Raw genomic sequence first — 57,553 nt, forward strand, 5'->3', positions numbered from 1 at the left:
CGGTCATGATACTTTCACCCGCGGATCGATGAGCGCGTAGCCGAGATCGACCAGCATGAAGACGATGACGAAAATGGTGACCGTGAGCGAGAGAATGGCCTGAACCAAGGGAATATCGTGGCTCTTGACCGCGCTCAGAATGGTCCAGCCGATGCCGGGTACCGCGAAGAAGCTTTCCACAACGAAGGAACCGGCCAGCATATAGGTCAGCGACAGGCCCATCACGGTCAGGATCTGTGGCATGGCCGGGCGCAGGGCGTGATGGAACAGGATATAGGCCAGCGGCAGGCCACGGGCGCGGGCCACCGCGATATAGTCTTCCTGCAGCGTGGTGACGAACTCGTTGCGCGCCACGCGATACAGATAGGCCGTCTGGTGCAGGCTCAGGCAGAGCACAGGCAGCGCAACGTACCAGAGATTGGCCAGCGGGTTTTCAGTGAATTTCGCCCAGCCAGTCGCCGGGAACCAGCGGAGCACCATGGCGAATATATAGGCCAGCAGCACGACGATGACGAAGGTGGGAACGGCCAGCAGCAGGGTCGACACCGAGCGCATGACCTTGTCCGCCAGCTTGTTGGGATGGCTGGCAGTATACATGGCGATTGGCACGCCGATCAGCGATACGGCCATGGCGAGGAAGGCGATCTCGAAGGTCACGGCGGCGCGTTCGAGCACGACGCCGACGATGGGCTGCTGGCTGAACATGGTGACGCCAAGGTCACCGCGCAGCAGATTACCCAACCAGTTGAGGTAGCGCTGCCAGAGCGGCAAATCGTAGCCATAGGTGGCGTTGAGATCGGCGATCTGCTCGGGCGTGGCATAGTCGCCAAGGATCAATTGACCGACAGAACCGGGCGCCAGGCTGGAAAGTGCGGTCGCGCTGAAGGTTACCAGCAGGAAGACCAGAACGCCAGCGATCAATCGCGAAGATATGGCCCTAAAATAGGGCGTTGCGCTTTTGAGCACGTCAGTTCCCTTTCCAATTCCGGCGGTGGATGCAGTGCTACACCCGCCGCCCTCGCGCTTGTTCATTCACAGGTGTGGAAGATCGATCAGATCTTCTTCCACTCTTCCTCGGCGTCCATCCAGCCGATGTCGCGCTCGAGCAGTTCGCGCTGCTCGGCCTTGGTGTAGCCGCCCATGTCGTGTTCGTCGGAGTAACGGGTGCTCATGTCGCCGAAGACGCGCTTGCCGAAATCCATCATGCCGTACATCGAGCCCTTCTCGAGGTAATGCATGGTGACAAGGTTGAAGCCGAGTTTGGCGATATCATCGAGTTCGACGAAAGGCTTGCCGTTGACCACGGCGACGTCGCCGAACATCTTCCAGCCCGGCAGAGCCTTGTTGACCTTTTCGCATTCCTCGAGGGTGCGCAGGCCGTGGACATAGGTCATCTCGGCGCCCAGGGCTTCTGCCTTGACGCAGCGCTCGATGGCGTCGTCGAGGCCCAGCTCCAGCTTGGACTCGGTGCGGGCGATGACGACGCAATCGGTGTCGGCGCAGGCATCGAGCGCGGCCTTGATCTTGGCCAGCCAGAGCTCCTGGGAGATGACGGGATGTTCGATATTGCCGTCGAGCTTGCCTTCCAGCGTCGCCTTTTCCATGGCGCGGCCAAAGCGGGCATAGCCGCGTTCATTGGGAGTATCTTCAAGCAGGATCGCGGCGGCACCAGCCTTGGCGAGGCGGCGGCAGGTGCGATAGGCCTGAGCCACGTCGCCGAAGCAGTCATCCGCGTCGATGATCAGCGGCAGCGGGGAATAGTCCGAGATTCGGTCGGTTGCCCAGACCAGCTCTTCCTGATTATGCAGGCCCATGTCCGGCACGCCCGACATGGAAAACCCCAGCGAAGCGCCACTCAGCAGGATGGCTTCGAAGCCGGCCATTTCGGCGGCCTTGGCCGAATAGCAATCCCATACGCATGGGGTAAAGACCTGCTTTTCGCCGAACAGCTGGCGGAAGGTCTTGCGGGGGCGTTTGTCGAACATTGGGTCAGCCTTGGGTGTCATTGGGTGGGTTCGGCCGGTGCCGTGCCCTGGGAATTAGCGGGTGCCGCGGCGAACCGCGGCACCGTCGACCCCGCCACGAGGGAGCGCGGGGCCGGATAGGATTGCCTTACTCTGCAGCGCAGGCGTCTTCGCAGACGTAGAGATACTGCTTCTGCAGGATGCCGCCGTTGGACGGCACGATACCGCCGGTGTTGTCGCGCATCAGCAGGTAGCGGGTTTCCGAGCCGAAGATGTAGAGCGGCAGGTCTTCTGCCACCACCTTCTGGACTTCCGAATAGCTCGCCTTGACCTCGGCATCATCCATGGTCTGGTTAGCCTGGTTGAGCAGGCCATCCATGGTTTCGCTGGAATACTGGCCCCAGTTGTCCACGCCGCCGGTCTTGAGCAGGTTGGAGATGATGGGCTCGGCACCATTGGCGACGAGGACGCCACCGTCAACGCAGAGATCGAAGTTGACCTGGGTCTGGCACTGCGGCTTCAGCATGGCCTGATCGACCAGCTCCAGCTCGACTTCGACATTCTCATAAGCCGTCAAAACCTGCTGCAAATAGGAGGCAAGGCGACGGAGGTCGGCATTGGTATAGGTGACCAGCTTCACCTTGAACGGGGTGCCATCGGCAGCCAGTTCGTTGAACAGTTCCTGCGCGCGGGCCGGATCGTAGGTCGGCAGCGTGTAGGCGGGCTCGTAGAAGGGCGAGCTTTGCGTGAAGTAGTTGGTCGGGATCGTATAGCCTTCCATCTGCGTGTGGGCCTGCAACAGGCGTGCCGGATCGACGGCACGGTAGAAGGCTTCACGGGCGCGATGGTCGGTGAAGGAACCGGCCGTCTGATTGAAATAGGCGCGGTAGAGGCCCGGGATCGGGATTTCGTGCGTTGCAATGCCAGCCGCTTCGGCATTGGCGCCGAACTGGTAGGGATAGCCAGCCATCATCTGCGCGCCGCCCTGGACCACAGTCGAGATACGGCTGTTGGTTTCCGGGATGATGGCGAACTTGAGGGTATCGAGATAGGGGCGCGGCGCATCCCAATAGTCGGGATTGCGAGTGAAGCTCAGCGAAATGCCCTGGTCCCAGGTCTGGAACAGGAAGGCACCGGCGCCAACCGGCTTGATGGCAGCCTTGTCGGTACCAGCAGCTTCAAGAGCAGCGGGCGAGCCGACGAAGGGCGCGGACTGGGCCAGGGTCGAACCGAAGTTGCGGTTGGCGACCGGCAGGGTGATCTGGATGGTCAGCGGGTCGATGATCTCCACACCGTCGATCCAGGAGGAGACGAAGGGCTGCGCGGGCGCCAGCGTGTCGGGATTGGCGGCACGGGTCCAGTTGTAGACGACGGCCTCGGCGTCATAGGGATTGCCGTCGGTGAACTTGACGTCGGGGCGGAGCTTGAGGGTCCAGACGGTGGCGTCGTCGGAGGTCAGGCTTTCGGCCATGCCGCCCTGAACCTTGCCGTCCAGATCGACGTAAACGAGGAAGCCATAAACCGCATCGAGCTGGTCCATCGGGCCGCCCGGGAAAGTGCCCGAGGTGATTGCCGGATCCCAGCTCTTGATGTCGGAGCCGGCGATGATAGTCATCTCGCCACCGCTGACGGCATTCTCGTCGGCCTGGGCAAAAGCCTGGGTGGTCACACCGGTCAGCACGGAGGTGCTGAGCAGTATCATTGCAAGCGCGGCAGAGCGGCCCATTCGGGACACAGTCGACTTGCGGGTCATCTGCGTGAAAATCATACTTCGCTTCTCCAGTTCGGCCCCTCTTTGAGGGTGCCCGTTCCCTTGTTGTGCCGACCTGACCGGGTTGGCGCGGTTTCCCCTACTCCTGCTCGTCTTCTTTCCATCGCCGGACCCCGGGATGATCGAAGTCGAACAGATCAAGCGCACGCCCGACGGTTTGGCTGACCAGATCGTCAAGCGTGACCGGACGGGTGTAGAAGCTGGGCACCGGCGGCATGATAATCGCGCCGCTCCGCGTCGCGGTGTCCATCAAGCCAATGTGACCAGCATGCAAAGGGGTTTCGCGCACCATGAGCACCAACTTGCGCCGCTCCTTGAGGCACACATCGGCGGCCCGCGAGATCAGGTCGTCGGAATAGCAATTGGCGACGGCACTCAGCGTCTTGATCGAACAGGGCGCGACGAGCATCCCCTCGCATTTGAACGAGCCCGAGGCCACCGCGGCACCGATATCCTTGTGGGGATAGGTGACATCGGCCAGCGCACGAATTTCGTCAGCAGAATTGACGACCCCTTCTTCCATGGCCGTGCGGATGCCGGCGCTGGAAATGATGAGATGCGTCTCGACGCCGCCAATTTCGCGCAGCATTTCAAGCGCCCGCACGCCGTAGCAGGCACCGGATGCACCGGTAATCGCAACGATCATGCGGCGCTTTTTCATGGCAATCAGCCCTGTGCCTTGGTGCGGGACAGAACGGCGCGCATGCGCTCATAGGAGGCTTCGGGCGGCAGGGCTTTGTCAAAGCCTTCCTTGCGATCAGACGGACGAATGGTGGCGTCGTAACCGACCTTGGCGACCACGCCGCCAGCCTCCTGTGGCTCCGAACGATCCGCCGGCAGGTCGGTGACGATCAGGATGTCGCGCTCGGCGCGCATGCGCGTCGACTTGGCCAGCTCCACCGCCTCGGTGTCCCAGGGATCAACGTCGCCATCCACGATGGTGATGTTCTTGATGATGCTGACCGCACCCCAGCAGATCGCCATGGCACGACGCGCCTGGCCCGGACGCGGGTTGTTTATCTGCACCACGACATTGTTGCGACCCGAACCAGCAGCAGTGACGGCGACCTCGCCGACATTGAGAATGGAGCGGGCGAGCTGCGCCTTGAGGCTGGCGGCAATCGGGATGGCGCCCAGATAGATGTGCTCGGCGTGATAGCCGGGCTCAATCACCTGGAACATTGCATCATGGCGCTTGGTCAGGCGGTGGAAGCTGGCGCGGACACCAACACCGTAATCTTCGTACATGCCGTGGTATTCAGAGACATAACCTTCTTCGATCGGCTCATCGGCGTGGATGAAGCCTTCGAGGACAATTTCAGCATCTGCAGGGACCAACACGTCGCTCGTCCTGCATTTGGCGACACGGACGGGCTCGCCCAGCAGCGCGCCAGCGCAATGTAGCTCGTCGTCGCCCAGGCCCAGATAGAGACAGGCAGCAAGCTGGATAGCGGGATGGGCGCCCAGCACAACGGCGAAGGGCAGCGGCTTGCCCATGGCGGCAGCCTTGCGCGCCATGATGGCCAGGTGATGGTTGGGCGCAATGCCGATCAGGCAGTCGGTATCGCTCAATACCTTGAGCCGGGCATAGGAGGCGTTGCCAAGTCCGGTCTCCGGATCGAGCGCCACCATCATGCCGGCACTGATATAGGGGCCGGTTTCCTTGGCAAAGAAGGTCGGGACAGGCAACCGCGCCAGCACCCCGTCGGTGAATTCCTCCTCCTGGACCGGGGCATTGTCGACGAGGATGGGGGCCACCGGTCGCTTCACCGACTCCAGGAGCGTCGATTGGATGGCCTCGGGCGCAACGCCGAGCGCCATGCCGATGCGTTCCCGGTCCGACAGCAGATTGCCGAAGACCGGCATATCGCTGCCCTTGATCTTGTTGGCCTGCAAAGCATGCGTATCATGGACGAGCGAGAAGAGCGCAGACAGGTCATGGACAGGATCGACCTCTTCGTCGATGACGAGCAATTCCCCACGCTTGGCCAGTTGCTCCATCATCGGCCGGCAGGACTGGTCGCCGGACGCTGCTGGGCGGGCGTTGACGATGTCATGGAGGTCCGCGATCTGGGCTCTCGTCGCCATGGTGGAGGAATTCGCCGTCACTCGCTGCTGCCTTGCCTGTCATTGATCATTTGATGAGCATGATCCGACAGTCGCAGCCTGTGTAGCCAAGGACACCTTAACTCACATATCGCACAATCTTAAATCGGCCACAGAGTGGCTGTGAGCACTACGAAAACCGCGGGTTCCCACCTAGCATCCTGCCAGCCGCTATCAGGACTAGGACCGCAGATGCATGTGCATATCCAGAATCGTCCACGAGACCATTTTGTGCCCCTTACTGCCGAACTCGTACATGAGGCGACCAAGGGCAGCGCTCATCGCTTCACGATCAGCGATGATGATGACGGCTTCGCCCAGGCCGCACTCACGATGGAAGTGCTGGTCACGACATCGGACCAAGTCCTGGCGCGCTTTCCCAGTCCCGCACCAAGTCTCAAGGCGGTTTTTCTGAAGCACGCAGGTGTCGACGCCTTGATTGACGTCAATCCCCTGCCTGCCGGCATCATGCTGCTCAACAACAGCGGTGCCCACGCAGAAAAAGCTGGCCAGTATGTGCTGATGGCCGCGCTGATGCTGCAAAACGGTTTGCCAATCTATCTCGGCCAGCAACATGACCGGATTTGGCTGCCCCATTTTTCCGGAACATTATCTGGCAAGCGGGTTTCCATTCTTGGTGTTGGTGGCTTGGGATCGGCGGCGGCCAAGGCCCTAAGCCCTTATTCCGTGCATCTGACGGGCATCAGGAGTCAGCCCAGACCGCATTCAGCATTTGACCGCATCCTGCCGTTTGAGGCGTTGGATGACGCCCTGCCTCAAACTGACATCCTGGTGCTTGCTGCACCCCTAACCGCTCTGACGCGGCACGTGATGAATGCACGCCGACTGGCGCTGTTGCCGCCCCATGCCGGTATCATCAATATATCGCGCGGTGAGCTGATTGAGGAGGCCGCCTTGATCGAGACGCTCAATCGACGCGGACTGGCCGGGGCCATTCTGGACGTAACGGCAACGGAGCCCCCTGCCCCTGACGACCCGCTCTGGACCTGCCCCAATCTGGTGCTCACACCGCATGTGTCGGCAACGGACATGGGCACCTATGCTAGGCAGACGATACGAATCCTTTTGGAAAATCTCGAGGACATGACCGCCGGGCGCCCTGCGCGCAACAGGGTCGACCTGGTCCGTGGCTACTGAAGCAAAAGCGTCTGCCAATCGTGCGGCGACGCGCCTGCAGGCGAACGGGATGGCACCGTCAACCGCGCAGTAGCGGCGGCAAGACATTGTCTGCGCACTGAAACAAGAATGTCGATGTGGGCCCGGGCCTGAACCCTCAAAGCTGACTTACGGCTTCAACGATCGCCTTGAACGGAACCGGTTTTTGCAGCCGCGTGACGCCCGTGAGTTCAAGCGGAATAACCTCCGGATCGTAGCCCGTGAGAAAGATGAATGGGATGCCTTTTTGCTTCAGCACCCGGGCCAAACGGAACTCCGGTCCACCGCCGCCAAGGTTGAGATCGAGAACGGCATGGCTGGGCGCCGTCTCATTAAGCATGCCCATTGCCGCGTCCTCGCTGGGGCACGGTCCGAGCACCTTCGCCCCGGCACCGCGCAAGGCAGCTGCCGTGTCGGACGCCAGATAGTAGTCGTCCTCCACGACCAGGATTGTCCGTCCTGTCAGGTCCGGCGCTCCGGTCATGTCGGTGGTTCCCCCGAACATCGTCGTCGGCATGGGGCTATCGGTTTCAAGAATGCTCTCGGTATAGGTGAGCGGGAACTCTATCCGGCATTGCGCGCCATCAGACTCGAAGCCGATCTTGCCAGTGCCACCCAGTTCATAGGGTATGCGAGCCTCGATCAACTCGCTGCCATAGCCCCGGCGTCCGGATGGTGCTCCTGGCGGCACGCCTTCCTCGACCCAGTCTATGCCGAGCCATTGGTTGCCTCGCTTTTCGAAAGGCGCCCAGCGCACGACAAGCCGGCCTTCCGCTATCGAGAAGGCGCCATATTTGAGGGCGTTTGTCGAAAGTTCATGGAAGGCCAGCGTCAGCACTTCGACGGATTTCGGCGACAGCATGATGTCGGGTCCAATGAGTTCGCATTGCTGCTGGTGATGGGCCTGGACTGCCACCTCGCTTTTGATGATGTCGCGTAGCGATCCGCCAGCATTTGCTTCTCGAGTCAACACCGCCTGAACCCGCGCCAAAGCCAGCATTCGTCCTTCAAGTGTTGTCCGGTAATCCTCCACGGAGGCTGCACCACCGGCGCTACGGTTGCCGATGGAGCGGATGATTCCCATGATGTTGCGAACGCGATGCTGCAGTTCGTGCAGCAGGACACCCTGGTGCTCGACTGCCAGCCTGACCTCCGTCACGTCCTCGGCGATGCCGCCGATGCGTTCCACCAGGCCTCGCCCGTCATACAGTGGAAAGTCCGTGTTTCTGATCCAGCGGAAGGCAAGGTCGTTGGCCCGCTGAATGCGGAATTCATGAACGACAGCCTTGCCCTCGCGCGCCTGCTCGATGTGGCGCAAGGCCGTTTCACGATCCTCGGGCACGATCGACGAGGCCCATACCTCGACCCCGTTCAGGAAGGTCTCTGGTTCGACACCGTAGATGATGGAAATGGCCGGGCTGACATATTCCATCTTCAGGGTCGCCGCGTCGCGAATCCACAAAGCGCCGGCAGAGGCATCGGCGAATTGCTGGAACCGTGCCTCGCTCTCCCGCAGCGCCGCTTCGGCCCGGGCGCGTTCGACTGCCGCCCATGTGCGCTCGGCAGTCTCCTCCAGAAGGCCGATCTCGAACGGCGTCCAGGCTCGTGCTCCTACTTGATGCAACACCATGCCGGCAACATTCTTCCCGTCCTTGATCAGCGACACCACGGCGAAGGATCGGACGACCATGCTCCGGTAGGCTCCGCGCTCTGCCTCGGTCAGTCCCGGATGCGCCTCGGAATCCGCGATGCTGAGGGTGCGACCGGCCCGCATCGCCTCGCCGACGTAGTCACCGAAGCTGTTTCTCGGGTACCGGCCGACGACGCTGGGTACGTCCTCCTGGTGAAAGTCTCTAGTGGCGACGACGTATTCGACGCCAGCCTCGAGCTCGACTTCCAAGTAGAATGTCCTCGACGCGCCGAGGTATCGGCCCAGCAGTGCAGCAGCCGCTTCCTGCACGGCGATAGGATCAGCCATTGGCCGAAGCACGTCAGTTAGCTTGAGCAGGAAGGCTTGACGTTCTTCGCTTTCGCGCAACGCCTTTTGCGCATCGCGCTGCTCGATCATGTCAGCGGCCTGCCGCGCCAGCAGGTCGAGGTAGCGAAGCTGCTGCTCGGTTGGTCGATGCTGCGGTTCGCTCCAATGCGTGTTCAGCATGCCGATCGGCGCACCCGTGCGAGACAGCAGCGGCGTCGCCTGCGCAGAGCGATATCCCGCCTCGACATGCATGACACAGGCGAGGTCGGTTTCGTCGTCGAAATCGATAATGGTGCGCTGCCCGGTGCGTAACGCGATGCCACAGGCGGTATTGCTTGCTGCGTCGACGCGGTGGAAATGCTCGGTCATGTTGGACCTGAAGTTTCGCGTCACCAGCAACGCGAGAGACCTGGTCTCGGGCTCGTAGACCTGCACGGTGCCCGCCTGCGACTGCGTAATGGAGATCGCCGCGCTCAGTATCTCGTCGTAGAGCGCCTGTTCGCTACCCTCCGTCACCGACCGTATCGCGAGGTCGCGCAGGAGACTGGTGTTGGCGAGTTCGATCGCCAGCGCGGCCTGATTATCCCGCAATGCTGCCTCGGCGCGCTTGCGGTCGGTGATGTCGTCATAGAGGATCGCAAAACGGTCGCCAGCGAGGTGGTAGGCCTGAACGTTGAACCACCGGCCAAACGCTGGTTCCTCGCGCTCGAACTGTTCGGGCTCGCCGGTCCGGACAACCCGTTCATAGGTCTCGAGCCACGCAGGATCGAGTTCCTTGACAAGCTCTCGCGCAGTGCGGCCGACCGCTTCGTCCGCGGGAACGCCGGTTAGCCGCTCAAATTGTGGATTGACCATTTTGGTGCGGTAGTCCACGGCGCGCCCGTTGGCGTCGCGGATCAGTTCATTCTCGATATATCCCTGGCCCATGGTCTCGAACAGGGAGCGATACCTTGCTTCGCTGTTGCGCAGAGCCGTCTCGATCCGGGTTCGCTCGACTGGTGCCCAAGTGCCTTCGGCAACATCCTCAACCTGCTGAATCTCCGCACTGGTCTCCGCAGCGTCGCCAGGCGGCCGCAACGCGTCGGTAAGCTTGAGCAGGAAGGACTGACTGTCCTCGTTTGCGCGCAGCCGCACCATCATGAGGTGCTGGTCCGTCGTCTCCGTAATGATGCCGACAAATCCCGCGACTTCACCCTGTTCGTCCCGCGTCGGCGTCCATGTCGCGGTAAACCAGCCCTCCGGCATATTCTCGCGCCAGGGCAAGGTGCAGTGCTGGTCGACCATAATCTCCTGGGCACCCGCCAGGACCCGCTGCAGCGAAGGCTCCAACTGGCCTATGATATCTGCAAAAACCCTGCGGAATGGGGCGCCAAACGCCTGCGGATGCTTGTCGGACAGCATGGTCCCATAAGCGTCATTGTAGATCATCAGCAGCTCAGGTCCGGCAGCCACGAACATCGGCTGTCGCGAGTCCATCATGAGATCGATCAGCACCTCGAGGTGAGGTGCCCAATGCTCACGCGACCCCAGGGAGGTCATGCGCCAGTCCGTCGTTTGCAGCAGAGCTGCCGCTGCTCGGTTCGTCGTCGGTGATTGTGCCATCGAAGTTACCGCCGGTCTCAGCGCAGTCCCTCACTATATCTCGAAAGCAGAAGGGAGCCAGTTCCGCTTCGAGCCAAAACCCGTTACGCAGCACCATTCGCCCGGAGACAGGCCTGCGGTGCCAATTTGCCGGTCAACTGCTGTTGGCATGCACGAGATCATGGATGGTCGCGGCAACCTCGCCCCGCTCCAAAGGTTTTCCGCACAGGACGATATGGGCGTATTCCGGAGGGACCGTTGCCTCGTGATAACCCGTGGTGAAAATGAGGGGTACACCGCGCCCAATCAGAAGGTCAGCGGCAGGGAAAACCATCTCTCCGGCCAAATTCATGTCGAGCACAGCCCCGTCGATGGTCAAGGTATCGTCGATCAGATCCAAAGCACGGCGCAAGTTTGCAACAGGACCCAGGACGAGTGCTCCGGCTGCTTCGAGCTCCTCCCGGATGTCCTCAGCGAGAAGGTATTCGTCTTCGACGACAAGGATGCGCATTCCCGTCAGTACAGCTTCAGGCATCTTCAGCTCCCTGACCGTCATAACTGATACAAGCAGAAGCATCGCCCAATGACCGATGGGTCGATGTCGACTATGGCTCGCGCCAATGACTGAAAGGTCTTGCGCCCAGATTGGTTCCCGTCGCGCCCAGCGTCGCGACCATGGCCGGCATGAAGTGAGCTAGAAATTGGCTGGGGCGCCAGGATTCTAAGCTGGCACCAACGGCACCTCAAGTCGTTGAAACATAATACAAGATATGGCGCTCTACTGCGGCGTTATACACCCGCGTGGCTCACAAAGGCCAGCGTTCCAATCCTGCCCTAGTAAACCTGAGCACGGTGTTGACAGCAAAAAGGAGACGAAAAATTCCCCACCGTCAGCGCCGTGCGCTGGCCCAACGCCGAAGGCGAGTGTTTTTTTGATGTCAAAGCTGGCTCAAGGCTCCGGCCATAAATGGCGCGCAGCGCGCTCAACAGAAAAAGCAGGAAGCCACCAAGGAAAAGGAAAGAATAATCAGCGCCGCGAAGCGGGAAGCCGATGCAATCAAGGCTCAGGCAGCCGCTCAAGCTGAGCAGATTTTGGAGAGGGCATTCAACTCCGAGGCTCGCGCGATCTCCGAAATTCGCTAGGTCGATGACGCAGTTGCATTGCTAGCAACCGGTGTAGTCGAACCGAAACCTGGAGGCGAAGGCTTTCAACTTACCTGAAAAATCAATCGAGACGAGCGAGCCAAGATTGACGTCCTGGCGAGGCACCGCCTGATAGGTCCTCTTTTGGACATGTTCCGCGGCGCAATAGAGGTCCTCGTCCACAAAATCGTACGTTCAGCGGCTGATCGGTCGACTTGAGACTCTGGAAGAGGAAATGAACGCGATGCAGCGCAAGAAATTGTCAGAGATAAAAACTCTGATCGACAACGATGACCTTGTGAAACCGTGGCTCTTCCGATTCCACCCTATAAACTTCCCCTGCCAAATTGTCGGCGTCGGGGCGGGAAGCAGACTGACCACTTTCCAGCCGACATATGCACTTGCTGACATGGCGACTGGGCGATGACCCAGCCGCCGATTTGTTTAGTCGATCGCCACCATGAACGGATAGTCAGTGTAGCCTTCGGCTCCGCCGCCATAGAATGTCGCCCGCACATGCTTGTTCAGGGCTGCGCCAACCTTGATGCGCTGCGGCAAATCCGGATTGGCAATGAAGGGCCGACCAAAGGCGACAGCGTCCGACTTGCCGGCTGAAACGGCCTCTGCTGCGGTTTCTGGGACGAAACCACCAGCAGAAATCACGGGGCCGCCAAAGGCCTTCCTGAACAATGAGGCAACGTCTGGTGCACTCACATCCAAAGGCTTCTCGTCGTTGGTGAAATCGGAACGCGGCTCGATCAGGTGCAGGTAGGCGATCTTGCGCTTGCCCAGTTCGCGGACGACATATTCCCAAAGCGCGACGCCTGAGGAATCCTGCATGCCCTGAATGCCGCTCCAGGGTGAAAGTCGAACACCCATGCGGTCTGTGCCGATGGCGGCGCCCACAGCATCGACTACTTCAAGCAGGAAGCGAGCGCGGTTTTCGATGGAGCCACCATATTGGTCGGTGCGCTGATTGCTTCCATCGTTCAGGAACTGATCGATCAGATAGCCATTCGCTCCATGGACTTCGACACCGTCAAAGCCTGCCTCACGCGCATTGCGAGCCGCCTGCACGAAGTCCTTTGTAATCGCTGCAATCTCGTCGAGTTCAAGCGCACGCGGGGTTTCATAGGGTACCGAATTGCCTTGAGCGTCAGAGGTGTTGCCCGGCGCCGCAATCGCCGAAGGCGCCACCGGCAGCACGCAGTTCGGTTGCAGAAGCGTGTGCGAAATCCGACCCACATGCCAGATCTGGTTAAAAATGAAGCCACCCTTGGCATGCACGGCCTCTGTGACAGCTTTCCAGCCTTGGACCTGTTCAGCGGTGAAGATGCCTGGCACCCAGACATAGCCCTTGGTGAAGGGGTTGATGTCGGTCGCTTCTGTGATCTGCAGCCCACCGTCGCTGGCACGCTGGCCATAATACTCGGCATTAAGCGCGTACGGGATGTCGCCCGGCTGCTTGGCGCGCATGCGCGTCAAGGGGGCCATGACGACACGATGCTTAAGCGCGATCGCACCGAGTTGCAGCGGATTAAAGAGGACGTCTTGAGCCATTTTTCGGAACCTCATTGGTTATGAGGCTCGGATGTAGATCGTCGCGTTTCGTGTTACCATTAGTGGCAAGCGAGAAGCTTGATAACGAAATTCGATAGGACGTAATGTGGACACGCAAGCACTCGATGTTTTCCTGAATGCGGCCCGTACAGGTAGCCTCTCAGGTGCGGCGCGCCACCTCAAGCTTACACCCATGGCAGCAACACGGCGGCTTGCTTCCCTTGAGGACGAGCTGGGGGTGCGTCTGTTCAATCGAACATCGCGGTCATTATCCCTTACGCCGGAAGGAGAGGCCTTCCATCCGTTCGCGGTCGAAATGGTGGACGCGCATGAGGCTGCCAAGGCATCTTTGTCGCCAGATGTCAGAGGGGCGACGGGCCTGCTGCGCGTGACAGCGCCAATTACCCTGGGTCGCAAGAGGATCATGCCGATTGTCCGCGACCTGCTCGATGAGAATCCCGCTCTGCGAATTGACCTCGACCTGAGCGACGCCATGGTCGATATCGTGGCGGCAGGCATCGATCTGGCTGTACGTATCGCACCGCTGAAAGATTCCGGTCTGATCGCCAGAAAACTAGCCGACAATCCCAAGCATATTTATGCCGCTCCATCCTATCTGGCGGCGCGAGGTGCGCCGAAGACCATCAATGATTTGGCCAACCATGAGTGCCTGACATTCCCCAATTTCACTCATTGGGAGTTTCTGGCCGATGGAAAGGAAAGAACCGTGCGCGTCGATGGACGTTTTTCGTCCAGTGGTGTCGATGGCTTCCTTGCTGCGTGCGTTGCAGGGTTGGGCCTGGCTCAGCTATCGGCTTGGGACGTCAGGGACGAGCTTGAAAGCGGTGACTTGGTGCTGGTCGACATCGCCGGCACCACGCCGAGGGACCTGGCGATCTGGGGCGTGTATCCTTCCCGCAGGAAGGTACTTCCAAAAATCAGGGTTTTCTTGGACCGTCTGCAAGAGAGCCTGGCGTAATCAACGTCCGCTTTTCGCGCACCTGGGGCCGAAGCTAAATGACCGAAATGGGGTCGGAAGCTGACCGGCTCCATCGGGGTGAGAAGCAGACAGACAGTTTTGGGGGCGACGATCCGATTGCTGCCGCACAGGCATCGAGTTGACGGACATTCCGGCACCCCGTAACAATTGGCCCATGAAAGTCGAAAACGGCATGGTCGTAGTAGGTGCGCGCATGGGCACGGCAGCATAGCTGCCAGGCGAAAGCACCCATGCGCGCAGAAATCAGCCCCTGACAGGGGCTTTTTTATTGCCTCGTCCTCCACACCAGCAATTGGCTTTAATCATGCCCGGGTCATCAGCATCTCCTCGCCTGTCCACGTTGATCTTTGTGTCGGCACTCGCGATCCTGCCGATCAACTTCTTCCTTCCATCTCTCCCCCAAATGGCCGCCGAATTTGGCGTCGACTACGGACTGATCGGGCTCTCGCTGGCGGCCTATGCGATCGTGTCGGCATGCCTTCAGCTCGTTGCGGGCCCGCTTTCGGACCGCTTTGGCCGCCGGCCTGTGATCGTCGGTGCTCTGGCGATATTCATCGCTGCGTCCATAGGGTGTGCCACAGCGCAAGATGCATGGACCTTTCTGGCCTGTCGCATGGTGCAGGCCGTAATCGCTCCAACCTATGGCGTGTCGCTGGCTACGATCCGTGACACGACCAGCCGGGAACAGGCCGCAGGCAAATTCGGCTATATCGCCATGGCTTGGGCAATTGCTCCCATGCTCGGCCCCACGGCAGGCGGCCTGATCGATCAGCTGCTCGGCTGGAGGGCCAGCTTCTCCATTCTGGCGCTCTTGGGAGTTGGGGTGCTTGCCCTGTGTTTGATCGATCTCCGCGAAACGAACAATGCGCGGTCCAAGACAATGCTGGAGCAGTACAGGACCTATCCCGAACTGCTGGGCTCCGGGCGGTTCCTGGCCTATTGTCTCTGTATGGCCTTCTCGGTTGGCGCCTTCTATGCCTTCCTCGCTGGTGCTCCGCTGGCCGCTTCGGCTTTCGATCTGTCGCCTGCCGTTCTGGGGCTCTACATGGGCTCCATTACTGGCGGCTTCATGCTCGGCAGTTATCTGGCCGGGCGGCTCGCCGGCAATATCTCACAGGCGACCCTGCTGATTGCAGGAAGGGGCGTGGCCTGCGGGGGGCTCTTGTTCGGCATCGTCCTGCACTTTGCCGGCGTCGACCATGTCGTGACATTGTTCGGGCCATGCCTTTTCGTCGGGCTGGCGAATGGGCTGACGCAGCCCAGCGCCAACGCAGCGGCAATTTCGGTTCGCTCGGGGCAGACGGGAAGCGCCGCGGGCCTGGCCGGCGCGATCACCGTCGCCGGCGCTTCCATCATGGCAGCGATCGCAGGCGCCGTTTTGACAGGAGAGAATGCTCGGCCTGGCCTGCTGATGGTGATGTTGGCTTCAGCGCTTGTCGCCCTGGTTGCGGCCATCGTTGCTCGTCATCTCGACAACGACTTCTCGTTCCAACGACCACCGGCGGGCGATTGTTTCTAAGAACGCCCCCGACATGAGATTGATAGTTCCTTAATGTCTATCGTTTTTGTAGACTAATGCGCTTAGCGTTCACTCATCCGCCTTCGATGAGTGACACACATGCCGGCCTTTCCCATCTCCCGACGTCTCTTTCTTGCCTCCGGCGCAGCGGCGCTGATCGCCTCGCGTACCAGCTTCGCGCAGGAATCGGCTTCCCTTGCTGGCGAAATACCGCCCGGCACAAAGCTTGTGGTTGGCGATCCCCAAACACAGCAAGCACTGATCCTTTCAGGGCTGATCGACGAGATCACCTTCGAGGTCGAGTGGACTAATCTCAGCGGTGGACCGCAGACATCCGAAGCGTTCCGAGCCCGGGCGCTCGATGTCGGCTCGGTCGCGGAAATTCCGTCGATCTTCGCCAATTGGAACGACCTTCCTGTCCGCAACATCTCCTATAAGGAGCGGGCCGATCCAATCGCTCACCCGATCTACCGCTTCGGCATTTCGCCGGGCGTGGAGGTCAAGAGCCTAGCCGATTTCCGCGGCAAACGCATCGCCTTCAGCCCCGGCCAGGCCCAGGGCGCATTGGTTCTTCGCGCCCTGCAGGCGGCCGGCCTTACCCGCGATGACGTGACGCTGGTGGAATTGCCCAGCACGGGCGACGTCTACCCCGTATCGCTGGCCAGCAAGCAGGTGGATATCGCTCCGATCGGTGGCGTCAATATCCGCCGCTACATCAACCAGTATGGTCCCGATGGCGCGACCCTGGTCGAGCATGGGCTCCGGGATGACCCAGGCCATCTCTACTCCCCACAATGGGTGCTGGACGACCCCGCCAAGGCCGCGGCATTGGCGCAATATGTCGGCCTTTGGGCGCGGGCCACCAAATGGGTCGACGCCAATCCCGAGACCTGGATTGCCGAATACTACGTCAAGAACCAGGGCCTTTCGGCCGATGACGGCGCCTATCTGGTCGAGCTGACCGGCGAACAGGTCGTGCCCGAAAGCTGGGACGAGGTCGTTGCACGCCACCAGGCCACGATCGACCTGCTCGCCGTCGAGCTCGGCTACGAGCCCTATGACGCCGAACTGATCTTTGATCGTCGTTTCGAAAAACTGGGGGCCGCCGCCGTCGCCGCCCTTTAATCCCCGCATCACCCGAGGAGACCCACATTGACCTATCTCAGCAGCGGCGGAAGCCGGCACATAGACCTTTTGGGACAAGACGCAGAATACGGCATCCCCGTATCGAAGCCGAAGGAAACCCCACGCCCACGGCGACGACTGGGCCCCGGCCCGGCCATTCCTTTCGGCTTGCAGATCGGCCCGGCGGTACTGGTCGTGCTTTGGCTCCTCGGATCGACCTTCGGGTTGATCGACCCCCGCATCCTGCCGGCGCCGTGGACGGTGTTCGCCACGTTCGGGGAGTTGATCGCAGACGGGCGACTGCAGTCGAATTTCCTGACATCGGCTGGGCGCGCGGCGGCGGGCCTTGCAGGCGGCATCGCCATCGGCCTCGCCCTGGCGGTGCTTGCTGGTCTCTCCCGCGTCGGCGAGGCGCTGATAGACGGGCCTGTCCAGATCAAGCGTGCCGTCCCGACACTCGCCCTCATCCCTTTGTTGATCCTCTGGTTCGGCATCGGTGAAACGATGAAAGTCACGGTCATTACCCTAGGCGTGCTCGTGCCGATCTACATGCATACGCATAACGCGCTGCGCGGCATCGACAATCGCTATGTCGAACTGGCCGAAACGCTGCGTATGAGCCAACGCGACTTCCTGTTTCAGGTGGTTCTGCCCGGCGCCCTGCCCGGCTTCCTTCTCGGCCTGCGCTTTGCCGTAACGCTGTGCTGGGTGTCGCTGGTGGTGGTCGAGCAGATCAATGCCACCAGTGGCCTCGGCTACATGATCGAGCTGGCCCGAACCTATGGCCAGACCCAGATCATTCTCGTCGGCCTCGTCACCTATGCCTTTCTCGGTCTCGTCTCGGACGGTCTCGTTCGCCTGCTCGAAAGGAAGCTGCTGTCATGGCGCCGTACACTCGCAAACTGAACGCCGTCCATGTCCGCAGCCTGACCCGGCGCTTCGGTGACAATACCATTCTCGACGATGTCGATCTCGACATTGCCCCGGGCGAATTCGTCGCCCTGCTCGGCAAGAGCGGCTCGGGAAAGTCCACCTTCCTGCGGGCACTGGCCGGCATCGACTATGAGGTCGAGGGCACAGGCACACTGGAGGCGCCGGACCAGCTCTCGGTCGTCTTCCAGGACGCCCGTCTCCTGCCATGGCGCAATGTCATCCAGAACGTAACTCTCGGCCTCGGTGGCGGCGAAGGACAGGACGCCGGGCGCCGGGCTCTTTCGGAGGTTGGGCTGGGTGGTCGCGAAGAGGCGTGGCCCATCCAACTCTCAGGGGGCGAACAGCAGCGCGTTGCACTGGCCCGGTCCCTGGTCCGCGAACCAGCCTTGTTGCTGGCCGACGAACCCTTCGGCGCCCTCGATGCGCTGACCCGGCTCAAGATGCACGATCTGCTGCGCGAGCTTTGCGCCCGGCACCAACCTGCCGTCCTGCTCGTCACCCATGATGTCGACGAAGCCATCTCGCTCGCCGACCGCATTCTGGTGCTCGATCAAGGGCGCTTCGTCGAGGATTTGAGCGTCGACCTGCCCGCGCCGCGCGACCATGGCACGCCGCGCTTTGCCGAAATCCGCAATCATCTTCTGGCCCGGCTCGGTGTCGAGCGGGCGGAACGTCAGGCTGCCTGAGGAGAAAACCCATGACCGACCGCAAGCGACAGATGAAGCTGGGCGCCTTCATCATGGCCACCGGCCACCATGTGGCCGCCTGGCGCCATCCGCAGTCCCAAGCCGATGCCAGCCACAATATCGACCACTACCGCGAACTGGCGCAGACGGCCGAGCGCGGTCTGTTCGACCTGGTTTTCGTCGCCGACAGCCCGGCTGGCTGGGAGCGCGCCAAGGACCCCGAGGCCCTGCGCCGGGCAAGTCATGGCGCTCATTTCGAGCCGGTAACCCTATGGGCGGCGCTGTCGCAGGTGACCCACAATATCGGCTTTGTCGCCACTGCCTCGACCACCTATGAGGATCCCTATCTGCTAGCACGAAAGTTCGCCTCGCTCGACCACATCAGCAAGGGTCGCGCGGCCTGGAATGTGGTGACGACGGGCGCGGACGTCTCCAGGAATTTCACCATTCCCGGTCACCCCGCCCATGCGGATCGTTACAGCCGAGCGGAGGAATTTGTCGATCTGGTCAAGGGGCTCTGGGATTCCTACGAGGACGATGCCTTCATCCGTGACAAGGAGAGCGGCATCTATCTCGACCCCGACAAGGTGCATCAACTCAATCACCAGGGCGCGCAATTCTCGGTCGCAGGACCGCTCAATGTCGCTCGCTCGCCGCAGGGATATCCTGTCATCGTGCAGGCGGGCGCTTCGGAGGCCGGTCGCGAACTGGCGGCACGCACCGCCGAGATGATCTTTACCGCCAATCAGACCATCGAGGATGCGCAGGAATTCTACAGTGACGTGAAGGGCCGGCTCGCCCGCTATGGCCGCCGGCGGGACGACCTGCTCATCAGTCCCGGAATTTTTCCCGTGCTGGGCGGCACGGAAAAAGAGGCGAAGGACAATCACGACTATATCCAGTCGCTGATCCATCCCTCGATCGCCTGGAATATCCTGCAGCGCCACTACAAGGACGTGGACCTCTCCGGCTATTCGCTTGACGACAAGGCACCGCCCCTGCCGCCGAGCACCGAGCTCAACAAGAGCCGGCTCAAGCTGGTCACCGACCTGGTCGAACGCAATGGCCTTACGCTGCGCGAACTCTATCTGGCCGTAGCCGGCGCGCGCGGACATCGCGAAGTGGTCGGAACGCCCGAGCAGATTGCCGACGCCATGCAGGACTGGTTCGAGCATGGTGCCGCCGATGCTTTCAACATCATGCCGCCCATCCTGCCAACCGGCCTTACCGACTTCGTCGATCAGGTTGTTCCGATCCTGCAACGCCGTGGCCTGTTCCGCACCGAATATGAAGGCACGACGCTGCGCGAGAACCTTGGCCTTTCCCGCCCCGTTAATAGCTTTGCGGCACTGCGGGAAACCCGCGCTGCGGTTTGATGGAACAAGGATAGATCAATGACTGACTATCGCAATCTCGGTGCCAGTGCCCTCAAGGTCTCGCGCCTCTCGCTCGGAACGATGATGTTCGGCGGGCCAACCGACGAGCCGACCTCCAAGCGCATCATCGACTCTGCGCGTGAGCATGGCATCAACTTCATCGACACCGCCGACGTCTACAACAAGGGTGTCTCCGAGGAGATTGTTGGCAGGGCGATCAAGGCACAGCGCGATGACTGGGTGATCGCCACCAAATTCGTCAACGCCACCGGCGCCGGACCGAACAGCGGCGGCTATTCGCGCAAGTGGGTTTACCAGGCCGTCGAAGCGAGCCTACGCCGGCTCGACACGGACTATATCGACATCCTCTACTTCCACCGCGCCGTTTTCGACGCCCGGCCGGAAGAACCCTTGCGGGCGATTGCCGAGCTGATCGCAGCCGGCAAGCTGCGCTATTTCGGCGTGTCCAATTTCCGCGGCTGGCGCATCGCCCAGATCTCACATCTGGCCGACCAGCTCGGCATCGACCGACCGATCGTCAGTCAGCCGCTCTACAACATCGTCAATCGCACAGCAGAAACCGAACAGCTTCCAGCTGCCGCCGCATATGGCCTGGGTGTTGTGCCCTATAGCCCCCTCGCTCGCGGCGTGCTCACTGCCAAGTATGCCCCTGGAGCCGAGCCGCACGCCGATAGCCGCGCCGGGCGCGGCGACAAGCGTATTGCCGAAACCGAATGGCGCCCGGAGTCCATCGCCATAGCGCAAAAGATTGCCGTCCACCTCAAGGGGCGCGGCATCACGCCGAGTGAATTCGCCGTCGCCTGGGTGCTGAACAATCCCTATGTCACCGCCGCCATTGCCGGCCCGCGAACCGAAGAGCAGTGGACGACCTACCTCAAGGCTTTGGAAGTGACGCTGACTGCCGAGGACGAGGCACTGATCGATGACCTTGTGCCGCAGGGCCATGCTTCGACCCATGGTTTCATCGACCCAGGTCACCCGCTTGAGGGCCGACCGGGGGCCGGCGCCCGGCAGCTCAACCGCAATGTCACCTAGGACTGAACGATGACGCTGCATCAGTCGACACAATCCGTGCATGCCGCCCAGGCCCAAGAGGCGCTGTTCCGGCGGTATCGCGAGCCGCTTCCCATAGCGGCAGCCAACTGGAACGAGACCATCGCCGGTCTTGTCGCCCATAGGTCGGTGCGCGTTTTCCGCGACCAGTCCCTGCCCCCCGGCACCCTGGAAACCCTGGTGGCCGCAGCGCAGTCAGCTCCGTCCTCGTCCAATATCCAAGCCTGGAGCGTGGTGGCGATCGAAGATCCGACTCGTAAGGCGCGGCTATCGCAGCTCGCGGGCAATCAGCGCCATATCGAGCAGGCGCCTCTCTTCCTGGTTTTTGTCGCCGATCTCGCCCGTGCCTCGGCCATTGCCGCGCAAGATGGCGTCGAGCTCGAAGGGGCTCACTATACCGAGTCCTTCCTGCTTGCGACGATTGACGCCACGCTGGCAGCGCAAAATGCCCTGGTGGCCGCGGAATCCCTGGGCCTTGGCACCGTCTATATCGGCGCGCTGCGCAATCACCCGGAAGCCGTTGCTGCCGAACTGGGCCTTCCCGATCTCGCCTATGCCGTCTTCGGCCTCGTCGTCGGAATCCCCGACGAGACCCGACCGGCGTCGGTAAAACCGCGGCTACCTCAAGATGCCGTGCTGCATCGCGAGCGCTACGACCTCGGGCAGCAGACCGGGCCCATACAACGGCACGACGATCACGCCATCGCCTTCCGGCGCGAACAACAATTGCCGGTGCAGGGCTGGAGCGAGCTGGTGGTCGATCGCCTGCGCTCGGTGGAGGCGCTCAAAGGGCGGCACGTGCTGCGTTCAGTGCTGAACCGGCTCGGTTTTCAGCTTCGCTAACGGTCATCAACGGGAGACAGTCATGAGCGAGAGTTCCGAATTTCTTTGGTACATCCCCAACCAGGTCGTGCCTGGCCATCGCGGGGATGAGGTGACGGCCAACCACAACAGCCTCGATGCGCTGACGGCTCAGGCCGAAGCGCTCGAACGGCACGGTTGGGGCGGTGCACTGATCGGCACCGGGTGGGGCCGCCCCGACACGTTCACCGTCGCCACTGCTCTTACGGCGCGAACCAAGACATTCGAACCCTTGATCGCGATCCGTCCGGGCTATTGGCGTCCGGCCAACTTCGCTTCCGCCGCTGCAACTCTCGATCACCTCAGCAATGGCCGCGTCCGGATCAACATCGTTTCCGGTCAGGACAATCTGGCCGCCTATGGCGACAGCGAGGGCGATCAGGCGCATCGATATGGCCGGACCAAGGAATTCATGCGCTTGGTGCGCAGGCTCTGGACCGAGGAAAACGTCACCTTCGACGGCGAGCATTTCAGCGTCGCGGACAGCACGGTGACGCCACGCCCCTTCGCCCGCCCCGGTCGACCGCATCCGCGGCTCTATTTCGGTGGCGCCTCCGAAGCGGCCGAGCGGGTGGCCGCGACAGAAGCCGATGTGCAGCTTTTCTGGGGTGAACCGCTCGACGGTGTCGCCGAACGGATCGATCGGCTGAAGGCCCTCGCCAAGACCCTTGATCGCGACCTCCCACCGCTCGAATTCGGCCTGCGCATTACCACTTTCGTGCGCGACACCACCGAGCAGGCTTGGACCGATGCCGAAGCCAAGGTGGTCAAGATGGCAGAAAACCAGAGCGGTCAGTGGAACGACCATCGCCGCCATGTGGCCATCGGCCAGCAGCGCTTGCTTGAACTGCAAAGCCGGGGCGACGTGCTGGACGACAATCTCTATACCGCCCCGGGCAAGTTCGGCGGCGGCGGCGCAGGAACGACATGGCTGGTTGGCTCGGCCGAAGATGTCGCGGCATCGTTGCTCAAGTACCAGGCCCTGGGCATCCGCCACTTCGTGCTTTCGGATACGCCTTATCTCCAGGAGATCGAACGACAGGGCGAACGTCTTCTCCCACTGTTGAGGGCGCGGGGCCTTTCAGTGCAGCAAGCCGTTTAGACTTCTGAGGGGCGGTCGACAAAGTGCCTGATCGCCCTCCTCGGCTGATGTCCTCGCGTGTAAAGCGCCACCAGTCGAAATTAACTCTAGAAGATCGATAGACAATATATTCCGTCACAAACCACTCTCGCGGCAAAGCAATCTTGTCACCCGCCACAATTTGGCCATCTGTGCTTTGAATTTCCCCTCCCCTTTTTCGCATCATTGCTTCAACGGCAACAAGCCGTGACTGGAAGCAAGCGAGGCAACATGCATTCCACTTTGAAAGCTTTGGCGACGGCGACGTCCGCCATTCTCCTCACCGGTATTTCCTTTGCTGCCGCTGCGCAGGAAGGACCCTTGGTCACCGCCGAATGGGTGCAGGAAAACCTGCAGAACCCGGACGTGCGCATTTTTGAAGTGAGCGTCGATACAGGCGTCTATGAACGCGGCCACATCCCCGGCGCAATCAACCTCGCCTGGCACACCGATCTCGTCGATCCGATCCGTCGCGACATCGTCAGCCGCGACAATTTCGAGGCCCTGCTGCAGGAAGCCGGTGTCGACGAGGACACGACCGTGGTTCTCTATGGCGACAACAACAACTGGTTCGCCGCTTGGGGCGCCTGGGTGTTCGACATCCATGGCCTGGGCGAGGTGAAGCTCCTCGACGGCGGCCGCAAGTATTGGGAAGCGCAGGGCCTGCCACTCGATACAGCGACGCCGGAGTACGCGACTTCGGCGATCGATCTGCCGACCGAGCCGGCCGACCTGCGCGCGCGTCTCGTCGACGTGCTCGAAGTCGTCGAGGGCGGTGCCGACGTATCGCTGGTCGATATCCGTGGTCCCAAGGAATATAGCGGCGAGATCTTCGCGCCTGAAGGCGTCCAGGAACTTTCCATTCGCGCCGGCCATATCCCAGGTGCGGTGAACTTCCCCTGGGGCGGCGCCGTCAATGAGGATGGCCGCTTCAAGTCTGCCGACGAACTCAAGGCTGCCTTTGCAGATCTTGGCATCGATGGCTCCAAGCCGATCATCACCTATTGCCGCATTGGCGAACGCTCGAGCCATACCTGGTTCGTGCTGAGCCGGATCCTCGGCTACGAGGTGCGCAACTATGACGGCTCGTGGACAGAATACGGCAATGCCGTTGGCGTGCCGATCGAAAATCCCTCGGGCACGGTCTGGGGTAAGATCTGATCCATCCGATCGGGCACGGTGACTACCGGCGGGCGCCTTACGGCGTCCGCTTTATCTGTTCTGGGGGCTATACGTGACACCACCTGCCATTCGCTTCGGCATTCCACTGCTTATCGCCATCGGGTTGATCTGGGGCTTTCTCGCCCTCAATTCCGGAGGGCCCGAGGGCCGTCCGCTGGCCTTTTCGCTCGCGATCGGGGCCGCCTTCGGCGCCGTGCTGCAGCGCGGCCGTTTCTGCTTCTATTGCAATTTCCGCGACCTGATCGAAAAGCGTGAAGCGAGCGGTGTGATTGCAATCCTCGTGGCGCTGGCGGTCGGCGCCATCGGCTATACGATCATTTTCGGCGCCTGGTTGCCGACCCCCGCTCCCGGCCGCCTGCCGCCGACCGCCCATATCGGGCCGGTCAGCGTTACATTAGTCATCGCCGCCCTTGCCTTCGGTGTCGGCATGGTGATTTCCGGCTCATGCCTTTCGGCCCATTTTTATCGCCTGGCCGAAGGGTCAGTGATTTCGCCTTTCGCCATTGTCGGCGCAGGCCTTGGTTTCGGCCTCGGCTTTCTCACATGGAACCCGCTCTTTCTCGCGGTGACCAGCAATGCCTTCATTCTCTGGCTGCCCAATGTGCTGGACTATGCCGGTGCGCTGCTGGTGACGCTGGCTTTGCTGATCGGCCTCGGCATTCTCACGCTTTGGTGGTCCCGTCCGATCCAGCCGCAAACTGCAGAACCCCTGACCCTGCGGGAGGCCGGACAAGCCATTTTCATCCGCCGCTGGCCCGGTGTTCTGGCCGGCATTGCCGTGGGCGTGATTTCTACCTTCGCCTATTTTCGCGTGGCGCCGCTGGGCGTGACGGCGGAACTGGGCTCCATCGTCCGCACGGCGGGCATGCAATGGTCGCTCCTGCCCGGCACGCTGTTCGGGCTCGACGGGTTGCGCGGCTGCGCCACGGTGATCAAGGAGGCGCTATTGTCCAATAATGGGCTCTTCGTCATCGGGCTGATCGGCGCCAGCTTCATCGCCTCGCTCATTGCTGGCCAGTTCAAGCCGCGGCGCCTGACCGGGCTGGATGTGGCGCGCGGCCTCGGCGGCGGACTTCTGCTCGGCTGGGGCGCGATGACGGCACTGGGATGCACGGTTGGCGTCTTGCTCTCAGGCATCCACGCCGGCTCGCTGTCGGGCTGGATCTTCCTCTTCGCCATGTCGCTGGGCATTCTCGCCACTCTCTGGCTTGGCCGCCGTTTGCGGTCCCGCTTCGCAGCCGCGTGAGACACGGCTCCGCCAGGCGGAGCCGGTTATGCCATGGCTGTCTGGATGCCCCGGCCCTCCAGCAGCGCTTAACCGTCGGATCGCGGCCCCGGAACAGGCGTTAGGCCTCGGCAAAGTCGCGCTTGCCGCCGGCCGAATAGATATACTGATAGAGGCGGGCCGCCGTTCCCGGATCGAAGGGATCGCCCGCCTCCTCGAGGGCGCCAAAGCCGTCGGCATCGAGCACCTCGCTCCACAGATAGCTGTAATAGCCCGTCTCATAGCCATCGTCGGAGAACAGATGCAGGAAAGGCGTGCTGCCATGGCGCAACGCGATCTCGTGCGGCATGCCGATGCTGTCGAGCACGCTCTTTTCGAAATCGGCAACCGAACCGGTCATCGGCTGGCTGTGATAGTCCATGTCGAGAATGGCGGATGAGACAAATTCCACCGTCTCGAAGCCGGAATTAGCGATACGCGCGCTGCGCATGCGTTCCAGCAGACCTCCGGAATGGGCGCGCCCGTCTCGACATGGCTGAAGTGCGCGGGGACCTGGAGTTGCTCGAGCCACTGTTCATAGATCTGGCTTGGCAATTCGATGAAGTCACGCGCCATGATCTTTGTCTCGCTCGATCTGGGCGTGGTCCGGCATATCAGTGACCGCGTCGCCGTGATGAATGACGGCTTTGTTGTCGAGGAAGGCGATGTCGAGCAGGTGTTCACCGCACCCACCCGTCCCTATACCATGGCCTCGTTGAGGGCCCAGCCCAGGGTACCAACTATAGCAGGACCTCAATCGGCGAGGCGCGACGGCTCCATTAATCAGCCACGAAGGGAAACTTAGTCACTGCATCTCACGCCCTCGGGAAAGTGGATCTATGGGCTCTCGGCTTTCCATCGAATGGTCATCGTCTACTAATTTGGTAGACATAAATTCTCGACCATCGATGAAGTTGAAAAAACCGTGCTCTCGCTGGCTCTCGTCCTATTCATGAGGTCGTCTTACTCTTTTGCCTTCGAACGTCAGCATCTGGGGGTCTCATGTCCATCGTCGATTTTGCCACCTACGCCGCCCCCACCGCGCCATTGGGCACGGCCGATGTCCCCAGTTTCAAGAGCGCCATGGGGCGTCTAGCTGGCGCCGTCTCGGTCATCACCGTCGGCACTGGCGAAGCACGCACCGGCTTCACCGCCACTTCGGTTTCCTCATATTCTATGGACCCGCCGACCATCCTCGTCAGCGTCAACAAGAATTCCTCTTCCTGGCCGGCCCTGCTCGAAGCGCGCTCCTTTGCCGTCAATATCCTCGCCCATGGCCAGGCTGAAGTCGCCGACCGTTTCGCCGGTCGCGGCGGCATCAAGGGCAGTGACCGCTATGTCGGCTGGGACTGGGAGCGCCTCGGCACCGGCACGCTCGGCCTCAATGGCGCCGTCTCGGTCATCGACTGCGACCTCGACGAAGCCATCGAACGCCATTCGCACGCCATACTGCTTGGCCGGGTCCGCTCGGTCGACACCGATCCCCATATTTTCCCGCTGCTCTATTGGAGCGGCGGCTACCAAAATCTCGCAGGAGTCTGACGCCTCTTTAGTCCCAACCCAGGAGAAGCATCCATGATCCCGTTTTTTGGCATCCTTTCACCAGAAGTCGTCAAGCATGCTGATGCGGAAGAAGCCCCGCTCAAGAAGAGTTTTTTCGGCGGCCCATCCGACACCGATGACAACTACATCCCCTTGACTCGCGCCGAGAGAGACGCCTGCTATCTCAATGGAAAACTTGGCAAAATCGATCCCGTCGAGGAAGTCGCCTTGCGCCCCTTCTCCTCGGTCGCACGCTACTATTTCTGACCGCCATGACGCGCCCGATCCTCATCGTCCCGGGCCTGCACGGCTCCCAAGCCGGCCATTGGCAACACTGGTGGCGGCAGGACCACGCCGATTCCAGCATCGTCCAGCAGGCCGATTGGTCACATCCGCTGGAGTCAGAATGGCTTGAGGTTGCCGAGCGCGCTATTTTCCGCCGCCCTGACAGTCTGGTTATCGCTCACAGTCTCGGCGCGATCCTCGTCGCCAAGCTGGCCCGCAGCCGCGTCGCCAGTTGCATTGCCGGTGCCCTGCTCGTCGCACCCGCCGACATCACGCGCACCTCGCTGAGGCACCACCGCACCTACGAATTCGGCGCCATGCCGCAGGATCGCATTCCCTTCCCGACCCTGGTCGTCGCCAGCCAGGACGATCCCTACATGCCCTATGCCAAGCTCGTCACCCTTGCCGGTCTCTGGGGCAGCCGCATCCATGACATGGGTCATGTCGGCCATATCAATGTCGAAAGCGGCTTCGGCCGCTGGACCCAAGGCTATGCCCTTGCAGCATCTATTCTTCCGCAGCATCAGCTGCCTTGACCCGGAGCGTCGCCATGACAGCCCCGGAGAACAGAATGCTCTTGTTTAGAGAGTTTCTAGACATTAATTACCGTCTCAGACCGGCCCCGGAGATCGAGGCCGCTTCCCTGGGATGGCGCAAATCCATGCTGACGAAAAAAGGCAAATACGGCCTCAAGGCCTTGTCGGCGCTGGCAGAATTGCCGCCGGGCCAGCTCGCCTTTGTTAATGACATCGCTACGCGCAACAACATCCCGAAAAAATTCCTCGACGCGATCCTCGCCGAACTGCGCAATGCCGGCTTCGTTCACAGCCGCAAGGGCAAGCTGGGTGGCTATTGCCTCGCCAAACCGGCCGAGGACATCCAGATCGGCCACGTCGTCCGCGTGCTCGATGGTCCGCTCGCGCCCATCCCCTGCGCCAGCAAGACCCGCTACCAACCCTGCCCCGATTGCGACGAAGCCATCTGCCAGGTCCGACACCTGATGCTCGACGTCCGCAACGCCATCGCCCAGGTGCTCGACAACACCAGTCTCAGCCAGATGCGCTCCATGGGCGGGGCCGAGGCGCTTGAGACTGGATTGTCGACCAGCTAAGCGACACCTCGGGAGTGTCAATGCGTGTGATCGAAGCAGTTACGCGAGCAGAAAAGTCTCACTAATGAATCGATGCCGGTTTCAGTAGACGCTCCGTAAGTTTACCTGCTGACGGCTCAACGGCTATCAGCCCCCGCGCCTTGAGAACCGGCACGACACTATCCGCAAAACTCCGCAAGTCCGCCGGCAACACCGGACACATCACGCTGAAGCCGTCGTATCCGCGATGTCATTCGCAGTGCCTGCCAGCACGTAGTGACCGCGGCCCCCGCCCACGCGTCAGCCCGGCGTCTCCGGGGTGGTTTGCCGACCGACCACTTTTACGCTCGTTCTTATGAAAGCTGTCGTTCTTGGGGTGTTGCTCTCGGGCATTCGCGCTGGCTCGCCGTCAGGTTGATTTTTTTCGCCCTGTCGCTAGGCATTGCAATTGCCCCCGCGGCGACGCGGCGTTTACGGGCCGGTTTCTCTCCGACCTGATTGTACTGGAAATGGTCGATAGGAGGAAAGCCGGCGCAGGCGGGACGGAGTTTGCCCCGATAGTGAAACCGGCAGGCAAATAAGCTAGTAGGCACGGATCAATTGGATTCCGTTCCCTCGACAACCTTTGGGCGGAAAGACGACAACATTCATCGAGAATGCAAATGGACTTGCCGTGAGCCTTACCCATCCCGTCGAAGCTGCCATCGAAATCCGGAGCGTCGAAAAGACCTATCCTGCCAAGGGTGCCAATGCGGCGACCACGGCCTTGCACCGTATCGACCTGGATGTGCCCAAGGGGTCCATCCTGGGCGTTATCGGGCGGTCCGGCGCGGGCAAGTCCACGCTCATCCGCCTGGTCAATGGGCTCGAGCGTCCAACCGCAGGGTCGGTTGCCGTCAATGGCGCCGTGATATCGGCGCTGGACGAGGTCTCGCTGCGCCAGGAGCGACGGTCGATCGGCATGATCTTCCAGCATTTCAACCTGCTGGCGCGCCGCACGGCGCTGGCCAATGTCGCCCTGCCGCTCGAGATTGCCGGTGTGCCGTCAGCAGAGATCAGGAGACGCGTTCTGCCGCTGCTTGACCTCGTCGGGCTTGCCGACAAGGCGGGCCGCTACCCGGCTGAGCTGTCCGGTGGGCAGAAGCAGCGTGTTGGCATTGCCCGGGCCCTGGCGACCAATCCCAAGGTGCTGCTGTCGGACGAGGCCACCTCGGCGCTCGACCCGGAGACGACCGAACAGATCCTCACGCTGCTGCGACAGGTCAACCGCGAGTTGAACCTGACCGTGTTGCTGATCACCCATGAGATGGCCGTCATCAAATCGGTCGCCGACCGGGTGGCCGTCATCGATGGCGGCAGTATCGTCGAGGAGGGCGAGACCTTTGACCTCTTTACCCATCCCCAGCATGCCACGACGCGCAATTTCGTCTCGGCGCTGACGGGAACGCAATTGCCCGCCCATCTCGCCGTGAACCTCGCCAGCAGCCCTGCGCCCGGCAAGCGCGCCCTGCTGCAGCTGACCTTCCGTGGCGCGGGCGCCGATCATCCTTTCCTCTCCACCCTGACGCGACGGCTCGATGTCGACCTGGGCATTGTCCAGGCCAAGGTGGATCATATCGCCGGCCGGCCATTCGGAACGCTGATCGTGGCGGTCGATGCGGATGCGGCCAAGCTGGCGGCGCTCAAGGCAACTGCCACCGAACTCGGTCTTGAAACGGAGGTACTCGGCTATGCCTGACGTGTTCTCGCCCCAGATTCTTAAGCTCATCTATGATTCCGTCGGGCAGACCTTCTACATGGTCGCCGTGTCGGGGATCATCGGCACGCTCATCGGACTGCCGCTTGGCGTCTTCCTCGCCACCAGCCAACGCGGTGAACTGTTCGCGGCGCCGGCCGCCAATGCCATCATCGGCTTGATCGTCAACGCGGCACGATCCACGCCCTTCATCATTCTTGTCGTGGCCATCGTGCCGCTGACGCGATTGATCGCCGGCACGTCCATCGGCACCAGTGCGGCCATCGTGCCTCTCACGATAGCCGCGGCGCCCTTCATCGCGCGCGTCATCGAGGCGGCGATCCGCGGCGTGGACCAAGGCCTGATCGAGGCCGCTCGCTCGATGGGCGCCAGCCCGCTGCAGATCGTGCATAAGGTGCTGCTGCCCGAGGCCCTGCCAGCCATCACGCTGGCCCTCACGCTGACGCTCGTCAGCCTCATCGGCTATTCGGCCATGGTGGGTGCCGTCGGCGGCGGCGGGCTCGGCGATCTTGGAATTCGGTTCGGCTACCAACGCTTCATGCCTGACGTCATGCTGGCGGTGGTCCTCGTGCTGATCGTGCTCGTTCAAGGCGTACAAAGCCTTGGCGACTTCCTGGCGCGTCGCTTCGACAAGCGTTCGCGCCACTGACCTTTCCTCCTCAAAAGGCTATTGAAATGACCTTCAAGTCTCTCACCGGCGCACTGATCGTAGGTACCGCATTGTTCGCCACCCCGGCCTTTGCCGAAACCATCAAGATCGGTGTCACGCCCGGGCCGCACGCCCAGATTCTCGAGGCGGTCAAGCCGCTGCTAGAGCCGCAGGGCATCGAACTCGAGATCATCGAATTCTCCGACTACGTGATCCCCAACGAAGCGCTGTCCTCGGGCGAGCTCAACGCCAATTCATTTCAGCACCAGCCCTATCTCGACAACCAGGTCCGCGATCGCGGCTATGCCATCGAATCCGTGGCGACGACGGTCAACTTCCCGATCGGCGTCTATTCGGACAAGATCGAGAGCATTGAAGACCTGCCGGAAGGCGGCAAGGTCGGTATTCCCAACGATCCAACCAACGGCGGCCGCGTGCTGCTGCTGCTGGAAGACAATGGCGTTATCGACCTCAAGGATGGCGTGGGCACGGCCGCCAGCGTGATCGACATCGTCGATAACCCGAAAAATCTTGAATTCCTTGAGATCGATGCGGCCCAGTTGCCTCGCGCCCTGCCCGACGTCGATGCCGCCGGCATCAACACCAATTTCGCCGAACAGGCGGGCCTTGATCCGGTGAACGACCCCATCTTGCGCGAAAGCCCTAAGGGCCCCTATGTCAACGTCATTGCCGTGCGCAGCGAAGACAAGGACCAGCCTTGGGTCAAGGCGCTGGTCGAGGCCTATCACTCCGATGAGATCAAGTCGTTCATCGACGACACCTTCAACGGCGCTGTTCTCGCAAGCTGGTAAGCTATCCGTTGACGACCGGGTTTGGAGGGCGGCCCTGAGACATCAGCGTCGCCCTCTTTCTTTCCGAGGAGACAGAATTTCCAGAATGGAAGTTTGCCTGTCATCCGGCCAAACCATTGCGGCTTCTGCAAAGTCGATGAGGGAGAAACGCGGCAAACCGTGGTGCGACGGCACGTAAGTTCGGATCACTCTTTATCCCTCAAAGTGCGAAAACCAATTTCTCCAAAGCCGCCCGCTGCCATACGGCTTTGCCCGGGGCGCTGATTGAGCGGCCGCCGAGTAGCCCATCTCCGTCTCAGACCATGCGAAAGCGGAGGCGATATTGTGATGGAGCGCGGTGTGCGAGATGGGATGACTGATCCAACGCCTTCCCGTCCCTAAGTACGGCAAGTTTTGGGACTTCGCAATTTGGACATAGACGACCGCAATGGGGTCGAGTGAAGACGGGCGCCTTCTGGGTGGTAACCGGCCGCTCTCGGTTGACATGCGCCGTTAGCAGACGGGCCGCTGGCGAATGTCCAGCCGGCAACAGTCATTCTGGAATGCCGAGTCTGTTTAAAATAACGCCCAGACGGGGCCGTCATCTATGACCGTGGGCTGCAAGAAACACCCGCACGGCTTCTTTTGAGTAATCCTGCCTCTGCTCGTCGGTCGGCAAGGCATCGTCGCCCAGCAGCATGGTGCGGTTGACGGGTTCAGCCATGCATAGCCAGTTGAACGTGGTTGCCGCGATGGAGGGTGCGGGACAATCGAGCAGCCGTTTGGCGTGAAGCCTTTCGAAAATGCCGGCGAGGGAATCGATGGATCGCTGTGGGCCATTGGCATGAAATGCCCGAGCAAGCTCAGGAAAACGGGCAATCTCACCGATCACCAGGCGCCGGAGCTGCATCAGTGGCGGGGTGAGCGCGATCGACATTTGTCGATAAGCATAATCTTGCAGATAGGGTCGCAGCTTATCATCAGTGTCGGGCTCGGCAGGCGCGGTGTGCACTTTCCGGCTGGCCTCGCCGACCATGGCCTCGACCACTTCGATGAACAGGGCCTCCTTGCTTCCGAAATTCTTATAGACAGTCTGTTTAGCGACGCCGGAAGCTGCCGCAATTTCGTCCATGCTGGCGCTGACAAAGCCCGCACGCTTGAAGGCCTCGGTTGCAGCAGCAAGCACGCTGGCGCGCTTGCGCTGGGAACTTGTAGCCATCTTGTGATCGTCGCCGTCCATGTAGCCTCTCCGTGCTTGACAATCATACTGAACGGTCTAGTTTTGAGCAAGCATGAAGACTAGACAGTCTCGTCTAGTTCACATTTTGCGCGGAGGGGATGCAGCGATGAAATCAAAACGTCTGATTACCTTGGGGGTGGTTGTCCTATTGGTCCAAAGTGCCCAGGCCTTTGAGTCGGGTCGGATCGAGGTATCGACGATCGGGGAAGGCGAGCCTGTCATCCTGGTGCCCGGTTTGAACGGCTCGCCGGGCGTGTGGAATGATCTGCTGCCGAGCCTTGATGGGTATGAGGTTCATCTGGTGCATGTGAAAGGCTTTGCAGACCTGCCTGCAGAGGATAACGCGACGGGCGAGATCCTCGTCCCCGTCGCAAGCGAACTGGCCCGATATATTTCCGACGAGGACCTCAATGAGGTCTTCCTGATCGGCCACTCCATGGGCGGTATGGTTGCCACCCTGGTTGCGGCGCAGCAGCCAGACGCCGTTGCCGGGCTGATGACTGTCGATATTCCGGCCTATTTCGGAGAGATGATGGGCATGCCGCCCGAACAGGTCATCGGCATGGCTGATGGTCTCAGGCAACAGGCCATGGCCCGCGGCCATGAGGAGCGCGTTGCGGCCGAGACCGCCTTCGTCACGGCGGGCATCCTGGACGCGTCGAGGCGTGAACCCTTCATTGCCGAGATGACCGCTTCCGACGCGACTGTCAGCGCCCAGGCTCAACATGACGTGATGGTCGCCGACCTCAGGCCGGTACTGGCCGGCATCACCGCGCCGACCACGGTCGTCTTTGTCATGCCGGCCGCTGCACCTGACATGACCGATACGGATATCGAGAGTTTCTATGCCGACCAGTATCAGGACATCAAGGAGTTGAAGCTCGAATTCATCGACGATGCCGGACACTATGCCATGATCGACCAGCCCGAACATTTCGCCGCGCTGGTCAAACAATTCCTGTCTCAATCTGACAAATCTGGAGAAGTGCAATGACCATAACGGTTCAAGGTATCTATGCTGCGACCGTAACGAAGGATTTTGACGCAGCAGTGGCTTGGTACGAGCGCCTTATGGGCCGCCCCGCCGACGACAAGCCGATTCCGGGCATGGCCCAGTGGCGCAATATGGGCGCAGCTGGATTGCAGGTCTGGGAAGACGCGGAGCGCGCCGGACAGTCCATCATCACCATCGTGGTGCCCAATCTCGAGCATGAAAAGATCAGGCTTGCAGCAGCAGGCCTGATCTTGATCAACGAAGCCCGCGGCGAATTCGGCGCGGTAGGCCAATTGTTCGATGATGAGGGCAACCAGATCAATCTGAGTGAGCCGCCGAAAGGTTTCGTCAACCGCTAGCCGGACCCTTGATTACCATTGGGTGCGAACGGCAGCTATCGGAGGCTAATAATTCACAATCGGATGCTCGGAAGTGGGGTCGTCACCACACTGACGGTTCTAGGCGCCAGGATACCGACAGCGTCCGGGTGGCGAACAGACGGTCCGCTTCTAATCAAAAACAACAAAAGGCATAGGTAATCGGGCTCGCTCTGAGCATGAGACGAGCTTCTTGATGTGCCTTTGTCAATCGAACGGAAAAGGGACGGATATCGATATCCCGGCGGCTCTGATCAGGACCGCCATGACGGAAATGACCAACGCCCGGGCGCTCTACAAATCGATCGAAGAGACGGGCCTTGAACTTTATGGCCCATTCCTTCAAGGATGCAGCGGCAGTTGGAAGCGAGACTCTCGTTTCCCTCCTTATCGGCGTGACCGTTAATCGACACACTCTCGGTTCTGGTCCACTGGCTGAAATGGACTCGGAGACCTTCCAGGGCGTTTTGGCTCGACGCCACCACAATCTTCTTGAAATCTAGCCAGGCGGTTAACTTGCCCGTCGCGAGCCACTGCTAGGTCGCACGGGGCACTTTGCCAGTCGCGTCGCGTCCTGCAAGATAGCCCGATAAAAACGGCGCCGTGATAGACTTTACGTCATCCAACAACGCCGCGACCTCGCCGGCGAAGGTGATCTTGCCGCCACGCCGGCCGGCGCCAGGTCCCATCTCGATGATCCAATCGGCCTTGGCCATGACCTCCAGATTGTGCTCCACCACGACGACGGTTTTTCCGCGATCCAACAGCCGCTGAATCAGCTCGATCAACCTGTCGACGTCGGTCATGTGCAGGCCCGATGTCGGCTCATCGAGAAGATAGACTTCGCTGTCGCGGCCAAGTTCATCCGCCAAACGGAGCCGCTGGCGCTCGCCCCCCGACAGCGAGCTCAGGCTTTGGCCAATCGGCATATAGGACAGCCCGACATCTTTCATGCGCTCCAAGGGCGCGCAGATGTTCTGGAAGGTAGAGAAGAAAGCGCGCGCCTCTTGAGCTGTCATCAAGGCGATGTCGGCGATCGTCTTTCCCTTGATGCGGACAGCGAGAGCCTCGGCGGAAAAGCCGCTGCCGTTGCAGCTTCCGCAAAGGCGCTCTTCACTGTCCATGAACGCCAGATCCGTGCGGATCACACCCGCACCTTTGCAGGCGGGACAAGCGCCCGAAGCGTTGGTGCTGAACAGGCTGCCTCGCTTCCCGCTCTCTTTTGCGAAATGCGAACGAATGGGTTCGTGAACGCCAAGGTAAGTCGCCGGTGTGGACCGTCGTGATCCTCCCAAGGCGCTTTGATCTATGCGCACGACTCCTGGATTTTGTTGGGCCATGAGTTTGGTCAGGGTAGATTTACCGGATCCAGCTACCCCCACAACGACCGTGAGCATCCCAAGCGGTATCGTCACGTCGATGTTCTTGACGTTGTTCTGCGTGCCTCCGGCGACGCCGATATATCCGCTCGCCACTTTCTTTCTATTCTGCAAGGTGCGCGGCGCCAGGAACGCGCGAGCGGTCGGCGAGGTCGAACCGCGGAACGCGTCGAGCGATCCGTCAAACACGACATTGCCGCCATTGCGACCCGCCCCGGGTCCGATATCAATGATGTGATCCGCGACCGCGATGACGTCCGGATCGTGCTCGACGACCAAAACCGAATTGCCATTGTCTCTCAGCTGCTGAAGCAGCTCGGTCACCTGATGGACATCGCGCGGATGCAGTCCAGTGCTTGGTTCGTCGAAGATATAGGCAATATCAGAAAGGCTGCTGCCAAGGTGGCGAACCATCTTTATGCGCTGGGACTCGCCACCGGACAAAGTTGGAGTTTCGCGATCGAGGCTGAGATACTCCAATCCAAGACCGACCATTGCATGCAGCCTATCCGTTAGACCATCGACAACCGCCTTCGTGTCCCGATCGTCGATCTTGACCAGGAACTCGATCAGGCGGTCGATCTCCATGCCAGAGCAGTCGGCAATGCTCTTGCCTTTGATCCTGGACGCCAACACCTCGGGCTTGAGCCTCCCGCCACCGCAGGCTGGACATGGACCACGCGTCAAGACACGCCCAAGCGCTTCCCTTTCGGTATCGTTGGCGGCTTCTTTTTCGCGGTTGATGTAAGTGCGCCGAAATCGAAAAAGAACAGACTCGTATTGGGAGCTGTCATACCACCCCGGCAGGGGATCGGTGACCTTTGCTCCAGTGTCGTCCACGAGCCTCGCCCATTCCGCCTTGGTGTAGTTGGTGAGGGGCTTGTCATTGTCGAAGAAGCCAGTGAGCGCGTAGCGCTTCCAGCGATATGAGCCAACATGCCACCCCGGGAACCTGAATGGCCCTTCATTCATGGTTTTGGATTTGTCCAACAGGGCATCGAGGTCAATGTCGTCTACTTTTCCGAGCCCCTCGCATTCCGGACACATGCCCTCGACGTTGTTGAACGAGAAGGCGCTTGCCTCACCGACGAACGGCTTTCCCAAACGGGAAAACAAGAGCCGAAGGAGCGCGCTGATATCTGTCGCGGTCCCCACTGTCGAACGCGCATTTCCGCCAAGGCGCTTTTGGTCGACCAAAATGGAAACCGGCAGGTTCTCCAGTCGGTCGGCGTCAGGTGTCCCATAGTGCGGCAGTCGATGGCGAATGAATGTGCTGTAGGTTTCGTTGAGCTGGCGCTGCGACTCCGCGGCGATCGTGTCGAAGACCAGCGAGGACTTTCCTGAACCCGAGACCCCCGTAAACACCACGATCTCATGCTTGGGTATGGACAGCGTTACGTCCCGCAGGTTGTTGGTTCGCGCTCTGACGATGTTCATGGGCGCGCCGCCTCGCTTTCGTCGTCCCATGCTTACCGCCATCCATCGTAAGTATCGTAAGTATCGAAACTGAGAATAGGAAACTCGGTTCCAAGATTGTTCGGGTCGTTCGGCATGTTGGCGTCAAACGGGCGCTGAAATTCCGACAGATATGGTCGAGAACGCGAAGGTAGAATGAGGGACCGAACGCTGCTCGACTTGGCCATCGATAGCAAACTTCGCGGCTGTGACTTGGTGAAATCAAGATCGGCACGGTAGTGGCAGGGCCGACCATCCGCTCCAGATCGATGGTGATTCAGCAGAAGACCGGAAAGCCTGTCCAGTTCGAAACAACCGGTGACAAACAGGAGCTGGCGCGGTCCAGGTCGATTGGCGAGCGTGCCTACCGTGAGGACAAGCGCCGCACTCATGAGATCGCTGACAGGGAGCGCCCAAATTTCTGGAATGCGGACTGTCGGCTTCCAAATCCAGATGGCAGAAAGCAGATAGGATCTGCTTCTTTTCCTGCCCCGATTGGCGATGTCGTGCTAGGCGTTCTTGAACACGGCCGCCGTTGCTAATCCCAAGAACCGAGGTGCCTCCGGTAGAATGGCACCAGCTTGTCTATGGCCTGGCTGACATATTCGGGCTTGTAATACATGTCGTAGTGGCCGGCGCCCTCGACCACGAAGAAATCCTTGGCAGTGGCAGGCGACAGATTGAACAGGCGTTCGCCCCCTTCATATTGCTTGCTGGGGCCCCGGCGGCCACCAACGATGACCTGAAGCGGCTGGGTCAACAGCTCGGGGACAAGGTGAAAGGCGTCAAAGCCCAATATGCTGCCAAAGCTGGTGAACAGCAGGCGGTTGGTGGAGCGCGGGTGGCGATATGTGGTCTCGCGATAGAACGTGACGGCCTCAAGCATGTCAGGCTCGGCAATGCCCTGTTCCCTGGCCTGCTTCAGGCTATCCGGAATCCATGGGTCGCGGCGCGGTTCGCCTCCACGGGCCTGCGCCGTGCGCGCCTTGCCAATCGCATCGATCGTCTTGAGGAGATCGTCCTTGCTGGGCTGGAACTGGCGGAAGGCGGTGCCGATGTCAATTGCCACCACGGTGCCGATCGCCTTGAGGCGGTGTTCCGTCAGTGCTGCGTGGATGCCGTAGCCGCCACCGGCACAAATGCCAAGCAGCCCGACGCGGTTCTCGTCGACAAAGCGCAAGGTCATCAGGAAATCGACGGCCGCGCGGATGTCCTCGGCGCGGGTAGCAGGATCTTCCAGGTCCCGCGGCTCACCGCTGCTTTCGCCCTGGTAGGACGGATCGAAGGTGAGGGCGATGAAGCCTTGCTCGGCCATGCGGGAGGCATAGATGCCGCCGATCTGTTCCTTCACGCTGCTCCCCGGCGTGGCCAGAACCAGAGCCGCATAGGTCCTGTTCTCGTCGAAGTCGGGCGGCAGATGCAGATGGCCGGCGATATCGATATTCCGGTTCTTGAACCAAACCTGTTTCACGGCAGCTCTCCTTGGGGTGATTTGTTGGCAAACGGATGCCCGGCCTTGGACCATTGATCCCGCCCGGCGACTGGTTCATAACGAACCAGACCCAATATGGTTCTCATATTGAATAATTCAAGAATGGAACTAAATGGACGCAACCTTGGCTCAGCGTATCTTTCGGCTCAACCTTCAGCTTTCGACGGAGACGCTCACTGCGGCGACGCCGGAGATCGAGGCGCTGGGTCTTGAGCCCAAGGCATTCTTCGTGCTCGACGGCGTGGAGGCGCAGCCCTATCCCGCGACGCTGGCCCACCATCTGTCGATGCCCAAGCCGACGATCACGGCTCACCTCAAGGCGCTGGAAAGCGCGGGACTGGTAACGCGCGCCATCGATCCGGCAGATCTTCGCCGCCATCGCATCGCGCTGACCACCACCGGGCGCGTTGTCCTGGACAAGGCCCGGGGCAGCCTCGCGCGCCACTATGGCGACCGGCTGGCCCGGCTGGATGGCGAAAATGTGCAACACTTCGCCCGGCTCCTCGAGACGCTGACCCGCGAGCCCGGCCGGTCATAGGGCGGCCGGTTCGCGCCAGAAGCCAGAGCGGTCCGTCCGGCTCCTCGGCAGCTCGAGTCGCTAGTTCTGCGGCGGGAAGAATGCGTCGCCGGTGATTACCTTCTCGGCGAATTCCCACACACCATCATTGCGCACGAACCGGTGCTGGTGACGACCCGCACCCAGGAAATGTGCCGGACGGCCCTCAACCACCAGGTAGGCGGCTGTGTACATCCGTGCAGTGGCGGTTCCGGCATCCTCGTCGATCTCGATGATGAGGTTTGAGGCGATGTGGCGCCCGAATGCCGTTGCCATGGGCGGAGGCAGCGTTGTGGCCAGCATCTGGGCCACGGCCGGCTCCCCGGTTGCTGACGGGGGCTCGGCCAGGTCCGGACGCGCGATGACCAGCGTGCCGTTGGAGAACATGGCGGCGAGGCCGGCGTAGTCGCGCTGATCAAGCGTCTCGATAAACTCATGCTGCAGGTTGGTGATTTCGGCATAGCTTCCGTCATCGGCGTGAGCGACCGAGACAATGACCGACATCGCCACGATAATGGCCATGGCCCAGCGGACAGGCGGCGTGTTTGCAGGGATTTCGACGCTGCGTTCATTTCGATACTCCCAGGTTTGGTGATGACGACAAGCTTAGGAACGTGACGATCCGGCAGCCGCTGGCGTCAAAGCCAAGGTGCTCCGCGATCTGACGTCCAGGGATTTTGATCCGGGGAGGCGGACCCGGCCTTCGGTTATGAGTGCTTGATCAACGCGCGATCGAGCATGCTGCGACCGGCGTCGACAATGGCCTGCCTGGGGTCGCGAGGCGTCCAGCCGAGAAGGTGACGTGCTTTTTCGTTGGAGGTTTTCTTCGCATAGCCAAGATCGGGGACAATCGCGCGCATCTGGGGATTGAAGAGCCCCATCAGGCGCAGCACAAAATCAGGAATGGTCCTTGTGGGCACCCGCGTGGCGTCGGTACCAAGCTCTTGCCGCAGGATGGCAGCAACCGCCTTCATGGCTAGGGCCGGGCCATTGGACAGCAGAAGGCGCTCGCCGGCCGCTTCGGGATGGAGCATCGCGGCAATGTGGGCAGCCGCGACGTCGCGGACATCGACAATCGGGAAATAGATATTCGGCATGGCCGGCATTGCGCCCGACAGCAGGCGCTCGATCACATGGTTGGCGCCGGAAATGTCCTTGCCCATCACGGGGCCCATCACGGCAACAGGCAGCATGGTTGTGAGTTCGGTGTCGCCGCCTTCCCGCGCAATGAAGTCCCAGGCGGCACGCTCGGCCAGGGTCTTGCTCCGGCCATAGGCATCGACACCGGGGCCATCGAGCACGCTCCAGTCAGCCTCGGTGAAGACATGATCGCCATGCGGATGCCCCCAACTCACGGCATGAAAGGCCGATGTCAGAACCACTCGCCTGACCCTGGCGTCCCGTGCTGCGCGCAGAACCCGAAGGGCGCCTTCGCGCGCCGGCCTGATGACATCATCCTCGTTCTCGACATGCCCGGCATGAACTGGCGAGGCGACATGCAGGACGAAGTCGACGCCGCTGACGGCCTCTGGCCAACCAGCATCCTGCATCAGATCTGCAGCGACAAAGCTCAGCTCGTCGAGATTGGCGGCCCCGGCGTCCACGAGAACCTGCCGCACCGCACCTTCCCTGGCGAGCGAACGCAGCGTCGCGCGGACAACGTAGTCCTTCTCAAGCAATTGAACGATGAGGTGGCCGGCAATGAAGCCCGAGCCTCCGGTGACGAGTACGACTTGTTTGGACATGATAGCGACCTTGGTAAGTTATGCCTGGTTGGCGCCATGTTGGCGGCGCCACTGCTGCGGCGTTGTGTTTTCCCAGTTGCGGTAGGCCCGGACGAAGGAATTGGGTTCGACAAAGCCGATCATCATGGCAATGGCCACGGGGTCGAGTTGCGTATTGGCCAGCAGGCGATTGGCAATCACATGCCGCGCGCCAGCCAGCTCCGCCTGGAAGCTTGTCCTGGTTTCGCCCAGGCGGCGTTGCAGCGTCCGGATGCTGAGGTTGAGGCGCCGGGAAACCGCAGAAACTGTGGTTTCGCGCCCTTCGCTCAGCTGGCGGGCAATAGCTGTCCGAACCTCGAGCGCCAGGGCCGCATGGCCGTCACGGGCATCCAGCTGTCCCTCCATCGCCTGCAGCACATCGGCGAATGTGCCGGAATTTGCCGTCACAAACGGAACATCGAGTGTGGAGGTCTCAAACACCATGACGTCGTGTTCCGCGCCAAAGCGGATCTCGCACCCGAAATGTTCGCTCAGGAGCGTATGAAGGGCGGGCCGACGCGCCAGTTCGAGGCGCAGCGGGCGCACCTGGTCACCCGTGCCCCGCAAGGCCAAGGCCGCAAGGGAAGCCATGGTCGTGTCGACCAGCAGGCGTGGAATAGCGTCCATCGCTGCCAGCCAGCGATAGTGGACGGTGGTTTCCGACCCCACGCTCTGGACCTCGACCAATTCAGGACAGGTGAGGCGCTTGTAGCGCGACAGGGTCTTGAGCGCGCCACGGAAATCGGGCGCATGCAGTGCAACGATAGAGGCTATGCCGTAGCCGCGATCAATGCCATGAGCACCAAAGCGCAATCCCGCATCGGGGCTGTCCAGCAGGGTCTCGGCTGCCGACCAGATGCGGAAGAACTCATCGGTGGTCCAGGCATTTGACAGTGCAACGCCGGCAAGGTTGCAGGCGAGGGCCAGAGGAAAATTGGTGCTGCGAAACACCTTGTCGGGCAATGAGAACGTGGTCGGGCTTGTCATGGCCATAGAATAGGTCGCGCGCTGACCATTACAAATCCGATCGCGCCAAAATGCCCACTGGATCGTCAATGGAGCGATGTGGGGGCATCAACCGCATCATGTAAGGTAAGTTTCGGGCTGGCCTCACTGGGGTGGAAAACTGACTGGCCGGTTCCAGGCCAGGATGCGCAGGAACGGGCGCTTGTCCTTTAAAAAGGAGGCCGCGACACCGCCGCCAACGGCTGCGCAGCGCTACAGCCGCGAGATAGCTGATCGCGCGCTGCTGAAGGCATCAGCGCGGGATCAGGTCTTGGCGTCGCATCACCGGTTGGGCTAGTCTACTGCTCCTTCTTGAGCAGGTCCTTGAAGATTAGCGGGCCCCAGATGCGGCCGCGCGCATGCACCAGTGCGCCACCCTGATCGAGCTTCCCCAGGTCAACAGGGGCAAAACCAAGTCGCTTCGCCAAGGCGGCCACTGGCGGAATCGCATCCGCATCGTCGCTCGACAAGAAGACCACCCGGTGACCGCCATCGACCTCCGGATCAGTCGCCAGTGTGGCCGCAAGGAGGTGGTTCCACCCCTTCACCAGCTTGGCACCGCTGAACGCTTGGCTGACAAAGGCGGAGGACAGCAGGCCGTTCATATCCTCTAGGGGTAGATTGCTGTTCATCGCGTCGACCACCGTCTTGCCCTGCCAACTGGGCAGCGCTTTGGCAACGTCGGGGTGCGCCTCGAACCGGACCGCGAGCATGATGATGTCCGCCTTGACGGCCTCCGCGAGCGTTTTTGGGATAACGGTCGGCCCGATCGCCGCCGCTTCGGCTGCAAAGCTTGCCGGGTCGCGTGTCGTGGCAACGGAAACTTCGATGCCGTTACGGGCAAATGCCTTGGCCAGCGCCTGGCCAATGCTGCCGAAGCCGATAATTGCGTAAGTCATGATTTTCTCGTTAGGTTCAACACGTCGGGGTCAGACTTGCGCCAAGCCGCCATCCACGGCGACTTCGCTGCCGGTCATGAAGCTGCTGTCCGACGAGGCGAGAAATGCGGCCACCGCGCCGACTTCCGCCGGATCGCCCATGCGCTGGAGCGCCGTCATCGCGCCGTAGACCGCCAGCCCCTCCGCTCCAAGCGCCGCCTTGGCCAGTTCGGTAGCCACGGAACCGGGCGTCAGGACATTGACCCGGATGCCGCTTCCCTTGAGGTCTTCCGCCCAGGTCCGCGCCAGGTTGCGCACGGCTGCCTTGCTCGCGCCATAGGCGCTGAAGCCCGGGGCTCCCGTGGTGCCGGCACTCGATCCGGTGAGGATGATCGAACCGCCCGGACCCATGAGCGGCAATGCCTTCTGCACGGTGAGGACGGTCCCTTTCACATTGGTGTCGAAAGCCTCGTCGATATGCTCGGCGGTGATCTGGCCGAGCTTGAGCGGACCGCCCGTGCCGGCATTGGCGAAGACGATGTCGAGGGTGCCGCGCTCGGCTTGCACGGCCGCATAGAGCCGGTCGAGGTCTGCCTCATCGGCGACCGAGCCCTGCACCGCGCGGGCATTGGGCCCAAGCTGTGCAATGGCAGCATCGAGTGCGTCCTGCCGGCGGCCGAAGATGAAGACTACGGCGCCTTCCTCGATGAAGCGATGTGCAGCGGCGAGGCCGATGCCGGTTGCGCCACCGGTAATCACGGCGGTCTTGCCATTCAGTCTGGTCATGTTTTGCATCCTTGGTTTCATTAATTCGGCTTTGGGCGAGGTCGCCTTGAGCCGAAACATAGGCTCGTCGCGGGCAGTCACTCAGTGTCCAATCGCGCACATCGGCGGTGCGAAAACGATCCAGTCACATCATCTGCCGTTGCGGCGAGCGCAGAAATGGCGCTCAATGAGCGTTGGTGGGACTGGGGAAGTCGCACCCTACGGCGCGGGAATGCACCATGATGGACTGGGACGATGTTCGCTATTTTCTTGCCGCGGCGCGCGGAGGTTCAGTGCGGGCCGCTGCCAAACGCCTCGGCGTTAACCACGCGACCGTGCTGCGACGCATCGCCCAGCTCGAGGACCGCCTGGGAACTCAGATGTTCGAGCGGCTGCCTTCAGGCTACCGCCTGACGGCCGCAGGTGAAGAGGTCCTCGAGTTGGCCAGCCAGATGGAAGCGTCGTCTATTCAATTGGAGACGCGCGTCTTCGGGCGCGACCAGAGCGTGCACGGGCCGCTGCGGGTCACGCTGCCACCGCCCCTCGCTGCGCATCTGCTCATGCCGGACCTGGCCGATTTTGTCCGCCTGCATCCGGGCATCGAGATGGAAATCCTGTCGTCAGGTGCGCTGGCCAACCTGACCAACCGGGAGGCCGACGTCGCGATCCGTGTTGTCTATGATCGCGAGACCCTGCCGCCCAATCTTTACGGCCTCAAGGGACCGGCGCTCTACGGCGGCTTCTATATGTCCAGCGCTCGACTCGCCGAATGGCGGGCGGGCGGGACGGATCCCAGATGGATCGGCATCAGCGGCCAAGGCGTCCCGGACTGGACCCGCGCCGGAGAACTTCGCACCACTGGCACTCCGTTCTGGACCACTGACTTTGCAGCACAGATCGCAGCGGTGCGGCAGGGCATCGGCATCACGGCGATCCCATGCTTCGTCGGAGATACCGATCCCCTGTTGGGGAGGGTGTCGGATATCGACCTGCAGCTCTATGGACCGGTCTGGCTTCTCGCTCAGGGGGAAACACGCAAGACCAAGCGCGTGCGGCTCTTCACTGAGTTCCTCTCCCGCCGGCTTGACGCCTACGCGCCGCTTCTCGCCGGTCAGCTCATATCGCCCGACTTACGCTGGGCAGGTCACAGACGAAGGGTGCAGCAAGTCTGTGATCATCTCACATCGGCCAGTGATGAGGTGGATGGCAGCTTTTCGGACTTCGATTTAAGCTATAGATGACCGAAATGGGGTCGGCATTAAACCGACCGTTTATGGCGCCAGGATACCGGCGTCGTCGGGTTGGGAAGCGGGCCGGCAGGTGTTGGAAGCTGAAAGCCTAAAAGCATCAGGACGGCGATTGGTGACGTCGAGCCAATGGAAGGCCAGCGCAGACCATGATTCCGGCAGGATCAGCGAGGTTTTGGTAAGCCACGCTCTCGGTACTCGTCGATGGCTTTTGGTAAGCCACGCTCTCGGTACTCGTCGATGGTGATGTCGCCGGCAACGTACAGCGCGGTCAGTTCCTCTAACACGGGATCCCAAACGTAACCTTGGCGCATATTCATGGCGCGCGCTTGGTCCGTGCTCTTCTTGCGAGCAGCTACTGCTTCGGGAGAGCGATCAGTTCCGTTGCCCTGAGAGGTCATCCATGGATCTCCTGTTCGGACCAAAATTAGTGCCCGGAGCGGGAAAATCCAATGTGCTGTAGAGCTTTGTGCACTTTTTCATTGTGACACATTTTTGCTGAAGTGGACTGGCAAACTGCGTTAGATCGAGGTTACTCCAGGAGAAATTCCTGATCGCCAACGCTGATGCGTGTTTTTCAAATGCCGGTGACCGGCGTTCGCAGGACCGGTTACTGTGTCGTCAAAATATCAGACAGGAGGTGGACATGGGACTCTTGAGGGATTTTCTCTCAGCCTTGAACCGAACGCCGGAGGAAAACCACGCTGAAATCGAGCAGATGTATCCCGGCTATCTGGCGAAGCTGGACGCCGCACGCAAGCGCGATACCGCCGCAGCAGCGCGGGAGGCAAGCCTGATCGCTCATCGCAAGTCAGGGTCGGCCATGTCGGAGACCGCCGAAGCGGCGCATCAGATGGCCATGAGAGGCGCGATCGACCCCAAGGTCGCCTTCAGCATGGGCGTTCCCGGCGCACCGGACGGCACCGGCAAACTGGTTGGACCCGGGGGTCACTATAAGGGGTAGACTTACGGTATTCGAACGGACAGGGCTTAGCGTCCGATCTGGCGTCACTGGATGACGGCCGGCAGGGGGTGGTTTCCTGACGGTCCGCTTTTGTTATTGAAACGAAAGCCGACATCTACCTCGCAGATTTAGGTGCTCCGGTCGATGAGACTTTCAGAAGATACCCAGTCGGCTAGGCGATAGCCGTAACCTCGGCGACTGAACGCACACCGAACTGAAAACGGTGATTTTATAGTTACACTATTCTGATTTTAGTGGAGGTCCTGCATGAGATTGAGCGGGTAGCAGGACCTTGGACAGCTCCGTGCCGACCCGCCGGTTGGGTCGGCATGTTCGTGGGGCGCAGCCGAAGTGAGAGCGAAACGCTGTCGAAAGATGGGCAGGCCGATAACCGACCTCTGCTTCAATTTCGGCAATTGGCTTGTTCCCAAGGAGCAATAAGTCCAGCGCTCGTTCCAATCTGTAGCGCTTTAGATAGGCGAATGGTGAGAGGCCAAATACAGCCCTGAACTGCTCGGTCAGCCTTCTAACATTGGTGCCGACATACCGTGCCAAAACCAACATCGGGGGCGGGGCTCGCATATCAACCAGTAACTTGTTGCGTGCGAGGTAAACCCGATTGCGCTCTGCGGCCGAGAGTTGTGCCGGCTGACGGCCCAGTTCGGGCAACGATACGCTTACTCGGTTGATCACTGCTACAGCAGTATCGCCGCCGGTTGTCGGCAAGCCGTGCAACGCCTGCTCCATCGGCATCGCAAACAGCAACGTCCCAGGGTTTGTAACATCTTGTCGCATGGGCTGCTTCCACAGCCCTCAGAATTTGTTAGAAACTTTGGCGGTCAGGCTTCGCCCCGAGCCGTAGAAACACCCGGTTGTGGCATCATAGCAGGCGGCAACGTGTCGATTGTCGAAAAGATTATGCGCGTTGAGCTGTAGATTGAGCCCCTCAAGGTTGGGATTGGTGTCGCCAAAATCATAATTCAAGGATGCATCAACCAGCGCGTAACTGCCTGTCTCAAACTGATCGTCCATCGTGCCGCCGAGCGTACCGCCGCTGTAACGCACGCCAACTCCCGCTTCTATGCCAGCCAAGGGGCCATCGGGTGCCGTCCAGGTCAGCCAGGCCGATGCGATATGCTCGGGCGTACGAAGTGGCGTCTTGCCAACCCATCCGGAATTGTCGCGACTGTAGCTGACATCCTGATAGGTATAGCCGGCAATAACCTCAAACTGATCGGTGAGGCTGGCGCGGGCTTCCAGTTCGAACCCCATCGAGGCAATCTCTCCAGCCTGGATGCTGAATGCCGGATTGGCAGGGTCCGTGGTCAGCGTATTGGCCTGGGTAAGGTGAAACAGCGATGCCGAGAGCAGACCATTCCAGCCATCGGGCTGATACTTGATGCCAACCTCGTATAGCTCGCCACGGGTCGGTTCGAAGGGCAGGCCGCTCGCCGAAAGCTGGTTGAGCGGTTGAAACGATTGGGCATAGTTGAAATAGGGCGCGATGCCGTTGTCGAAGCGGTACAGAAGTCCGCCGCGGAAGGTTGTCGCTTCGTCGTTCTGGGTGAAGCCGCCACCCATGAGATGGTCGACGGTTTCGATGCTGGACCAATCATGTCGAACGACCAGCGTAGCGTGCCAGTTGCCAAGCGTCATCTGATCCTGGACGTAAAGGCCAAACTGCTTTGAAATCACTGAATTGTCCATGAAAATCATGGGTAAATCGACGATCGGCGCGCCATATGTAGGCGCGAAAATGTCCAGTGGAGGTGCGTAGCCCTGACCATAGTCTCCGCGCCCGCTGAAATACTCATAGCCTGCTCCGACAAGCACATCATGCTCTATCGGGCCTGTGTTCAAATGACCCGAAATGCTGTGATCCATGTCGAAGGTATCGAAGCGATCGCTCGAAACTTCGGCGGCACGATCGACCGTGCGCATGTCAGCCTGCAGGCCTGAAAGCACTACACGGGCGATATCCATGTCGACACGGCCATATCGGGCGCGGGAACTCACCGACCAATCCTGGTTGAACGCATGATCAAACTGATAGCCAAACGTAACCTGGTCGCGTGCCGTTCTATTGTAGCCCGGCTCCCCGACATAGGCATCGATGGGAAGCCACCCATTGGGATTTGGAAAGAGCGTCCCGAAAGCCGGAAGCGATGAGAACGTCCCACTTCTTGGATCATGCTGTACGCGGGCCATGAGGGTCAACGACGTCTCGGCACTGGGTTGCCAGGTGACGGATGGCGCGATGGCGAAGCGGTCTGCGGTCGTTCCCTGTCCCTGCCCGGCTGTGGTATGAAGCGTGGCCGCCAGCCGGTAGAGGAGAGTCTGATCGGCGGCCGAACCGCCCAAGTCGACCGAGACACGGCCGTGATTGCCCGTTCCTCCAGCAAGTTCGACCAGTCGAAGCGCTTCGCCCGTTGGCAGCTTGCTCGACAGCGCCACGATGCCGCCGGGGTTTGCATTGCCGTAAAGCACCGAGGAAGGTCCTTTCAGCACTTCGACGCGCTCGAGCAGGAACGGGTCAACCTGCTGTGTCGCGAAGAATACCCCGCCACGCAGACGCAGCCCATCCAGGAAGGTGTCGCTAAGGCCGGTCGACGCATTGTTGAAGCCACGGATCGACAACTGGTCGATGCCCGTGACGCCTCCCCAAAGCTCAGCCGCGACGCCGGGCGTGTAGCGCAGCGCCTGATTGACCGTCTCGACATTTTGCCGGTCCATCTGCTGACGCGTAACCACCGATATCGACTGAGGTGTGAGGGCGACCGGTGTTGCTGTCTTTGTTGCGGTGCGACTTTGGTTGGCGATGATCCCTTCGCCCGGTCCTTCTGCTTCGATCCCGTCGATGACCAGTTGTTCCAGCAGCGTCACTGACTGCAATTGCTGCGCCAGCGTCTATCCACTCGATGTGCCCAGCGCGGCTACAATGACTGCGGTGATGGTCTTCATGATACGGCCCCAGCTATTCAGTTGGGACCGGTCATACGACCGGCTGGCTGTGCCAGGCTATCGCCCCGGCTTGTGCCGGACAGTATAAAACTTGTGCTTTTTGATCAGGATTTCTGTCGATCGGTACTCGGTGGATGGCCGAAATGCTGACGGTAGGCAGTCGTAAAATTGGCGGGATCGTTATATCCCATCCTGTAGGCTATTTCCGATATCTGCAGATCAGATTGGTTCAGCAGGATACGCGCGACCTCCAGGCGGCGATGAATCGCATAACGCAGGATGGTCATATCAAACGTCTGACGAAAAGCTCGGCGCAGCGTTGTGTCATTGGTTCCCAGCATGCGCGCCAGCGCATTGATAGTGGGTGGGCTGGAGAGATTGCGATCAAGAATTTCCCGCGTGGCATGCGCGAGATCGCGATGCGAGCGGCTACCACCAACACGTGGCCTGTCAACAGGTGACAAGGTTGAAAGCGCTACGATCGCCGAGAGAGCCTGACTTTCTCGGTACATCGCCGCTATCGACCCATGAAACGGGTTAATCGTCATGGCTTTCAGGATGTATGTCAAAGCGTGATCAACCGGTATTTCCCGACGGCTGATACCGGGCCGCATGAGGTCGGCTATGACCGACATACGGCCATCATCTGCCTCAAGACAAAACTCTGACCCTATCAGCAGTGAAACACTTCGGATCCGACAGCCTCGCGGCTGGTACGTTCTTGTCCTGACCGTTTCTCCATACCCAATAAGGATCGGTGTGGCGGTGGTACCAATCTCGGTTTCCTGCCCATCGACATCGCTGATCCATCTTCCCTCGTGCAAGAGCGTAAGGCAGAGCCCTGGGCTTTGTGCTACGTCTGCGTGGAATTCCTGTGTCGTCTCAAAACTGCTCTCAAAGACCTGAACGTAAGGTCGCACCGAATGAGCGACGAATCGTCCGTAGCCAAATGGGTCACTTACGACGAACTTATGTGACGCCTCAGTGAGCAGATCGCCTAGCGAGATGAACTCGTCTGCGCTTTCGCCCAGCCCGGTATCTCGGTAGGGGGACCAGCTTTTCATAGAGCACCGTTTACTTGATAAACAAACTCATCTTAACCGTATTTTGCTTCGGATGAAAACTCACAACGAGTGCTCATGCAGGGTCAGGCACTCCCAATCTTCCAGTTTGCTGCCCGCGTGCGATGCCCCCAAAGGCTGGCATAAAGACCGTCCTCTTCGAGCAGCGACGTGTGATCGCCCTGCTCGATGATGGCACCGGCATCAAGCACCACAATCTGGTCCGCCGACTGGATGGTGGAAAGCTTGTGCGCCACCACGATCAAAGTCTTGTCCGAGACCAGTATACCGAGTGCTGTCTGAATGGCGCGCTCATTGCTCGGATCGATCGCCGCCGTCGCCTCATCGAGCAAAACGATGGGCGCATCCTTGAGAATTGCACGGGCAATAGAGACACGCTGACGCTCGCCACCCGACAGTTTGGCACCACCCTCGCCGACCCGCGTTTGATAGCCGTGTGGCAAGGCAATGATGAATTCATGCGCCTGAGCCGCCCGCGCCGCCGCCTCGACCTCATCCTGGCTCGCCCCACTGCGCCCCATGGCGATATTTTCGTAGATAGTGCCCGCAAACAGATAGACGTCCTGAAACACCACGGTGATCAGACCGTTGAGCGTGGCCTCGTCCATCTCCCTGACATCAACGCCGCCAATGCTGATGCTGCCCTCCGTGACATCCCAGAAACGCGCGATGAGGTTGAGAATGGTGCTCTTGCCCGAGCCTGAGGGTCCTACGATGGCGGTCATGCTCCGCGCCGGGACGGTTAGCGACACATCGCGCAGCACAGGCGTGCCGTGATTGTAGCTGAAACCCACGCCGTCAAATGCTACATTAAAGCCGTCCAATTTCTGGGCCACCTCCAGCTTGGGCAGCAGTGGCGCCGTCATGATCCGGTCGATGCGCGTCAGGGAGGCATCGGCGATCCGCACCAGTTCCATCACCGAGATCAGCGCCAGGAATGGCGTATAGATCGCGAACAACAGCACCAGCACCGAGATCATGGTCGCCGCGTCGATCTGCCCGCCGGCATAGCGCACCGCCCCCAGCGCAATCACCAGCGGCGCACCAAGCAGGATCAGCACCGCGATCGCGGTGAACGGCGCCACCAGCTGAGCCACCAGCGAATGGGAAATATTGCGGAACGCCCGCAGCGAGACCTCAAAACCCTCCTGCCCCTTGGCGATCTGATTGAAGGCGCGGATGACCGAGATGCCCTGCACATATTCGATCATCCGGGCCGCCGCCTGCGCCTGCCGATCCTGCCGCTGAATGCCCAGTTGCGCCAAACGGCGGCTGGCAAACAGGAACACCGGCGCGGCAATCACGATCGACGTGATGGCCGCCAGCGCCGTCGGCCAATCCCGCCAGAGCAGGAAGATGAACACCACAAGCGGTAGCCCAAAAGCCTGGGCAATGCGTGGCAGGGCATCGGAGAGGAAAGACTCCACCATCTGCATGTCCGAGGTCAGGGCCGAAACCGTATCCCCCTTGTGGCGCGACAGATGAAACCCCATCGGCAACAGGCGCAAATGATCGAGGATAGTGAGGCGCAGGTCGCCCACCGCGCGATAGCTCGAAAGCCAGTTCAGCATGGAAGAGATATAGCTGCAGACCACCTGCCCCAGCAGCGACAGCGCCATCAGCCCGGTGATCTGCCAGGCCCAGCCCGCCGTCATCGTCTCACCCTCGGCGAGACCGACAACAACCCAGATCACCGCACTGAAACCCACGCCGAGCGCCATCGATTGCAGGAAACGGAAACCGAGACCCAGCAGCATGCGCCCCCGCATCGGGCCCACCATGGACCAGACACGCCGGAGGCTCGCGAGGTCGGAGCGCAGTTCGGTGTCCCCGTCGTGGGAATGGGTGTGAGCCATGGTCATTGTGCTGCCTCAGCAGGGGCGCCAGATATATCGCGCAGGGTTATGGATTGCGTCGCGGTATAGTCCTGCCAGAGCCGCGCATAGAGCCCGCCAGACGCGACGAGCTCATCGTGCCGCCCTCGCTCGACGATCCGTCCACCATCCACGACCAGGATCTGTCCCGCATCGCGAATGGTATGCAGCCGATGGGCAACCACGATCAGCGTCTTGCCTGCAGTCAGCGCGCCGATGGCGTCTTGGATCGCCGCCTCATTGTCAGGATCGGCAAAGGCCGTCGCTTCGTCGAGCACGATGACCGGCGCATTCTTGAGAATGGCCCGCGCAATGGCGAGCCGTTGTCTCTCCCCGCCCGAGAGTGACTTGCCCTGCTCGCCCAGCGGCGTGTCATAACCCTGCGGCAGGGCCATGATGAAGTCATGCGCCCGCGCCGCGCTTGCAGCAGCCATCACCTCTTCAAGGCTGGCATCGGGATTGCCGAAGCGGATATTGGCCGCGATCGTGTCAGAGAACAGGAAGGTGTTCTGGAACACGAAAGCCACGTCATCCATCAGCTGTTCGAGCCCGATGTCCCGCACATCCACGCCACCCAGCGTCACGCGCCCCTCGCGGACATCCCAGAAGCGTGGCACCAGACTTGCGATGGTACTCTTGCCCGAGCCAGAGGGCCCCACCAGCGCCGTCACCTCCCCCGCCCTGGCGGTAAAGCTGACCTGATGCAGCACATCGTGGCCGCCATAGCCAAAGCCCACATCCTCAAAACAGACATCGTGATGCTGCAGAGCAATCCGCGCGCCGCTGTCGCTCTGCGGACTGGCACCGAGCATGTCGAGCACCTGCGTCGCACCCATGCTGACATGGGCAAAACTGTGAAACTGCCCAAAGAGCTTCATCAGAGGCTGGCTGTAATTAGCCCCAAGGACGACAAAGAACAGCAGCGTCACGAGATCAAGCTGGCCCGCCACCATCAGCCAGGCGCCGACCGGCAGAATGACCGTGATGGCCGACAGCACCAGCGCATAGAACGTACCGCCCAGCGGCAGATAGGCCCGGCCCCACTCGGTCTCGACCCGCGTATAGTCGCGCACCGCATCGGCCGTTTCGGCAAAACTCTCGCCCGAGCGATTGAAGATTTTCACCACCGCCATGCCCGCAAGATATTCCACAATGGACGCGTTCATCCGCCCGGCGGCGTTCTTGTATTCGACCATGCGCGCGCCCGTTCCGGACATTCCCAGGACCAGCGCCGCAAAGGCAATCGGCGTCATGACGATCGACGCCAGCGCCATGCGCCAGTCGACCACGGCCAGCCAGATCGACACGGCGAACCAGGTTGCCAGCGCGCTCGTGCCTTCGGGCAATCCATGGGCAATGACCAGCTCGAGGCTTTCCGGCTCGTCGATGATCAGCTTCTTGGCGTCGCCGCTGCGCCGATCGGCAAAGTAACCCAACGGCAGCTTGGCCATATGCCGCGCCATGGTCGTGCGGATGCGATAGATGACATCGAAAGCCACACGATGGCTAAGCGCCGTCGCCGTCCCGAAAGTCAGGCCCTGCAGCAAGATCGCCCCAAGCGCGATGCCGGCATGGACGAGGAAGAACGACAGGTCGGTGTTCCCGGCCACCACCGCCTCGACCAGGCGATAAACCACCCAGATCGGCGTCAGCTCGAAAATCACCGAAATCGTGGCGAGCAGGATCGAACTCACGAATGCGCCCCGACTCGGCCCCAATTGGCTGGCCAGCAGCTTGAAACTGGCCAGATAATCTGGCTTGGCAGCGTCGGTTTCAGCGGTGCTCATGGTGCCCTCACTTTTGGTCCGATGTATTGGTTCGCCGCCCTTGGCGGCAGCGTGCTGCGCGGCCTCTGAGGGCCGACTTGAAAATCCTTGCTGCGGCCGCATAGAATATGACCAATCCGGTCATCTTATTGGCGATCACTTCATGTCCCCTGATACCGCCACCCATCTCCATGCCACCCACGAGGGCATGACGGTCTTTCTCGACCGTCGCCCGGCCCGGCGCGGCGAGGCCTATCGCTCGCATATGCAGGGCGGCATCTGGCTTGGAGTTATTGCAGCGGCCGATCTTGAAACGGAGGAGCCGGTCTTTGGTCGGCGTCGATGGACCGGCTCCACGGTCACCGGCTTCTGGGCACCCAGCGAAATGCCCAGCGATCACTTTGTGATGGCCGACAGTTCCATGGCGAGCCTCTTTGTCCATCTCGACAACACGGCACAGCAACGTCTTGGTCTGGATGAGGGACGCGTTTCCTCGTGGTCGGGCCTCACCCTTTCTTCGGGCGCGTTCGCGCTGCGCGGCATTCTCGACCAGACGCGGGCCCTGTTCTCGGCTGCAACGCCGACCAGACCGCATGACATCATCAGCTTTGGTCGCAAGGTTACCGCCAACCTTCTCGGCGAAACCGATCTCCTGCCCGCCGAACTCGCTCGCGACCCTGCCCCCCTGTCGACAATCGATATCGACCGGGTCTATCGCGCCCGCGACATGCTGCTGGCCGACCTGCGCAATCCACCCACGATCGTCGAGTTGGCGCGCTGCGCCGGCACCAACACCCGCAAGCTCACCGAACAGTTCCGGGCTCTCTTCGGCATGCCGCCTTTTGCCTATCTGAAGCACTATCGGCTCGAGCAGGCCCTCGATGCCGTGCAGCGCGGCGACCGGCCGATCACCGATATCGCCGCCGAAATCGGCTATCGCCCGACGCACCTGTCCGCCGCTTTCCGCGCCCGCTTCGGTCGCTCGCCGCGCCATTATCGCACCGCCATGTGAGCCGGCAGGGCGATGCAATGTGGCCTTTGCCGTCCCTCGGGGCCGATGGCCATCACGTTGACGTCGATCCCGAACAGCTTTTGCACCGTCTCGCGCGACACCACGGCATCAGGCGCACCATCCGCCTCGATCCCACCGTCGCGCATGGCCACGATCCGGTCGGCATAGGCGGAAGCCTGGTTGATGTCGTGCAACACCATTACCACGCCGATCCCCTCATCGCGATTGAGACGCGCGAGTAGATCGAGCACTTCAAACTGGTGGCCAATGTCGAGATAGGTGGTCGGCTCGTCGAGCAGCAGCCATTTCGGCTTCTGCGCCAATGCCAGCGCAATCCAGGCGCGTTGCCGCTCACCACCCGAAAGCTGACCGAATGAGCGATCGGTGAATTCACCCAGCCCGACCTGATCGATAGCCCAGTCGACCACGGCATGATCCTCTCGCGAGGCCGAGGCAAAAAAACCCTGATGGGCAAAGCGCCCATGCTCGATCACCCGCCGCATGCTCATCCCCTCCGGCGCTACCGGCGCCTGCGGCAGCAGTGCCAATTGCCGCGCCAGCGATTTCCGCGACCACTGCGCCACCAGTCGTCCATCGAGCCTCACCTCCCCCGCCTGGATCGGCAGCAGGCCGCCCAAGGTTCGCATCAAGGTCGACTTGCCACAGCCATTGGGCCCAATGATCGCGGTGATCCCGCCGGCCTCGATGCCCAGGCTCACTTGATCGAGCACCACGCGCTCGCCATAGCCGACGGTGACGGAACGGGCTTCCAAACTCATTTGAGGCTCCAGCCGCGCAGGCGCAGCAATAGAAGAAATACCGGCACGCCGATGAGGCTGGTCACGGCCCCCACTGGCACTTCGAGCGGCACGGCAATGCTGCGCGACACCACATCGCTGAGCACCAGCAACAGCGCTCCGCCAACTACACAAAGCAGCATCTGCTGGCCAAGGTTCGGCCCTACCATCAGCCGCACCGCATGTGGCACCACCAGCCCGACAAAACCGACGGGCCCAACAACCGCCACCCCGCTGGCCGCCAGCGCCACGCCCACAGCCAGACCCAGAGGCCGCCAGAGTCGGATCTCCAGCCCCATTGATCGCGCCATGTCGCCATCAAACCGCAACAGACCGATCGGCCGCAGCACCAGGGCCGTTGCGATCACACCAGCCGCGGTCCAGGGCAAGATTGTCACCGCCTCGTCATAGCCGCGCCCAAACAGCGATCCGGCGAGCCAGATCATCGCCACCTCCGCCTGAGCCCCACCCATTGCCAGCACCGTCGCCATTACCGCCGCACTGACGATGGCGCCGAAGGCCACCCCGGCCAGCGCCGTCCGGGTCGGGTCCAGTTCGCCGTCCCAGGCGAGCCAGAACACCAGCGCCCCGGCTAGGATACCGCCGCCTAGTGCCACGAAGGGCACCGTCGACATCGGCAGGTAATAGCGCGCGAAATTCGGCGTCCCCTCGGGCACCAAAAAGCTCGCTGCGAGCAGCATGGCGAGCACGACGGCCAGGCTTGCCCCACCCGAAATACCGAGCACTGTCGGGTCGGCCAGCGGATTGCGCAGCGCCGTCTGGAAGATCAGGCCCGCCAGCGCAAAATGCACTCCGACCTGCATCGCCACCACGAGGCGTGGCAGCCGATAGGTCGAGATGATCCGTTCCGCCATCTCCCCCTGCGGGTCGAGCATCAGCGCACCAAGATCGGACCAGCTAGCATCGGCGGCGCCAAACACCATGCCGAGCAACAGCGCAAAAATCAAAGCCAGCAATGCCGCCATGAGCAGCAGGAAAAAGTGCGGCCACGCGGTCATGCCGCCCTCCGCATCTGCCGCAGGAACAGCAAGAGCAGCGCCCCGCCGAGCAGCGTGGTCAAAATCCCGGCAGGCATCTGCTTGCTCCAGATGCCCGAGCGGGCGAATGCATCGGTGGCCAGGGTTAGCGCCGCGCCATTGAGCGCCACCAGCGGCAGCAGCAATCCGTGCCCGGCATTGCCCCCCGCCCGTCCCAGTAGCCAGCGCGTCAGGTGTGGCACCGCAAAGCCGACGAAACCGAGCGGCCCCGCCGCCGCGACGCTCGCCGCCGTAAGAACCACCGCAATCACCAGGAAGCCGAGCCGCCACAACACCGCATTGGCCCCAAGCGAGCGCGACACCGCATCCTCAAATTGCAGAATATCGAGCCGCCGCCCGAGCAGCATGCCGGCGACCAGACCACCAGCCACCCATGGCCAGGTAAAGAAGACCTCGATCCAGGTGCGGTTCATGAAGCCGCCGATCAGCCAGAAATAGAGCGTCTGGATCGCCGTGCGGTTCAACACCATGGTGGCGCTGATCGCGGCCATGAAGAAAATAGACACGGCCATGCCAGCCAGCGTCAATTGCAACGGCGCAAAGCCGGACGGTCGCGCCAGCAGCAGCGTGATCCCCGCCGCGAAAAGTCCCCCGGCAATTCCCGCCGGCATCAGCAGGGCCGTGTCGGACGAGACCAGCACCATCACGCTCGCCACGGCAAAAGCGGCGCCCGAACTCACGCCCATCAACCCCGGATCGCCCAGCGGATTGCGCAACACCGTCTGGATGATCAGCCCTGCCATGGCAAGGCTTGCGCCCACCAGCACAGCAACCAGCGCTCGCGGCAGTCGCAATTCGCGCACCACGAAGCCAGATTGCGACCCGTCATCGACGAACACATGTCGCAGCGCCTCAAGCATGGACGTGGCAACACTGCCCTCGCCCATGGTTTGGACGAAGGAGAATGCGAGCACCAGGGCAGCCCCCGTTGCGATGAGACTTGCGCGAAAACAGAGCGACATGGGCATGGGCGGGCGTTCACCCGCTCCTTCCGATCAGGGGGGCAGTACCGTCGCGGCCGAGCCCTCAGGCAGCTCAGGCGCCGCAAAGGTTTCGGGATAAAGCAGATGCGCAATCTCGCGGAACACCAACTCACGCGCCATCGGCCCGGTCGGCTGGGAATAGTGATCCCCAACAAGATAGGCGTGTCCGTCCTTGACCGAGCGCATCTGCGCATAGGCCGGATTGGCCTTGCCCTCGTCGCCATGCGACACGAAGAGGAAGAAGTAGTCGGGATCGAGCGAGAGCAGGTCCTCGGCTTCGAGCGGCACGAAGGCCTGCACGGGATCGTCCACCTCGGCCATGCCCAGCACGTTCTCGGCCTTCAGCAGCGGCAGGAATTCGGATGGCAGCAGA

At 61.1% G+C, this 57,553-nt stretch carries 54 protein-coding genes and 1 pseudogene (2 of these 55 cut by a window edge); 27 read left to right on the forward strand and 28 right to left on the reverse strand.

Features of this window, described 5'->3' with window-relative positions; genetic code table 11:
- From P0Y65_12050 to P0Y65_12075, 6 genes are all read right to left on the reverse strand, one after another.
- On the reverse strand, positions 1-7 hold the 5' portion of the coding sequence (locus P0Y65_12050) for an ABC transporter permease (protein WEK02940.1). It extends 917 nt beyond the left edge of the window; the window shows 7 of its 924 coding nt (coding positions 1-7); the start codon lies at positions 5-7; its stop codon lies beyond the left edge, outside the window.
- Positions 4-966: an ABC transporter permease gene (locus tag P0Y65_12055; protein WEK02941.1), complete on the reverse strand. Its 963-nt coding sequence runs from the start codon at positions 964-966 to the stop codon at positions 4-6. Before P0Y65_12055 ends, P0Y65_12050 begins: the two co-directional genes overlap by 4 nt.
- Before the next feature lie 86 nt (positions 967-1,052).
- Entirely contained in the window at positions 1,053-1,985 is a 933-nt protein-coding gene (locus P0Y65_12060) for an isocitrate lyase/PEP mutase family protein (protein WEK02942.1), read from the reverse strand.
- 127 nt (positions 1,986-2,112) lie between these two features.
- Positions 2,113-3,732: an ABC transporter substrate-binding protein gene (locus tag P0Y65_12065; GenBank protein ID WEK02943.1), complete on the reverse strand. Its 1,620-nt coding sequence runs from the start codon at positions 3,730-3,732 to the stop codon at positions 2,113-2,115.
- An 82-nt stretch (positions 3,733-3,814) separates the two neighbouring features.
- A complete protein-coding gene (locus P0Y65_12070; GenBank protein ID WEK02944.1) occupies positions 3,815-4,396 on the reverse strand; it encodes a UbiX family flavin prenyltransferase in 582 nt (193 codons plus the stop codon).
- A gap of 5 nt (positions 4,397-4,401) precedes the next feature.
- Positions 4,402-5,823 carry a UbiD family decarboxylase gene (locus P0Y65_12075; protein ID WEK02945.1) on the reverse strand — a complete coding sequence of 474 codons (1,422 nt, stop codon included), beginning with the start codon at positions 5,821-5,823 and terminating at the stop codon, positions 4,402-4,404.
- A 210-nt stretch (positions 5,824-6,033) separates the two neighbouring features.
- On the opposite strand from P0Y65_12075, the gene P0Y65_12080 reads away from it, so the two are divergent.
- A complete protein-coding gene (locus tag P0Y65_12080) occupies positions 6,034-6,999 on the forward strand; it encodes a D-2-hydroxyacid dehydrogenase (GenBank protein WEK02946.1) in 966 nt (321 codons plus the stop codon).
- 136 nt (positions 7,000-7,135) lie between these two features.
- Here P0Y65_12080 and P0Y65_12085 read toward each other — a convergent pair whose 3' ends face one another.
- The 3 genes from P0Y65_12085 to P0Y65_12095 all read right to left on the reverse strand — a co-directional run bounded on the left by P0Y65_12085 (position 7,136) and on the right by P0Y65_12095 (position 13,279).
- On the reverse strand, positions 7,136-10,534 hold the full coding sequence (locus tag P0Y65_12085) for a PAS domain S-box protein (GenBank protein WEK02947.1): 3,399 nt from the start codon (positions 10,532-10,534) through the stop codon (positions 7,136-7,138).
- A gap of 196 nt (positions 10,535-10,730) precedes the next feature.
- The gene (locus P0Y65_12090) at positions 10,731-11,111 is read right to left on the reverse strand and encodes a response regulator (GenBank protein ID WEK02948.1); all 381 of its coding nucleotides are present in this window, start codon (positions 11,109-11,111) and stop codon (positions 10,731-10,733) included.
- A gap of 1,052 nt (positions 11,112-12,163) precedes the next feature.
- A complete protein-coding gene (locus P0Y65_12095; protein ID WEK02949.1) occupies positions 12,164-13,279 on the reverse strand; it encodes an alkene reductase in 1,116 nt (371 codons plus the stop codon).
- A 106-nt stretch (positions 13,280-13,385) separates the two neighbouring features.
- Between P0Y65_12095 and P0Y65_12100 the strand changes: the two genes are divergently transcribed.
- The 11 genes from P0Y65_12100 (at position 13,386) to P0Y65_12150 (ending at position 25,401) form a co-directional block, all read left to right on the forward strand.
- The gene (locus tag P0Y65_12100) at positions 13,386-14,258 is read left to right on the forward strand and encodes a LysR family transcriptional regulator (GenBank protein ID WEK02950.1); all 873 of its coding nucleotides are present in this window, start codon (positions 13,386-13,388) and stop codon (positions 14,256-14,258) included.
- 325 nt (positions 14,259-14,583) lie between these two features.
- Positions 14,584-15,798, forward strand: coding sequence for a multidrug effflux MFS transporter (locus tag P0Y65_12105; GenBank protein WEK02951.1), 1,215 nt, complete (start codon positions 14,584-14,586; stop codon positions 15,796-15,798).
- A 99-nt stretch (positions 15,799-15,897) separates the two neighbouring features.
- Positions 15,898-16,923, forward strand: a complete 1,026-nt coding sequence (locus tag P0Y65_12110; protein ID WEK02952.1) for an ABC transporter substrate-binding protein — start codon at positions 15,898-15,900, stop codon at positions 16,921-16,923.
- Positions 16,924-16,992: 69 nt separating this feature from the next.
- Complete coding sequence (locus P0Y65_12115; GenBank protein ID WEK06788.1) at positions 16,993-17,829, forward strand: ABC transporter permease; 837 nt, start codon at positions 16,993-16,995, stop codon at positions 17,827-17,829.
- Positions 17,805-18,542: an ABC transporter ATP-binding protein gene (locus P0Y65_12120; GenBank protein WEK02953.1), complete on the forward strand. Its 738-nt coding sequence runs from the start codon at positions 17,805-17,807 to the stop codon at positions 18,540-18,542. Before P0Y65_12115 ends, P0Y65_12120 begins: the two co-directional genes overlap by 25 nt.
- An 11-nt stretch (positions 18,543-18,553) precedes the next feature.
- Entirely contained in the window at positions 18,554-19,918 is a 1,365-nt protein-coding gene (locus P0Y65_12125; protein ID WEK02954.1) for an LLM class flavin-dependent oxidoreductase, read from the forward strand.
- Positions 19,919-19,936: 18 nt separating this feature from the next.
- Positions 19,937-20,974 carry an aldo/keto reductase gene (locus P0Y65_12130; GenBank protein WEK02955.1) on the forward strand — a complete coding sequence of 346 codons (1,038 nt, stop codon included), beginning with the start codon at positions 19,937-19,939 and terminating at the stop codon, positions 20,972-20,974.
- 9 nt (positions 20,975-20,983) lie between these two features.
- Entirely contained in the window at positions 20,984-21,835 is an 852-nt protein-coding gene (locus P0Y65_12135) for an NADPH-dependent oxidoreductase (GenBank protein ID WEK02956.1), read from the forward strand.
- A 22-nt stretch (positions 21,836-21,857) separates the two neighbouring features.
- Positions 21,858-22,955 (forward strand): LLM class flavin-dependent oxidoreductase, encoded by a 1,098-nt coding sequence (locus P0Y65_12140; protein WEK02957.1) that lies wholly within the window; start codon positions 21,858-21,860, stop codon positions 22,953-22,955.
- 249 nt (positions 22,956-23,204) lie between these two features.
- Entirely contained in the window at positions 23,205-24,134 is a 930-nt protein-coding gene (locus P0Y65_12145; GenBank protein WEK02958.1) for a sulfurtransferase, read from the forward strand.
- A 73-nt stretch (positions 24,135-24,207) separates the two neighbouring features.
- Complete coding sequence (locus P0Y65_12150) at positions 24,208-25,401, forward strand: YeeE/YedE thiosulfate transporter family protein (protein WEK02959.1); 1,194 nt, start codon at positions 24,208-24,210, stop codon at positions 25,399-25,401.
- Between the two features lie 100 nt (positions 25,402-25,501).
- Here the strand turns inward: P0Y65_12150 and P0Y65_12155 are convergent, their stop codons facing one another.
- Positions 25,502-25,951, reverse strand: a complete 450-nt coding sequence (locus tag P0Y65_12155; GenBank protein ID WEK02960.1) for a M3 family metallopeptidase — start codon at positions 25,949-25,951, stop codon at positions 25,502-25,504.
- A gap of 27 nt (positions 25,952-25,978) precedes the next feature.
- Between P0Y65_12155 and P0Y65_12160 the strand changes: the two genes are divergently transcribed.
- The 8 genes from P0Y65_12160 (at position 25,979) to P0Y65_12195 (ending at position 31,553) form a co-directional block, all read left to right on the forward strand.
- Positions 25,979-26,224: a hypothetical protein gene (locus P0Y65_12160; GenBank protein WEK02961.1), complete on the forward strand. Its 246-nt coding sequence runs from the start codon at positions 25,979-25,981 to the stop codon at positions 26,222-26,224.
- A gap of 197 nt (positions 26,225-26,421) precedes the next feature.
- Positions 26,422-26,961 (forward strand): flavin reductase family protein, encoded by a 540-nt coding sequence (locus P0Y65_12165; GenBank protein ID WEK02962.1) that lies wholly within the window; start codon positions 26,422-26,424, stop codon positions 26,959-26,961.
- Between the two features lie 33 nt (positions 26,962-26,994).
- Positions 26,995-27,228 carry a hypothetical protein gene (locus P0Y65_12170; GenBank protein ID WEK02963.1) on the forward strand — a complete coding sequence of 78 codons (234 nt, stop codon included), beginning with the start codon at positions 26,995-26,997 and terminating at the stop codon, positions 27,226-27,228.
- A gap of 5 nt (positions 27,229-27,233) precedes the next feature.
- On the forward strand, positions 27,234-27,782 hold the full coding sequence (locus P0Y65_12175) for an alpha/beta hydrolase (GenBank protein WEK02964.1): 549 nt from the start codon (positions 27,234-27,236) through the stop codon (positions 27,780-27,782).
- 125 nt (positions 27,783-27,907) lie between these two features.
- Complete coding sequence (locus tag P0Y65_12180; protein WEK02965.1) at positions 27,908-28,357, forward strand: Rrf2 family transcriptional regulator; 450 nt, start codon at positions 27,908-27,910, stop codon at positions 28,355-28,357.
- Positions 28,358-29,009: 652 nt separating this feature from the next.
- The gene (locus P0Y65_12185) at positions 29,010-30,074 is read left to right on the forward strand and encodes a methionine ABC transporter ATP-binding protein (protein ID WEK02966.1); all 1,065 of its coding nucleotides are present in this window, start codon (positions 29,010-29,012) and stop codon (positions 30,072-30,074) included.
- Complete coding sequence (locus P0Y65_12190; protein WEK02967.1) at positions 30,067-30,741, forward strand: ABC transporter permease; 675 nt, start codon at positions 30,067-30,069, stop codon at positions 30,739-30,741. Before P0Y65_12185 ends, P0Y65_12190 begins: the two co-directional genes overlap by 8 nt.
- Before the next feature lie 26 nt (positions 30,742-30,767).
- The gene (locus P0Y65_12195) at positions 30,768-31,553 is read left to right on the forward strand and encodes a MetQ/NlpA family ABC transporter substrate-binding protein (GenBank protein ID WEK02968.1); all 786 of its coding nucleotides are present in this window, start codon (positions 30,768-30,770) and stop codon (positions 31,551-31,553) included.
- A 580-nt stretch (positions 31,554-32,133) separates the two neighbouring features.
- Here the strand turns inward: P0Y65_12195 and P0Y65_12200 are convergent.
- Positions 32,134-32,772: a TetR/AcrR family transcriptional regulator gene (locus P0Y65_12200; protein ID WEK02969.1), complete on the reverse strand. Its 639-nt coding sequence runs from the start codon at positions 32,770-32,772 to the stop codon at positions 32,134-32,136.
- Between the two features lie 106 nt (positions 32,773-32,878).
- Here P0Y65_12200 and P0Y65_12205 point away from each other — a divergent pair, with 106 nt between their 5' ends.
- Positions 32,879-33,766 carry an alpha/beta hydrolase gene (locus P0Y65_12205; protein ID WEK02970.1) on the forward strand — a complete coding sequence of 296 codons (888 nt, stop codon included), beginning with the start codon at positions 32,879-32,881 and terminating at the stop codon, positions 33,764-33,766.
- Positions 33,763-34,125 carry a VOC family protein gene (locus P0Y65_12210; protein ID WEK02971.1) on the forward strand — a complete coding sequence of 121 codons (363 nt, stop codon included), beginning with the start codon at positions 33,763-33,765 and terminating at the stop codon, positions 34,123-34,125. Before P0Y65_12205 ends, P0Y65_12210 begins: the two co-directional genes overlap by 4 nt.
- A 554-nt stretch (positions 34,126-34,679) precedes the next feature.
- Here the strand turns inward: P0Y65_12210 and P0Y65_12215 are convergent.
- Positions 34,680-36,959 (reverse strand): excinuclease ABC subunit UvrA, encoded by a 2,280-nt coding sequence (locus tag P0Y65_12215; GenBank protein WEK02972.1) that lies wholly within the window; start codon positions 36,957-36,959, stop codon positions 34,680-34,682.
- A 53-nt stretch (positions 36,960-37,012) separates the two neighbouring features.
- Here P0Y65_12215 and P0Y65_12220 point away from each other — a divergent pair.
- A pseudogene (locus P0Y65_12220) lies at positions 37,013-37,300 on the forward strand (hypothetical protein).
- Between the two features lie 215 nt (positions 37,301-37,515).
- Here P0Y65_12220 and P0Y65_12225 read toward each other — a convergent pair.
- A complete protein-coding gene (locus tag P0Y65_12225) occupies positions 37,516-38,448 on the reverse strand; it encodes an alpha/beta hydrolase (GenBank protein ID WEK02973.1) in 933 nt (310 codons plus the stop codon).
- A gap of 145 nt (positions 38,449-38,593) precedes the next feature.
- Here P0Y65_12225 and P0Y65_12230 point away from each other — a divergent pair, with 145 nt between their 5' ends.
- Positions 38,594-39,007 (forward strand): MarR family winged helix-turn-helix transcriptional regulator, encoded by a 414-nt coding sequence (locus P0Y65_12230; protein ID WEK02974.1) that lies wholly within the window; start codon positions 38,594-38,596, stop codon positions 39,005-39,007.
- A 60-nt stretch (positions 39,008-39,067) separates the two neighbouring features.
- On the opposite strand, the gene P0Y65_12235 is transcribed toward P0Y65_12230, so the two are convergent.
- The 5 genes from P0Y65_12235 to P0Y65_12255 all read right to left on the reverse strand — a co-directional run bounded on the left by P0Y65_12235 (position 39,068) and on the right by P0Y65_12255 (position 43,457).
- A complete protein-coding gene (locus tag P0Y65_12235) occupies positions 39,068-39,547 on the reverse strand; it encodes a nuclear transport factor 2 family protein (GenBank protein WEK02975.1) in 480 nt (159 codons plus the stop codon).
- Between the two features lie 185 nt (positions 39,548-39,732).
- Positions 39,733-40,770 (reverse strand): NAD-dependent epimerase/dehydratase family protein, encoded by a 1,038-nt coding sequence (locus P0Y65_12240; protein WEK02976.1) that lies wholly within the window; start codon positions 40,768-40,770, stop codon positions 39,733-39,735.
- Between the two features lie 18 nt (positions 40,771-40,788).
- On the reverse strand, positions 40,789-41,781 hold the full coding sequence (locus P0Y65_12245; GenBank protein ID WEK02977.1) for an AraC family transcriptional regulator ligand-binding domain-containing protein: 993 nt from the start codon (positions 41,779-41,781) through the stop codon (positions 40,789-40,791).
- Positions 41,782-42,092: 311 nt separating this feature from the next.
- Positions 42,093-42,692 carry an NADPH-dependent F420 reductase gene (locus P0Y65_12250; protein WEK02978.1) on the reverse strand — a complete coding sequence of 200 codons (600 nt, stop codon included), beginning with the start codon at positions 42,690-42,692 and terminating at the stop codon, positions 42,093-42,095.
- Between the two features lie 30 nt (positions 42,693-42,722).
- The gene (locus P0Y65_12255; GenBank protein ID WEK02979.1) at positions 42,723-43,457 is read right to left on the reverse strand and encodes an SDR family NAD(P)-dependent oxidoreductase; all 735 of its coding nucleotides are present in this window, start codon (positions 43,455-43,457) and stop codon (positions 42,723-42,725) included.
- A 218-nt stretch (positions 43,458-43,675) separates the two neighbouring features.
- Here P0Y65_12255 and P0Y65_12260 point away from each other — a divergent pair, with 218 nt between their 5' ends.
- Positions 43,676-44,677 carry a LysR family transcriptional regulator gene (locus P0Y65_12260; GenBank protein WEK02980.1) on the forward strand — a complete coding sequence of 334 codons (1,002 nt, stop codon included), beginning with the start codon at positions 43,676-43,678 and terminating at the stop codon, positions 44,675-44,677.
- 170 nt (positions 44,678-44,847) lie between these two features.
- On the opposite strand, the gene P0Y65_12265 is transcribed toward P0Y65_12260, so the two are convergent.
- Positions 44,848-45,084 carry a hypothetical protein gene (locus P0Y65_12265; GenBank protein WEK02981.1) on the reverse strand — a complete coding sequence of 79 codons (237 nt, stop codon included), beginning with the start codon at positions 45,082-45,084 and terminating at the stop codon, positions 44,848-44,850.
- Between the two features lie 245 nt (positions 45,085-45,329).
- Between P0Y65_12265 and P0Y65_12270 the strand changes: the two genes are divergently transcribed.
- Positions 45,330-45,647, forward strand: coding sequence for a hypothetical protein (locus P0Y65_12270; GenBank protein WEK02982.1), 318 nt, complete (start codon positions 45,330-45,332; stop codon positions 45,645-45,647).
- Positions 45,648-45,887: 240 nt separating this feature from the next.
- Here the strand turns inward: P0Y65_12270 and P0Y65_12275 are convergent, their stop codons facing one another.
- The 5 genes from P0Y65_12275 to P0Y65_12295 all read right to left on the reverse strand — a co-directional run bounded on the left by P0Y65_12275 (position 45,888) and on the right by P0Y65_12295 (position 53,351).
- Positions 45,888-46,442 carry an AraC family transcriptional regulator gene (locus P0Y65_12275; protein ID WEK02983.1) on the reverse strand — a complete coding sequence of 185 codons (555 nt, stop codon included), beginning with the start codon at positions 46,440-46,442 and terminating at the stop codon, positions 45,888-45,890.
- 18 nt (positions 46,443-46,460) lie between these two features.
- Entirely contained in the window at positions 46,461-48,530 is a 2,070-nt protein-coding gene (locus tag P0Y65_12280; GenBank protein WEK02984.1) for a TonB-dependent siderophore receptor, read from the reverse strand.
- A 182-nt stretch (positions 48,531-48,712) separates the two neighbouring features.
- Positions 48,713-49,243 (reverse strand): AraC family transcriptional regulator, encoded by a 531-nt coding sequence (locus P0Y65_12285; GenBank protein ID WEK02985.1) that lies wholly within the window; start codon positions 49,241-49,243, stop codon positions 48,713-48,715.
- A gap of 512 nt (positions 49,244-49,755) precedes the next feature.
- A complete protein-coding gene (locus P0Y65_12290; protein WEK02986.1) occupies positions 49,756-51,552 on the reverse strand; it encodes an ABC transporter ATP-binding protein in 1,797 nt (598 codons plus the stop codon).
- A complete protein-coding gene (locus tag P0Y65_12295) occupies positions 51,549-53,351 on the reverse strand; it encodes an ABC transporter ATP-binding protein (GenBank protein WEK02987.1) in 1,803 nt (600 codons plus the stop codon). The genes P0Y65_12290 and P0Y65_12295 overlap by 4 nt, the downstream gene beginning before the upstream one ends.
- A 142-nt stretch (positions 53,352-53,493) precedes the next feature.
- On the opposite strand from P0Y65_12295, the gene P0Y65_12300 reads away from it, so the two are divergent.
- Complete coding sequence (locus tag P0Y65_12300) at positions 53,494-54,342, forward strand: AraC family transcriptional regulator (GenBank protein WEK02988.1); 849 nt, start codon at positions 53,494-53,496, stop codon at positions 54,340-54,342.
- Here the strand turns inward: P0Y65_12300 and P0Y65_12305 are convergent.
- From P0Y65_12305 to P0Y65_12320, 4 genes are all read right to left on the reverse strand, one after another.
- On the reverse strand, positions 54,324-55,121 hold the full coding sequence (locus tag P0Y65_12305; GenBank protein ID WEK02989.1) for an ABC transporter ATP-binding protein: 798 nt from the start codon (positions 55,119-55,121) through the stop codon (positions 54,324-54,326). The genes P0Y65_12300 and P0Y65_12305 overlap by 19 nt on opposite strands.
- Positions 55,118-56,158 (reverse strand): iron ABC transporter permease, encoded by a 1,041-nt coding sequence (locus tag P0Y65_12310; protein WEK02990.1) that lies wholly within the window; start codon positions 56,156-56,158, stop codon positions 55,118-55,120. Before P0Y65_12310 ends, P0Y65_12305 begins: the two co-directional genes overlap by 4 nt.
- A complete protein-coding gene (locus P0Y65_12315) occupies positions 56,155-57,111 on the reverse strand; it encodes an iron ABC transporter permease (GenBank protein ID WEK02991.1) in 957 nt (318 codons plus the stop codon). The genes P0Y65_12310 and P0Y65_12315 overlap by 4 nt, the downstream gene beginning before the upstream one ends.
- An 81-nt stretch (positions 57,112-57,192) precedes the next feature.
- On the reverse strand, positions 57,193-57,553 hold the end of the coding sequence (locus P0Y65_12320; GenBank protein WEK02992.1) for an ABC transporter substrate-binding protein. 503 nt of this gene lie beyond the right edge of the window; only the last 361 of its 864 coding nucleotides appear in the window; the start codon falls outside the window, past its right edge; it ends in the stop codon at positions 57,193-57,195.

The organism is Candidatus Devosia phytovorans, assembly GCA_029202405.1.
Classification (GTDB): Bacteria; Pseudomonadota; Alphaproteobacteria; order Rhizobiales; family Devosiaceae; genus Devosia; species Devosia phytovorans.

Excerpts from the sequence above, each read along its gene's own strand:
- P0Y65_12130 (WEK02955.1), top strand. The coding sequence starts at position 19,937 with ATGACTGACTATCGCAATCTCGGTGCCAGTGCCCTCAAGGTCTCGCGC.
- P0Y65_12170 (WEK02963.1), top strand. The coding sequence starts at position 26,995 with ATGATCCCGTTTTTTGGCATCCTTTCACCAGAAGTCGTCAAGCATGCT.
- P0Y65_12240 (WEK02976.1), bottom strand. The coding sequence starts at position 40,770 with ATGTCCAAACAAGTCGTACTCGTCACCGGAGGCTCGGGCTTCATTGCC.
- P0Y65_12250 (WEK02978.1), bottom strand. The coding sequence starts at position 42,692 with ATGACTTACGCAATTATCGGCTTCGGCAGCATTGGCCAGGCGCTGGCC.
- P0Y65_12270 (WEK02982.1), top strand. The coding sequence starts at position 45,330 with ATGGGACTCTTGAGGGATTTTCTCTCAGCCTTGAACCGAACGCCGGAG.
- P0Y65_12200 (WEK02969.1), bottom strand. The coding sequence starts at position 32,772 with ATGGACGGCGACGATCACAAGATGGCTACAAGTTCCCAGCGCAAGCGC.
- P0Y65_12145 (WEK02958.1), top strand. The coding sequence starts at position 23,205 with ATGCATTCCACTTTGAAAGCTTTGGCGACGGCGACGTCCGCCATTCTC.
- P0Y65_12290 (WEK02986.1), bottom strand. The coding sequence starts at position 51,552 with ATGACCATGGCTCACACCCATTCCCACGACGGGGACACCGAACTGCGC.
- P0Y65_12160 (WEK02961.1), top strand. The coding sequence starts at position 25,979 with ATGAAGTCACGCGCCATGATCTTTGTCTCGCTCGATCTGGGCGTGGTC.
- P0Y65_12245 (WEK02977.1), bottom strand. The coding sequence starts at position 41,781 with ATGGCCATGACAAGCCCGACCACGTTCTCATTGCCCGACAAGGTGTTT.
- P0Y65_12195 (WEK02968.1), top strand. The coding sequence starts at position 30,768 with ATGACCTTCAAGTCTCTCACCGGCGCACTGATCGTAGGTACCGCATTG.
- P0Y65_12065 (WEK02943.1), bottom strand. The coding sequence starts at position 3,732 with ATGATTTTCACGCAGATGACCCGCAAGTCGACTGTGTCCCGAATGGGC.
- P0Y65_12305 (WEK02989.1), bottom strand. The coding sequence starts at position 55,121 with ATGAGTTTGGAAGCCCGTTCCGTCACCGTCGGCTATGGCGAGCGCGTG.
- P0Y65_12140 (WEK02957.1), top strand. The coding sequence starts at position 21,858 with ATGAGCGAGAGTTCCGAATTTCTTTGGTACATCCCCAACCAGGTCGTG.
- P0Y65_12275 (WEK02983.1), bottom strand. The coding sequence starts at position 46,442 with ATGCGACAAGATGTTACAAACCCTGGGACGTTGCTGTTTGCGATGCCG.
- P0Y65_12075 (WEK02945.1), bottom strand. The coding sequence starts at position 5,823 with ATGGCGACGAGAGCCCAGATCGCGGACCTCCATGACATCGTCAACGCC.
- P0Y65_12090 (WEK02948.1), bottom strand. The coding sequence starts at position 11,111 with ATGCCTGAAGCTGTACTGACGGGAATGCGCATCCTTGTCGTCGAAGAC.
- P0Y65_12080 (WEK02946.1), top strand. The coding sequence starts at position 6,034 with ATGCATGTGCATATCCAGAATCGTCCACGAGACCATTTTGTGCCCCTT.
- P0Y65_12085 (WEK02947.1), bottom strand. The coding sequence starts at position 10,534 with ATGACCTCCCTGGGGTCGCGTGAGCATTGGGCACCTCACCTCGAGGTG.
- P0Y65_12255 (WEK02979.1), bottom strand. The coding sequence starts at position 43,457 with ATGACCAGACTGAATGGCAAGACCGCCGTGATTACCGGTGGCGCAACC.
- P0Y65_12235 (WEK02975.1), bottom strand. The coding sequence starts at position 39,547 with ATGGCCATTATCGTGGCGATGTCGGTCATTGTCTCGGTCGCTCACGCC.
- P0Y65_12285 (WEK02985.1), bottom strand. The coding sequence starts at position 49,243 with ATGTCGGTCATAGCCGACCTCATGCGGCCCGGTATCAGCCGTCGGGAA.
- P0Y65_12105 (WEK02951.1), top strand. The coding sequence starts at position 14,584 with ATGCCCGGGTCATCAGCATCTCCTCGCCTGTCCACGTTGATCTTTGTG.
- P0Y65_12215 (WEK02972.1), bottom strand. The coding sequence starts at position 36,959 with ATGAACATCGTCAGAGCGCGAACCAACAACCTGCGGGACGTAACGCTG.
- P0Y65_12190 (WEK02967.1), top strand. The coding sequence starts at position 30,067 with ATGCCTGACGTGTTCTCGCCCCAGATTCTTAAGCTCATCTATGATTCC.
- P0Y65_12310 (WEK02990.1), bottom strand. The coding sequence starts at position 56,158 with ATGACCGCGTGGCCGCACTTTTTCCTGCTGCTCATGGCGGCATTGCTG.
- P0Y65_12210 (WEK02971.1), top strand. The coding sequence starts at position 33,763 with ATGACCATAACGGTTCAAGGTATCTATGCTGCGACCGTAACGAAGGAT.
- P0Y65_12120 (WEK02953.1), top strand. The coding sequence starts at position 17,805 with ATGGCGCCGTACACTCGCAAACTGAACGCCGTCCATGTCCGCAGCCTG.
- P0Y65_12205 (WEK02970.1), top strand. The coding sequence starts at position 32,879 with ATGAAATCAAAACGTCTGATTACCTTGGGGGTGGTTGTCCTATTGGTC.
- P0Y65_12300 (WEK02988.1), top strand. The coding sequence starts at position 53,494 with ATGTCCCCTGATACCGCCACCCATCTCCATGCCACCCACGAGGGCATG.
- P0Y65_12095 (WEK02949.1), bottom strand. The coding sequence starts at position 13,279 with ATGGCTCAAGACGTCCTCTTTAATCCGCTGCAACTCGGTGCGATCGCG.
- P0Y65_12165 (WEK02962.1), top strand. The coding sequence starts at position 26,422 with ATGTCCATCGTCGATTTTGCCACCTACGCCGCCCCCACCGCGCCATTG.
- P0Y65_12295 (WEK02987.1), bottom strand. The coding sequence starts at position 53,351 with ATGAGCACCGCTGAAACCGACGCTGCCAAGCCAGATTATCTGGCCAGT.
- P0Y65_12125 (WEK02954.1), top strand. The coding sequence starts at position 18,554 with ATGACCGACCGCAAGCGACAGATGAAGCTGGGCGCCTTCATCATGGCC.
- P0Y65_12070 (WEK02944.1), bottom strand. The coding sequence starts at position 4,396 with ATGAAAAAGCGCCGCATGATCGTTGCGATTACCGGTGCATCCGGTGCC.
- P0Y65_12060 (WEK02942.1), bottom strand. The coding sequence starts at position 1,985 with ATGTTCGACAAACGCCCCCGCAAGACCTTCCGCCAGCTGTTCGGCGAA.
- P0Y65_12135 (WEK02956.1), top strand. The coding sequence starts at position 20,984 with ATGACGCTGCATCAGTCGACACAATCCGTGCATGCCGCCCAGGCCCAA.
- P0Y65_12180 (WEK02965.1), top strand. The coding sequence starts at position 27,908 with ATGCTGACGAAAAAAGGCAAATACGGCCTCAAGGCCTTGTCGGCGCTG.
- P0Y65_12265 (WEK02981.1), bottom strand. The coding sequence starts at position 45,084 with ATGACCTCTCAGGGCAACGGAACTGATCGCTCTCCCGAAGCAGTAGCT.
- P0Y65_12175 (WEK02964.1), top strand. The coding sequence starts at position 27,234 with ATGACGCGCCCGATCCTCATCGTCCCGGGCCTGCACGGCTCCCAAGCC.
- P0Y65_12260 (WEK02980.1), top strand. The coding sequence starts at position 43,676 with ATGATGGACTGGGACGATGTTCGCTATTTTCTTGCCGCGGCGCGCGGA.
- P0Y65_12110 (WEK02952.1), top strand. The coding sequence starts at position 15,898 with ATGCCGGCCTTTCCCATCTCCCGACGTCTCTTTCTTGCCTCCGGCGCA.